The organism is Novosphingobium sp. MD-1, from assembly GCF_001014975.1.
Lineage (GTDB): Bacteria > Pseudomonadota > Alphaproteobacteria > Sphingomonadales > Sphingomonadaceae > Novosphingobium.
This window is the reverse complement of the sequence record NZ_BBXA01000033.1, coordinates 341,513-394,679: the sequence shown is the minus strand read 5'-3', so window position 1 is coordinate 394,679 and position 53,167 is coordinate 341,513. Positions and strand designations below refer to the sequence as shown.

Here is a 53,167-nt window from a genome sequence, read left to right as displayed (position 1 = left end):
ACGCGCTTTCAGGCTTTCTTCGGGCGGCGAGCGGGCAGGAACTGATCTTCTCGATCTATGCCAACGACGTGCCCGATGGCGTATCCGCCTTGCCCGCGCTGGACCGCGCCGTGCAACTGATCGCGGCCCAGAACTGACGCCTGAACTGACGCCTGAACTGACGGGCGCAAGAGAGCACTTGACCCTCGGGAGCCGACGCCCTCTAAGCGTTTCCGGCTATCGCGAAGGGAGAGATACGCATGTTCACGCACGTGATGTTGGGCAGCAATGACATTGCCCGCTCCAAGAAGTTCTACGACGCCACGTTCGCCGCGTTCGGCGGGCCGGAAGGCGTGACCGACCCCAAGGGCCGGCTCATCTACCAGCACAACGGGGGCATCTTCATCCTGACCCTTCCGATCGATGGGAAGCCTGCCTGCTTCGCCAACGGCGGGACCGTCGGTTTCGGGATGACGCCGGACCAGGCGAATGCATGGCATGCCGCTGGCGTGGCCAATGGCGGCACGGCGTGCGAAGACCCGCCGGGACCGCGCGAAGGCAGCCCGTACTATCTCGCCTATCTGCGCGATCCGGACGGCAACAAGCTGTGCGCGCTGCACGTTCTGGGCTGACCGGATGACGCTTGAGACGGTTTCGACGAGCAAGGCGTACGGCGGCACGCTGGGTGTCTATGCGCACGCTTCGACCGCGACGGGGACGGGAATGACCTTTTCGGTCTTCCTGCCCCCGCAGGCAGAAGCAGGGGCGGGCGCCAAGCTGCCGGTGTTGATCTACCTTTCGGGGCTGACCTGCACGCATGCGAACGTCACCGACAAGGGCGAATACCGCAAGGCCTGCGCCGAACGCGGCATCGTCTTTGTCGCGCCCGATACCTCGCCGCGTGGCGAGGGCGTGGCCGACGATCCGGCGGGCGCTTATGATTTCGGGCTGGGTGCGGGCTTCTACGTCAACGCCACGCAGGCGCCGTTCGCGCCGCATTACCGGATGTGGGATTACGTCGCCGAGGAGCTGCCGGCGCTGCTGGCGGCGAACTTCCCTGTCGATCTCGATCGCATGGGCATTACCGGGCATTCGATGGGCGGCCATGGGGCGCTGACGCTGGGCCTGACCTATCCGGACAAGTTCAAGTCGCTGTCGGCCTTCGCGCCGATTGTCGCGCCGGGGCAAGTGCCGTGGGGCCACAAGGCGCTGGGCGGCTATCTGGGTGAGGACAGGGCCGCGTGGCGCGCGCACGATGCGACCGCGCTGGTCGAGGACGGCAGGCGTCCGGCGGGCGACATTCTCGTTGATCAGGGCGGTGCGGACCAGTTCCTCGCCGAACAGCTTCGGCCCGAACTGTTCGAGGCGGCCTGCAAGGCGGCGGACGTGGCGCTCACGCTGCGGATGCAGCCAGGCTACGACCACAGCTACAACTTCATTTCCACCTTCATGGAAGACCACGTGCGCTGGCACGCGGAACGGCTTTAGGTCGCGCTATCCTGTCCCCCTTCCGTAACGGGAGGAGGACAGGGCCATCCGGGTCTATTGGCGCACGTCTTTCGCCACGGCATCGAGCAGACCGTTGACGAACTTCGCCTCGCGCTCCTCGAAAAAGGCGTGGGCGACATCGACGTATTCGGTGATCACCGTGCCGACGTTCACGTCGCGCCGGGCCAGCAGCTCGTAGGTGCCGGCGCGCAGCACCTGGTGCATCGTGCGATCCAGCCGCGAGAGCGACCAGCCCTGTGCAAGCCGCGCGGTGAGCAGGCCGTCGATCTCGTCGCGGCGGGCGTCCACGCCCTTCACGATATCGTCGAAAAAGTTCACGTCGGCAGCGAGATACTCGACGTCCTCGATCTCCGCGCCCAGCCGGTGCTGGTGGAATTCGTCCAGCAGCAGCCGCAGCTCGGGCTTTTCCATCTCAAGCTGGTAAAGCGCCTGCACCGCCGCCAGGCGAGCGGCGGAACGGGCCTGGCCCGGCGCGCGGCCGTTGCGGACGGTCATATGCCGAGCCTCAGTTCGATCGAGCGGGCATGGGCGGTCAGCCCTTCGGCGTTGGCAAGTTGAATGGCGGCGTGGCCGACGGCATCGAGACCGGCGTCACTCACCGCAATGAAGCTGGTGCGTTTCATGAAATCCAGAACAGAAAGGCCCGACGAGAAGCGCGCGCGGCGCCCGGTGGGCAGGACATGGTTGGGGCCGGCGACGTAATCGCCGATGGCCTCGGGCGTGTTACGTCCGAGGAAGACGGAGCCGGCATGGCGAATCTGGGCGAACAGCGCTTCGGGATCGTCAGTCGCGATCTCGACGTGTTCGGCGGCAAGGCGATTGGCGAGGGCGGGGGCCTCGTCCAGCGAATCGACGACGATGATAACGCCGTGCGCGTCCCAGCTGGCCTTGGCGACCTTGGCCTTGGGCAGCATGGCGATCTCCACCCCCACCATGTCGGCCACCATGTCGGCGAACTTCGCATCGTCGGTAATCAGGATCGATTGCGCGGCAGGGTCGTGCTCGGCCTGGCTGAGCAGATCGGCGGCGATCCACTGCGGATCATTCTTCGCGTCGGCGATCACGAGGATTTCGGATGGGCCGGCCACCATGTCGATCCCGACCACGCCGTAGAGCTGTCGCTTGGCTTCGGCCACCCAGGCATTGCCGGGGCCGGTGATGACGTCCACGGGCCGGATGCGGCCGGTGCCATAGGCCAGCGCGGCGATCGCCTGCGCGCCGCCCACGCGCCAGACCTCGTCCACCCCGGCAAGGTGCGCGGCGGCCAGCACCAGCGGATTGATCTCGCCCTTGGGGGTGGGCGTGGCGATGACTAGCCGCTCCACGCCCGCGACCTTGGCGGGAATGGCGTTCATCAGCAGGGACGATGGATAGGCGGCGCGGCCGCCCGGCACGTAAAGCCCCGCGCCATCGACTGCCCGCCACTTCGCGCCGAGCCGGATGCCGGCATCATCGACGTAGTCGCGATCCTGCGGCCGTTGTGCCTCGTGGTAGGTGCGGATGCGCTGGGCGGCCAGTTCCAGCGCGGCGCGCAAGTCTGGCGCCAGCGTCTCGAACGCGTCGCGGCACGCCTCGGGCGCGATGCGCCAGTCGTCATCGCCGGGCAGGTGGTTGTCGAACCGCTCGGTATATTCGGCCAGCGCCGCATCGCCGCGCAGGCGCACGTCCTCGATGATCGTCTGCACGTCGCGCGCGACGTTCTCGTCGCTTTCGCGCCGGTCCTTGACCAGCCGGGTGAAGGCCCTGCCGAAATCGGGATCGCTGGACTTGAGCCGGAGCATCAGGCCGCCTTCCTTTCCGCCACCAGCGCGCGAAACGCATCGATCAGGCCGCCCAGCCGGGCGCTGTCGGTCTTCAGCGCGGCGCGGTTGACGATCAGCCGCGCCGAAACCGGCATGATCCGGCTGGTTTCGACAAGGCCGTTGTCCTTCAGCGTGCGGCCGGTGGAAACGAGATCCACGATGCGGCTGGCCAGCCCCAGCGAGGGCGCCAGCTCCATCGCGCCGTTGAGCTTCACCACTTCGGCCTGCACGCCCAGCTTCTCGAAGTGCCGCCGCGTGAGGTTGGGATACTTGGTGGCGACGCGGGCATGGCTTTCGCGCGCCACGTCGGCGGCGCCGTCCACCGCGACCGGCTCCGCCACCGACAGGCGGCAATGCCCGATATCGAGATCGACCGGCGCGTAAAGATCGGCATAGTCGAACTCATCGATCACGTCGGACCCGACGATGCCGGCCTGCGCGGCGCCATGCGCCACGAACGTCGCCACGTCGAAGGCGCGGACGCGGATGATCTTCACGTCCGGCTGGTTCGTCGCGAAGCTCAGCGCGCGGGAGTTCTTGTCATGGAACTCCGCCTCGGGCACCACCCCGGCTTGCGCGAGCAGGGGCAACGCTTCATCGAGGATGCGGCCCTTGGGCAGAGCGAAGACGAGCTGCGAAGCGGTCGGTGCGGCTGGAGTCATAACCGGCCGCCCATATGGCGAGCGGGCGCAAAGGGCAAGGAGAGCTGGCGATGACAGGCAAATATGAATTCGTCGATATGCAGGCGACGGGCATGGATGCCATCGCCACCGCCTTCGCCAACCAGGTCGCCTATTGCCTGAATGCCGGCGCGCCGGTGACCGCGCGGGTCTGCGCCGCAGTGGCGCAATTGCTGGAGCGCGGGGAACGCGGGCCGCTGCTCGACCGGATTCGCGGGTGGGATGGCGCGCCGCTGGCCGATGCGCTGCCGTTGCGCGTGGCGGGCGCGCTTCATGGGCTGCACCTGTCCGGCCGCGCGCCTGCGCTGGCCGCACTCTACGCCGGGGCGCAGGACATCGACGACGCGGCGATCATCGCGGGGGTGATCGCCGCGCATGACGCGGACCTTCAGCCCTGGCTCGATGGGCCGCCGCAGACCAACGAGGCAGGGCGCTCCGCCAATTTCGTCGCGGCGATGCTGTGGCTGGCCGACCAGGGCCTGCCGCCGCGCTTCCAGTGCCTGGAAATCGGATCGAGCGGCGGGATCAATCTGATGCTGTCGCGCTACCACTATGCGCTGGGCGGCGTGAACGTGGGGCCGAAGCCGGGCGCGTTGCGGATCGCCCCCGTATGGCAGGGCGCGCCACCGCCGGCGCGCGCCATCGAGATCGCGTCCACGCGCGGCTGCGACGTCGCCCCGGTCGATCTGGCAGACCCGGCGCAGGCGCTGCGGCTCAAGGCGTTCGTCTGGCCGGAAATGACGGAGCGTTTCCAGCGGCTGGAAGCGGCCATCGATGCCGCGCGCGCCGCTCCGCCCGATCTGGTGAAAATGAACGCCGCCGATTTCGTCGAGGCGGAACTGGCCAGGCCGCAAGCAGCGGGCACCACGCGCGTGCTGATGCATTCGATCGTCTGGCAATATGTGCCCGGCGACCAGCAGGAGCGCGTTACCGCCGCCATGGAGGCGGCCGGTGCGCGCGCTTCGGCGGAGAGGGCGCTGGCGTGGATAGCACTCGAGGCCAACCGCGAAATTCACCTGCACGAACTTGTCGTGCGCTATTGGCCGGGCGACGGTGCCCCGCGCATGCTGGCGCGGGCGCATCCGCACGGCACCTCGATCGACTGGCGCGGCTGAACCAGCTGGCGAAAGCCGGTGACCGGGTTCAGCCCTGCGCGAACCGGCTTTTCCAGCCGCCGTGATAGGAGCCCCATTCCCACACCGCCACCACGGCAAGCACGATGACGCTCACGCCGACGAAGGCCAGCGCCAGGGGATGCATCAGCCATGCCCACAGGCCTGCCACGGCGAGCAGAAAGCAGCCTACCAGATGCGACGGCGGGAAGACCCTGAGCGGGCTGGAGAAGCGTTTGAACAGGCCGTTGCCGAGCAGATAGACCAGAAGCCCGCCGCATTGCGTCAGCACTAGTCCCGGCTCCGTGTGACCAGCCGGTTCTTCGAGCAGCAGCGCGTCGGCTACGGCGCTGACGACGATTCCGGCCACGATCGGCATGTGCAGGTAGGTGTAGGCCGCGCGCGCGACCTTGCCCGCTTCGGCGTGGTGCTCGATGTGCTCCGCCCCGCGCTGCGCACCCGTGTCGAAATAGATCCACCACATCAGCACGGAACCCACGAAGGCGAGCAGAAACGCCAGCACATGCGCGGGATCATGGGGAGCCTCGGCGAAGTTCGCGCCGGTCACGACAATGCCTTCGCCCAGCGCGATGATGACGATCAGCCCGCCGCGTTCGGCCATGTGGCTGCCCGAGATGTTCCAGTCGCCCGGAGTCGACCGGCCCAGTCCCGGCGTGCGGAACCACAGGATGGGCCCGAGATATTCGATCAGCAGCGCGGCGAACCACAGGGCGATCCGCGTGCCGTGCGGATCGGCCAGCGCCCCCGCGATCCACAGCGGCGCGGGCAGGGCGAACCAGAACGCTATGCGTACCATGTTGCACGCGGCCCCTCGGTCCTCGCCACGCATGATCGCGATCGTCATCAGCGAGCGCCCGAGTTGGACGGCGACGTAGCTCGCCGCGAACAGCAGGCCGGTTTCGCCGAACGCATCGGGCAGGGCGACCGAAACCAGCAGGCTGCCCAGCATTACCGCGATCAGCATTATCCGCACCGGCCCGCGTTCCGGATCGGTCCAGTTGGTGACCCAGGCGGTGTAGATCCACGCCCACCACACCGCCAGGAACAGGCAGGCCGCTTCCAGCAGCCCCATCCACGAAAGATGGTGCAGCAAGGTGTGCGAAAGCTGCGTGATCGCGAAGACGTAAACGAGATCGAAGAACAGTTCGAGGTTGCTTACCGGGGCGTGCCCACCGCCATGATTGCGCATCAGCGGGCGCTTGCCGGAGGGGGCTTGCTCGTGCTGTTCAGCCATCGGACCTCTTGAATTCGGTACGGGCGAAGAAGCTGTCGATCGCCGCGTTCACTTCCTCGGGCGCTTCCCATGGCACGAAGTGCCCGCAATCGGGAATCCTTTCGATCGTCAGATCGGGGATACCGGACTCCAGCCCTTCGAGATTGGCGGGCGGCAGTGCCAGATCGTCGAGCGCCCAGATCACCAGCGTCGGGATGTTGAGCGGTGGCAGCGGCGGCGGCGTGAAGCCGTCCGGCAGCGCATAGGGCGCGTCGAGCGGGGGCACGTCGATGGGGCTGCCGCGATACCAGTTGAGCATCGCGATGCTCGCGTCGGCATCCTGCCAGTCCCGCATCAATGCATCGCGTTCTTCCGGCTCCATCACTGGCGACCGCTTCCAGTCGAGCGCCTTCATCAGCAGCGCGGCAAGGCCATGTTCGCGCACCAGCGCGTCGTTCGCCCGATCGCGGAAGGCGCGCATGTATTGGCTGGCCGCGCGCTGGACGGGATCGAGATAGAGCAGCTTCTGGAACACACCGGGGTGCGGGGCGTTGGCGATCACCGCGCGCGTCACGCGCGTGCCCTGGCCCATCAGCGCCACGCCCCAGGCGATCGCGCCGCCCCAGTCGTGGCCGAGCACGGTGAACTTGTCGACGCCCAGCGCGTCCGCCAGCAGGAAGATATCGCCGATCAGCTTGTCCGGCGTGTAGTTTTCGACGCCTTCGGGCTTGGACGATCCGCGATAACCGCGCTGGTCGGGCGCGATGCAGCGATAGCGCGCCGAAAGATGCGCGACCTGGTGGCGCCAGGTGCGGTGCGATTCGGGAAAGCCGTGCAGGAAGATCAGGACCGGGGCATCCCTTGGTCCCACGTCCACCACGTCCAGTTCGATTCCGTTGGCAAGCGTGATCCGCTGCTGTTCCATGCTCGTTACCCCTCCCGTTGCATCTTTTCCGCGTAACCGGCGGCCATCATCGCGGCGACCTGGTCAAACAGCGCGTCGGGCGTGCGGCGCAGCTCGCCCATCTGCTGCTCGATCCCGCGCGCGATCACGATTTCGCGTTCATCGCGCAGGATTGCCGCCAGCATCTCGGCAACGGCCTCTTCCGGCGCGATGCCGTTCTCGATCGCGTGATCGCTGGAGCCGCGCAGGCTGCCATCGGCGGTCATTGCGTTGCGCGATACGTTGGTGCGGACCGAACCCGGCGCAATGACGTGAACCTTCAGCCCCAGGTGCGCGGTTTCGGCGCGCAAGGCGTCGGCATAGCCGATCAGGCCGAACTTGGCGGCACAATAGGCTGTCCGCATCGGCACGCCGACCTTTCCGGCGACGCTCGACATCATGACGAAACGACCTTCGCCCCGTTCCACCATGCGCGGCAGCAGGGCTTGCGTCAGCGCGATGGGGGCCAGCAGGTCGATGCCCACGATATGGTCATAGACCGAAAAGGCGGTGTCGACCGCGAGCGAACGCTGGCTGAGCCCGGCATTGTTGACCAGCATGTCCACGCCGCCGCTTCTTGCCAGCGCCCATTCCCACGCGGCGGCCACGGCCGCATCGCGCGCGTCCGCATCGCCAACATCGAAAGGCAGCACCAACGCATTCCCGCAATCGGCCGCCACTTCTTCAAGCGCGGCGGCGTTACGGCCGGACAGGATCAGATGCGCGCCGTCCTTCGCCAGCGCCCGCGCCATCGCCGCGCCGATGCCGGAGGATGCGCCTGTGATCCACACGGTTTGTCCGTTGAACGTCATCCTCTCCGCTTCCTCTCGTTATCCGATCCCGCGATTCTGCATGGCGCGGCTTTGTCAGGCCGATGGTTCCCCGCTGGCGCCGTCGCGGTCAAGCAGATCGAGCAGTTCGGGCGGGAATATGCGTTCGGGCCAAGCGGCAAGCTCGGCCCTGTCGAACCAGCGGTGCTCGCACATCAGCCGGCGCTCCAGTTCCGTATGGCCGCTGGTATCGATCGCGGCGGCGGACACGCGGATACGGAAATAGCGCTCGTCCGCCGTGACGGGTTCGCCGTCGAAGGTCACGAAATCGTTGCCGCGCGCGGCGATCACCGGGCCGGGATCGGCGACGATGCCGGTTTCCTCCAGCAGTTCGCGCCGGGCCGCGTCGGCCCAGTCCTCGCCCGGATCGCATTCGCCGCCCGGCGTGGCCCAGAATGGGCTGCGGCCTTCGGGCGTAAAGCGGAACAGCAGCAGCCGGTCATCGGTATCGAACAGCAGGATGCGCGCCGCCCTGCGGATGCGCCGCGCCGTGGCGCTTGCCGTCATTCGCCGGGCGCCCGGGCCTTGATGGCCAGCGCGTGGACGCGTTGCCCCGGCAGATCGCCCAGCGCGCGGTTGACCATGCGCTGGCGCTCCAGCCGGGAAACGCCGGCAAAGGCCGCGCTTTCGATCTCGACGGTGAAATGCGATTCGCCCGACCCGTCGTGTCCGGCATGGCCATGGTGGCTGGCGCTGTCGTTGATCACCGCAAGCCGTAGCGGAAGGAAGGCTTCTTTCAGCCTCTGTTCGATTTCCTGTGCGATCGGTCCTGTCATGTCTTCCGTTTTAGCGCGTCAGGCACCATGTGAAAGCCCAATGAGGCAAGACAAGTTTCACGGCCGCGTCCACAATGCAGGGCGCCTTTGCAATGCCCCCGGCTGCGACCAGCCGGGAGAATTCCGCGCGCCCGGCGTGCGCGCTTCGGGCTTCGATGGCCCCGGCGATTACCGCTGGTTCTGCCTCGATCATGTCCGCGCGTTCAACGCCGGCTATGATTTCTTCGCCGGCATGACGCCCGACGAGATTCTGGCCGCGCAATCACCGCTGGCCGGGTGGGACACGCATTCCCGCGCGTTCCGGCCCGATGCGGGCATCGATGCCGCACCGCGCTGGGCGGACTTCGCCGATCCGCTGGAGGCGATCGCGGCGCGGGCGAAGGCGCGCCGTCAGGATCACCGCAACGCGCAGGAAGCCGTGCAGCGCGGTATCGGCCCTGAAGAACGCGCGGCTTACGAGGTGCTGGGGCTGGCTTTCGATGCCGATCGCCGGGCGCTACGATCGCGCTATTCGGAACTGGTCCGGCGCTATCATCCCGATCGCAACGGTGGCGACCGCAGCCACGAAGGACGGCTGCAGCAGGTGGTAGAAGCCTACAACCGGCTCAAGGCGACGCGGGCCTTCGCCTGAACCGCTTTACGGCTGCGTGGGCGCGGCTGGCGGGGCGGCGGGAGCCTCCGTCGGCGCTGGCACCGCCGCGGCAGGGGCGGGCGGCGCGCTTGCTTCCGGTGCTGGCGCAGGCGCTGGGGCGGGCACTGCCGGGGTCTTGGGCGCGAACGAGGACGGATCGGGAACCGGCGTGATCTTGCCGTGCAGCGCGTCGATCTCCGCCTGCCGCATCGCCAGATAATACGTCCGCGTCGCGGCGTAAGGGTCTTTGGCTTCGAGGTTCAGCTTGCGCAGCGTATCGTCGAACTCCACTCGGTAGTCGAGCGAGCGCACCACGCTGGCGCCGATCGAATAGGCGGGATGCTTGAATGGCCCGCGCACCAGCGTGGGGATGAAGGCGCGATCGAAGAACAGGCCGATGCCGTCGCGCAGCGTGGTTGGCCCCACGATCGGCAGGAAGGCATAAGGGCCGGGGCCGATGCCGTAGTAGCCCATCGTGTTGGCGAAGCCGTTGTGGCGATAGGGAAGGTGGAACGGCTTGCGCTTGGCAACGTCGAACAGGCCGCCGATGCCGAGCGTGGAGTTGATCATGAAGCGGCCCAGCGTCTTCAGCGCGCTGTGCGGCTTCAACTGGAGCACGAAGTTCACGAACGCGACCGGTTCGTCCAGGTTGTAAAGCACGTTGTGCAGGCCATCGCGGAGCGGGCCGGGCAAGCCATCGCGATAGACGCTGGCGACGGGCGCGACGAAGGCCTTGTCCACGCCCTGGACCACTTCGTACGACTTCTCGTTGATGTTCTCGAACGGATCGGTGGGTGAGGGGCGACGCTTTGCCTCCACGGTAATGGCGTTCGGATCGGCCTTGGGGGGTGGGGCGGCGGACGCCTGCGCGGTCGCTCCCTGCGCCGTCGTCGATACGACGACGGGCGCCGTGGCATCGGCCCCTGGCACCTGCGGCGCGGCAGCCTCGACCGATGGGTCCGGGGTTTCAGATGCGAACGAGGCATTGGCCAGCAGGAGCACGGTAGCGGAAACGGGAACGATCAAAATGCAGTCCTGTCGAGCGTTGGTAGGCGCAAGTATCATCAACGGCTGCCCCCGTCCCGATGATCGACCTGCAAGGCGCCATTCTGACACCAGTTTCATGCCAGCGCAACGAACCTGCGCTGCAAATTCGACCGAACTTGTGCTGACTTAGCCCAAGTGTTGGAGATCGGGCTCCACGAACCGGCGGCGCGCTTCGACGGAAAACAGGCGGTCGCGCGAGTAGAACCGCAGCGGCCAGTCGCGCGCCGCTATCTCGCTTTCCAGCAAGCGGTGAACGGCATCGGCCAGCGGAGTCTCCGGCGGCAGGGCAGCCGCGAACTGGCGGATGGCGGTGACGTAAAGCTGGGTCAGCGTCTCGTGATAGCCGGCGCTGTCCGTATTCTCGCCGCCGACCGCGACGTTGTACGCACTGATGATCGCGGGAAGATCACGTTCGGGAACGATATCAGGGCGTTCGCGCAACAGCCACAGGCACGCCGCGAGGTGCGCTTCGTGCGTCCATTCCGCCTTGGCAAGCGAATGGTCCAGCAAGCCCTGACCCACACGGCGCACGGCCGCGTCGGTGCGGAACGGGGTGGGATCGTCGGTCGGCATGGTCCGGGAAGTGCTGGTGACCCTGGAGCCGGAACCCTGATGGCTCCGGCCCGCGGGTCAGGGCACCAGGGTTCCCGGCAGGTCTCAGGCCGCTTCGGTCGCGGAGACCGGAGCCGCCTGGCGGACGCTTTCATCGACGTGATCGGCGAACTGCGCGAAGTTGTCGATGAACTGGCGGACCAGCGTCTGCGCCGTGCGATCGTATTCCTCCGTATCGGCCCAGCTTGCGCGCGGATCGAGCAGCTTGCTGTCCACGCCCGGCACCGCAACCGGCACTTCGAAGCCGAAGTTCGGGTCCTTGCTGAACTGGGCGTCGTTCAGGCTGCCGTCCAGCGCGGCGTTGAGCAGCGCGCGCGTCGCCTTGATCGGCATGCGCTTGATGCCTTCCATCGTCGCCTTGCCGCCCGACCAGCCGGTGTTGACCAGCCAGCACTTCACGCCGCCCTTGGCGATGCGTTCCTTCAGCAGGTTGCCATAGACCGAGGGGTGGCGCGGCATGAACGGTGCGCCGAAGCAGGTGGAGAAGGTCGCTTCCGGTTCGGTCACGCCGATTTCGGTGCCCGCAACGCGCGCGGTGTAGCCCGACAGGAAGTGATACATCGCCTGGTCCGGGGTGAGGCGCGCGATCGGCGGGAGTACGCCATAGGCATCCGCCGTCAGGAAGATCAGGTTGGCGGGTACCGGCCCGAGGTTTTCTTCCGACGCATTCGGAATGAAATCGATGGGATAGGAACCGCGGCTGTTTTCCGCGAGCGAATTGTCATCGAGATCGAGCAGCCGGGTGTCGGGATCGATCACCACGTTTTCCAGCACCGTTCCGAAGCGCTTGGTGGTGGCGAAGATTTCCGGTTCGGCTTCGGCCGAAAGGCGGATCATCTTGGCATAGCAGCCGCCTTCGAAGTTGAACACGGCGGTATCGGACCAGCCATGTTCGTCATCGCCGATCAGCGTGCGGCTGGCGTCGGCCGAAAGCGTGGTCTTGCCGGTGCCGGAAAGGCCGAAGAACACGGCGGTCTTGCCGTCCTGGCCGATGTTGGCCGAACAGTGCATCGGCATAACGCCCTTCACGGGCAGCAGGTAGTTGAGGATGCCGAACACCGACTTCTTCATTTCGCCGGCATAGGCCGTGCCGCCGATCAGGATCAGCTTTTCGGTGAAGTTGACCGCGATCACGGTTTCGCTGCGGCTGCCGTGGCGCTCGGGGTCGGCACGGAAGCTGGGCAGGTCGATGATCGTGTATTCGGGCGCGAACGTGGCGAGTTCGCTTTCGCTCGGGCGGACCAGCAGCGTGCGGATGAACAGGTTATGCCAGGCCAGTTCGTTGATGACGCGCACGTTGACGCGGTGTTCCGGCTGCGAACCGCCGAACAGGTCGGCCACGTAGAGCCGGTCCTTTTCGGCCAGCGCCTTCAGGAAATCAGCCTTCAGCGCGGCAAAGTGTTCCGGCGTCATGGCAACGTTGGTCTTGCCCCACCACACCGTGTTTTCGGTTTCGGCATCCTTGACGATGAACTTGTCCTTGGCCGAACGCCCGGTGTGCTTGCCGGTGGCGACCACGAACGGGCCTTCGGCGGCGAGCAGGCCCTCGCCATTGCGAACGGCGTGCTCGACCAGCGGAGCCGTGCCCAGGTTGGCGAAGAGTTCGGCCGGTTCGGGGAAGCCCTGCTGCGAAAGGGGCACGTTCAGGCGGCTATCGGACACATTGGGTCTCCCATGCTGCACTGCCTGCGGGACCGGGGTCATTTCCGGGCTGCGCGGGCGGCGCTTTGCGAATACGAATGCGTTGATTCCCGATTGCGCATAGTGCGTGGTCGGCATCGCGTCAAATCCCGCGAAATGTGCAGTTTTTTGCACGATAGTTGCGTTTTTTGCAATGAATGGTGCTGCGATGCACAATTTGTGCGGCGGGCAGGTTGCGTCTGTAACGACCCTGCGATGGGGCTATCGACAGGCGCCGCCTTGCCGGAACTTCGATGGGCGATTATGCGAAGGCGATGTCCGGCAACGAAACCGCGATCCCGCATCGGGCTGCGACCGTGGCCCTGGTCGACGACGACCGCAATATCCTGACGACGGTCTCCATCGGGCTGCAGGCCGAGGGCTTTGTGACGCGGCTTTATTCGGATGGGGCGGCCGCTCTAAAGGCCCTGCTCGACAACCCCCCTGACCTTGCGGTGTTCGACATCAAGATGCCGCGCATGGACGGCCTGGAGCTGTTGCGACGGCTGCGCGAGAAAAGCGATCTGCCGGTCATCTTCCTCACCAGCAAGATCGACGAGGCGGACGAGGCGCTGGGCCTCGCCATGGGCGCGGACGATTACATCGCCAAACCTTTCAGCCAGCGGCTGCTGATCGCGCGCATCCGGGCCATCTTGCGGCGCAGCGAAATCGTCCGCCGCGATGCAACCGAGACGGCTCCGGCCGAGCCGCTCCCCGATCCGATCCGGCGCGGAAGACTGGTGATGGACCCCGCCCGGCACCTGGTGGAATGGAACGGCGCGCCGGTTTCGCTCACGGTTACCGAGTTCCTGATCCTGGAGGCGCTGGCCATGCGGCCGGGCGTGGTGAAGACGCGAAACCAGTTGATGGACGCGGCCTATCACGATGACGTGTTCGTGGACGACCGCACGATCGATAGCCACATCAAGCGCCTGCGCCGCAAGTTCCGCGCTGCCGATCCCGCCTTCGCCGCGATCGAGACGCTTTATGGCGCGGGATACAGTTTTGCCGATGAATGACGGCCTTGCCGAACCGGCGCCCCAGCGCGCCGGACGCCTTGGTCTGACGCGCATCGGCCTGACGCGCACGCGCGGCCCGTCGCTGACGGTGCGCATCCTGGCCGTGAACGTGATCGCGCTGGCGCTGCTGGCGGGCAGTTTCTTCTACCTCGACAGCTATCGCACGCAGCTTCTCAAGGAGCGTTTCAAACTGGCGCGGGCGGAAGCGGAAATTGTCGCCGACGCTGTCGAGCCGGTTGCGCTGCCCGACCGCCGGATGCTGATCGCGCGAATCGGTTCGGAGCAGCGGCTGCGCTTGCGGCTCTATGGCGCGGATAATGCGCTGGTGGCCGACAGCTTTGTCCTGGCGGGTCCGTCGTTCGTGCTGATCGATCCTGAAACCGAGCCGTGGTACCAGAAGGCCGCCCGCCTGCTCGACCGGGGCGTGGACCTGGTCGTGGGGGCGCCCAAGGTGGACAGCTATCGTGAACCCGCCAGCCCCGATGGCGGAAACTGGCCGGAAATCACCGCCGCCCGCGAACACCGGGCAACAGCGGTCTATCTGCGCTATGCGCCCGACCGCACGCCGGTGATCAGCGCGGCGACGCCTGTGGGATCGGACGGGGACATGCTGCTGACCACGCGCAACGCGCTGGATATCACGCAGGCGGTGCGAGACGCGCGACAGACGCTGGTCATCATCATCGGCCTGGCGTTGCTCCTGTCCATCCAGTTGTCGCTGTTTCTGGCGCGGACGATCGTGCAGCCGTTGCGGGCGCTGGTCCGCGCCGCGGTGCGTGTGCGGCTGGGTCGAGAGCGCGAGGTGGTGGTGCCGCGCCTGCCCGATCGGGGGGACGAGATCGGGCTGCTGGCGCGCGCCGTATCCGACATGACGGCCGCCTTGCGGCAGAAGATCGACGCGGTGGAGAGCTTCGCCGCCGATGTGGCGCACGAATTGAAGAATCCGCTGGCGTCGCTCGGCAGCGCGATCGAGGCAATGGAAAGGATCGAGGACCCGGACCTGCGCCGCCAGCTGGCCGCGATCGCCGCGCATGACGTCCAGCGTATCGATCGCCTGATCACGGAAATCGCCGATGCGAGCCGGATCGACGCGGAACTGAGCCGCGCGACCTTCACGCAGCTCGACCTGGCCGATCTGGCGGCGCAGGTGGTGGGGGCGCGCGACGCCAGACCGGACCGGGCGGCGGTGCGCATCCGCTTCGCGCGCGGGGAGGGGGGAACCCTGGTACGGGGCGATGCCGTGCGGCTGGAACGTGTACTGGAAAACCTGCTGGACAATGCGGTGTCGTTCTCGCCGCCCGAAGGCGTGGTCGATGTCGCGGTCGGGGGGGAAGGTGCGAACGTTTGGCTTTCCGTATCCGATCAAGGGCCGGGCATTCCGGAAAGCGAACGGGAAAAAGTGTTCGAGCGGTTCCATTCGGTGCGCCCGGCCGACGAGGCATTCGGTTCGCACAGCGGGTTGGGTTTGGCCATTGCCCGCACGATCGCGGAAGCGCACGATGGTGCCCTGACGATCACCGACAGGCCTGACGGAGCGGCCGGGGCCTGTCTGCTGCTGGAAATGCCGCTCGACCGGGAGGAAACGGCATGAGCGATGCGCAGCCCATCACGCATCAGGGCACATGCGTGATGATCGGAACACAGGGGCTGTTGATCGAAGGGCCGCCGGGGGCAGGCAAATCCAGCCTGGCGCTGGCGCTGATCGATCGCGGCGCGACGCTGGTGGGCGATGACGGCGTGCTGATCGATGCGCGGAACGGGCGTGTCATCGCCAGCCCGCATCCCCGGATCGCGGGCAAGCTCGAAATCCGCAACCTCGGCCTCGTCGAGATGCCGGCAGTGGGAGGCGTGCCTCTAGCGCTGGTGGTGCGACTCGATGCTGCCGCGCCGCGGTTCGTCGCGGCGGCCGACAGCGCGGTGCTGGCGGGGTGCGCTCTGCCGATGATCCGGCTCTATCCCGATACACCGGTGCTGGCGCTGCGTGCCGAAGTGGCGCTGCGGCAATTCGGCCTTCCCGATTTCTGAAACAACCGATTTTCGAGAGTTCTTTCCTTAGTGCCCGGGAAAGCGCAGAAGGCTGGCATGGCGCGCGAATCCGAGGATAACCCCCAACGCATCCTGCTGGTGACCGGTGTTCTTGGCGCGGGCAAGACCACGGCGCTGCGCACGCTGGAGGACATGGGCTGGGAAGCGGTGGACAATTTCCCCATCCGCCTGCTCGACCGGCTGCTGGAAACCGAACGCGGTTCGGCGGCGCTCGATTCCGGCACGCCGCTGGCGATCGGTTTCGATACCCGCACGCGCGGGTTCGATCCCGCCAAGACCATCGAACTGGTCAAGGGTCTGTCCGAACGGCCCGGCCTGTCGATCACGACCCTGTTCCTCGATTGCGCCGGCACCGAACTGGAGCGCCGCTACAACGAGACGCGCCGCCGCCATCCGATGAGCGAGGGCAAGCCGGCCGCGACCGGCATCGCGGCCGAACGCGAGTTGCTGGAGCCGCTGCGGCGCTGGGCGGACGTGGTCATTTCCACCACCAGCTTCACCACCAACGACCTGCAACGCACGATCCGCGAACGGTTCGGCGATCAGGGGCCGGCGCGGACCACGGTGACCATTACAAGCTTCGGCTTTTCGCGCGGGATGCCCCCACTGGCCGACCTGATCTTCGACATGCGCTTTCTGGCCAATCCGCACTGGATCGACGATCTGCGTCCGATGACGGGGCAGGACGCGCCGGTGGGCGACTATATCCGCCAGGACCCGGCGTTCGACGAGGCGTTTGCCCGCATTCGCGACTTGCTGCTGCTGTTGCTTCCGCGCTTCGAGGAGCACGGAAAAGCGTACGTTAACATTGCTTTCGGCTGCACCGGAGGCCGCCATCGTTCGGTGTTCATGGCCGAACAGATCGCTTCCGCCTTGCGCGACGCCGGATTTTCTCCCACATTGCAGCACAGAAATCTGGCGTCACGGGCGGCTGACCTGCTCGAAGACGACCGGCGAGAGACTGGGTGAGGTCGCTCTGGAAGACGTGCAATGGAATTGCCAACGGTTTCGCGTATCGCGTGATCCTGCAAAGCCTGCGTTAAGCATGGGCAGGATAAGATGCTCGGCCGTCTTTCGGAGCCATCCTGTTTCATGATTGGTCTGATTCTCGTAACGCACGGCGCTCTTGCCGAGGAATTCATCCATGCCATGGAGCATGTGGTCGGCAGGCAATCCGATGTCATCGGTGTATGCATCGGCCCCAATGACGACATGGAAAAGCGCCGCAAGGAAATCGCCGATGCGATTCGGCGAGTGGACAGCGGGGATGGCGTGATTATCCTCACCGACCTGTTCGGCGGCACGCCGTCCAACCTGGCCATCTCGCTGATGCAGGCGGGCAAGGTGGAAGTGATTGCCGGCATCAACCTTCCCATGCTGATCCGCCTTGCCAAGGCGCGGGTGTGCATGGGGCTTCGGGAAGCGACGGTGGCCGCGCGGGAAGCGGGCCGCAACTACATAACGATCGCATCCGAATTTCTGGGACAGGACGCGTGAAGCATGGCTGAATCGAGCTACGTCGCCCGAGAAACCGTTACCATCGTCAACCAGCGCGGCCTTCATGCCCGCGCCAGCGCCAAGTTCGTGAACGCGGTGGCCAAGCTTCCCGCCGGGCTGGACGTGAAGGTGGCGAAGGACGGCACCGAGGCGGCAGGCGGCTCGATCCTGGGGCTGATGATGCTGGGCGCGGCCAAGGGCGACACGGTCGACGTGATCGTCTCCGGCCCGGAAGGTGAGGCGGACAACGTGCTGATGAAGCTGTCCGGCCTGATCAAGGACGGCTTCGGCGAGGACTGACCGGCCGGTGCGCAAGGTTATCACCGGGTTCTCCAACCCGACCGTCAAGTTCGTCCGCTCCTTGCGCGACAAGAAGCACCGCAAGCGCGAGCAGCGCTTTCTGGCCGAGGGATTGCGCCTGCTGACCGACGCGCGCGAGGGCGGCCGCGTGCCGGAAATCCTGCTGATGGCGCAGGGACGCGAGCCGCACCCCTTGCTCGATGTGCTGGAACAGACCGTCGCCGCTGCCGGGGGCGATGTTCTCGAACTGCCCGAAGACCTGCTCGCCAAGGTGACGGGCAAGGACAATCCGCAGGCCGTGGCCGGCGTCTTCGCCGAATGGGATACCAGCCTTGCCACGGTCGACCGCCACGCCGCGCCGATCTGGCTGGTGGCGCAGGCCATGCGCGATCCGGGCAACCTTGGCACTATGCTGCGCACGGCCGACGCGGTGGGCGCGGGCGGGCTGATCCTGCTCGACGATTGCGCCGATCCCTTCTCGGTCGAAGCGGTGCGCGCCAGCATGGGGGCGATCTTCACCCAGCGGCTTGCCCAGGCGCGTTGGGACGATTTCATCGGCTGGCTGCGCGCGGGTGAGGGGCAGCTCGTGGCGGCGTCGCTGCGGGAGGCGGTGCCCTATCGCGGCGCGCCTTACGCTGCCCCTTGCTTCGTAATGGTCGGGAACGAATCGCGCGGGCTGCCCGAGGACTACGAAATGGCCTGCGATCTGCGCGTGACCATGCCGATGAAGGGGCGGGCCGACAGTTTGAACGCGGCGGTGGCCGGGGCAGTGCTGGCCTACGAGGTGTTGGCGTCGCTCGAGGGGTGAAACGGCGCCATCGGCGTTAATCGTATGATCATCGCGCCGTTCTATAAGACGGTATCATGCGCAACGTTCCGATCCTTGCCGCCTTCGCGCTTTCGGCCAGCCTGCTGGCCGGAGGCTGCACGACGCCGGCGGCCGGTGGCGCGCCCGGCCTTGTCGGCACGCAATGGACGATCGCCAGCATCGATGGAAAGGCCCCCGCCGCGCCAGATCGGGCGCGGATGGGCTTTGCGGAAACGCGCCTTTCCGCCAGCGTCGGCTGCAATGGCATCGGTGGCGAATACCGGGTGGAGGGCGATCGGTTGATTGCCGGTCCGCTGATTTCGACGCGGATGTTCTGCGAAGGACCGGTGGGGCAGCAGGAGGAAGCGGTGAACGCTCTCCTGTCCGGTGCCCCGCGCTTCCGGCGCAACGGCGATCGCCTGTGGATCGAATCCGGCGGGCACACGCTGGAACTGCACGGTGCGCCCACGGCCAAATCCAAAGGCTAATCGCCCGAAATAAGCGCGGTGATTTTCCAGCCGCCATCGTGTGGCTCCGCGATCAGGCGATAGGAAATCACGCTGCGCAGCTTCGCTGTTTCGACATAGCCGTTCTGCCCTGAGGCCATCAGCTTGACCCGGGTGAAGCGCGCCTTGGGATCGAAGCTTTCGGACGCGATCGACACCATGGCCCAGTCGAGCGTGGCGCGGGTTTCTCCGGCAGCCGAAGGCGTGGCGCGCAGCGGCACGTCCGGGCCGGTTGCCAGCATCGTGGTATAGGGATCACCGTCGTCGGGCACGTTCCAGAAGTACCAGGGCATCGCCGCCAGCCCGCCTTCGATCGAACAGCCGAGCGGCAGGATGCGGTCCAGCTCCTGCCACAGACCCGCCTTGGGATCGGCCAGTCGCTTCTTCAATTCGTCGGCGCCGCTGCCGCCGCCGTAGTCGAGCCGGATGTTGGGATCGGCCAGCGCGGCCAGTGCGCCAGCATCCCGCGCGGTGACCGCTGTCGCCAGCCGGCCGCGAAACGCTTTCCACCCAGGCGCCTTGTCGCAGTCCTCGCGCGGGGCATAGCGCGCCTCTTTCGGTGTCGGGCTGGGCGTGGGGGAAGGCGAGAGGGCGGATGACGGTTCGGGTTCGGGCGTGGCGCTTGCCTCCGCCGGGTCCGACGCGGCTTCGGCGGGAGGCGCGGCCACGGGAGCCTGCTGCTCGGGCGCGGCGCGGTCGCAGCCGGCCAGTACGCTCAGCGCCGCGAATGCCAGCCATCGCCCCCGTACTTTCATTTCACCCCGCCGTCGCTGCGATGTCGTCCTCTGTATCAACCGGTTGCGGCGCGGGAAGTTCCGAAGGCTCTACCACCATGCTTTCGGCATAACGCGGCGCGGATTCGACGAGCGAGACTTCCTCGATCTCGCGCTTGCCGATCGAAACGCCCTTGTCGCGCAGGCGGCGGCCGGCCGAGAGGACGTTGCGTTCGAAGCTGCCGACGAACTTGTTGTAGTTTTCGACCGCGCTGTTCAGCCCCCCGCCCACGCGCTTGAGATGCTCGGTGGCGGTGGCGAGGCGATCGTAAAGCTCGGTCCCAGCCTTCCCGATTTCCACGGCTTCGCGCGCGATGGTGTCCTGCCGCCATACCATCGCCACGGTGCGCGCGATGGCGACGAGGTTGGTGGGCGTGGCGAGCAGCACCTTGCGTTCGAAGGCGAAGTCCCAAAGCCCCGGATCGTGTTCGAGCGCGGCGGCGACGAAGTGTTCGCCCGGCACGAACATCACCACGTAGTCCGGCGCATCGTCGAACTGGCTCTGGTAGGATTTCGCGCCAAGCTGCTGGATGTGGTTGCGCATCGAGGTGGCGTGCAGGGTGAGGAAATGTTCCCTAGCCTCGTCCGTGTCGGCCGCGAACGCGTCCTGATAGGCGTTGAGCGAGACCTTGGCGTCCACGATCAGGCTTTTCTGCCCGGGGATGCGCACGATCGCGTCCGGGCGGAGGCGGCCATCCTCGGTGTCGATCGAATGCTCGGTGACGAAATCGGTGTGTTCGGCAAGCCCGCACTGTTCGAGCAGGTTGCGCAATTGCTGTTCGCCCCAGCGCCCGCGCGCCTTGGGCGCGTTGCGCAGCGAATTGCCCAGCCGCGCGGCTTCGGCGCGCACGGCCTCCTGCCCATCGCGCATCGACTGGATCAGGCCCGACAGCTGCCCGAACGAATCCACCCGCTTGGCTTCGAGTTCCTGAACCTGCTGTTCGTATTTCTGGAGCCGCTCGCCCACCGGGGCGAGCAGCGTGCGCAGGCGTTCGGCGCTGGTCTTCTCGCTCTGTTCGAAGCGATCGGCGGCGCGGCGCAGGAACGCCTCCTGCGCGCCTTCCAGCACCTTGGCGCCGGCCGCCTCGAATTCCTTGCGCAACGCCTCGCGCGCTTCGATCAGCAGGCGCTCGCGCTCGGCGAAGTTGGTGGCGTCGGCCTTCATCCGCGCGACTTCGGCCCGCAGCGCCTCGCGCTCCTCGCGCGCGGTGGCGAGGTCGGCGGCGAGCGCATCGGCATGGCGCGCGCGTTCCGTGGCCGAGGCCAGTTGCGAGGCGAGCGCGTTGCGTTCCTGGCGGATCGCGGCAAGTTCCCCGGTCACCTGATCGAGCAGCTTCACCCGCTCGCTCATCGCCGCGAGATCGACCGTCATCGCCTTGACCGTGGCCTCGTGCGCCTTGGCCGCGCTGTCCCGCTCGGCATGGCGCTGCTGCCAGTCCGCCACGGGACGCCCGCCCAGAAACCAGCCGATCGCAAGACCCAAAACGAGGGCGACGATCAGGAAAACGAGCAGGAGAAAGGGCGAGTCCACGGCAGCTCCGAAAAAGAACGAAGCGTGAACTTAAAGCATGGCCGGCGTTATGACAACCGGGCCGGGCCAGTTCTCCGCCGTCACGCCGCCTTGCGCAGCTTTTCCAGCTTCTTGAGCGCCATCTGCCGCTTGAGGCGGGAGAGGTGGTCGATGAACAGGATGCCTTCGAGATGGTCCATCTCGTGCTGGAGGCAGGTGGCGAGCAGGCCTTCCATGTCCTCTTCGTGTACCGTGCCGTCCACGTCCTGCCAGCGGGCGCGGATGCGCGCGGGGCGTTCGACTTCGGCGTAGATCTCTGGCACCGAGAGGCAGCCTTCGTTGTAGATGGCGTGCTCTTCAGAAGGATCGAGGATCTCGGGATTGATGAAGACCCGCGGTTCCCGCTTGGTCGGCTGGTGCGTGTGGTGGTGGCCGCCGTGCGCGGTGCACACTTCCGGCTCCGCGTCCTCGTCATCGGGCTGGAGATCGATCACCAGCACGCGCAGCGGCACGCCCACCTGGATCGCGGCGAGACCGATGCCGGGGGCATCGTACATCGTCTCGAACATATCGGCGACGAGCGTCTTCAACTCGTCGTCGAACGTCGTGACGGGCGCGGACACCTGCTTGAGGCGCGGATCGGGAACTTCGATGATTTCGCGGATAGCCATGGAGCGCAGATAAGCGCGTTGTGGCGGAGTCGCAAGGGACGCTGCGGTTAGGGGGCGAGGCTTGGGACGACGCGGCTTCGTCCGGCCGCAGTTCGTCGCGAATCCCCGCTATCCCACCGGCCGCCGGGCGCGCAGGGCCTGGGCGAGCGTGCCTTCGTCGAGATAATCGAGTTCGCCTCCGACGGGCAGGCCGTGGGCGAGCTGGGTAACGCGGACAGGAAACGCTTCCAGCCTCTCGGCGATGTAGTGCGCGGTGGTCTGGCCTTCGAGCGTGGCGTTCATCGCCAGCACCACTTCGTCGATCCCGCCTGCCGCCACGCGATCGAGCAGGCTGGCGATGGCAAGGTCTTCGGGGCGCACGCCGTCCAGCGCGGACAGGCGGCCGCCAAGGACGTGATAGCGGCCGGTGAACAGGTGCGCGCGATCGAGCGCCCACAGGTCGGCCACTTCCTCCACCACGCAGATCGCGCGCGAATCGCGGCGGGGATCGGCGCAGATGCCGCAGGGGTTGCTGGTATCCACGTTGCCGCAGGTATCGCATTCGACGAGCCGGTCGCGCACGGTGGCGAGCGCATCGACCAGCTGCGTCAGCGCGGTTTCACGGCGCTTGATCAGCCACAACACGGCGCGCCGCGCCGAGCGCGGGCCAAGTCCGGGAAGGCGGGCGAGCGCGCCGGCCAGCGCCTCGATCTCTTGCGATGCCATGGCCGCACAGATAGGGCCACCGCAGGCAAACGGAAGGCTTTTCGCACACCATGCGCATCATCTTCATGGGCACGCCCGATTTCGCGGTGCCGACGCTGCGCGCGCTGGCGGCGGCGGGGCATACGGTCGTCGCGGCCTATAGCCAGCCGCCAAGGCCCGCCGGGCGCGGCAAGAAGCTCCAGCCTTCACCGGTGCATCTGGCGGCCGAGGCGCTGGGGATCGCGGTGCGCACACCGGCCAGCCTGAAAGGTGCGGAGGAACAGGCGGCCATGGCCGCGCTGGATGCCGATGTCGCGGTGGTGGCCGCCTATGGCCTGATCCTGCCGCAGGCGGTGCTCGATGCGCCGCGGCGGGGCTGCCTCAATGTCCACGGCTCGATCCTGCCCCGCTGGCGCGGCGCCGCGCCGGTGCAGCGCGCGATCCTGGCGGGAGATGAAGAGACGGGCGTGTGCATCATGCAGATGGAGCGCGGGCTGGATACCGGGCCGGTCCGTTTGAGCCGCACTTGGCCCATAGGGTTTTATGACACGGCCGGAAAGGTGACGGGAGATTTGGCGCGGCTGGGCGCGGCCATGATCGTCGAAGTGTTGGCCGACCTCGATAGCCATCCGCCTGTACCGCAAGCTGCCGATGGCGTGACTTATGCGAGCAAGATCGACAAGGCCGAAGCGCGGCTCGACTTCACGAAAGGCGCACTTCACGCGCATCGTCAGGTTCGCGCGTTCAACCCCGCCCCCGGCGCGTTTTTCGAGGTGAATGGGGAGCGGATCAAGGTGCTGGAGGCAAGCATTCCTTCCGCCACCCCCTCCAACCTCAGCATTCACTTTCCCACCGATGCGGGGTTGGTCCTTGACGACCAACTGGCAATTGGTTGCGGTGACGGGGCGATCCGGCCCATGCTTGTTCAGCGTGCGGGGCGTCCGGCGATGGCAGCTCACGATCTGCTGCGCGGCTTTTCGATCCCCGTCGGAACGGTGCTGGGCTGATGGCGGCTTGCTGCCGGTCGGGGAGCCATCCCGCATGACTCGTTTCGCGCTCACGCTCGAATGGAACGGCCAGCCCTACATGGGCTTCCAGCGGCAGGCGCACGGGCCTTCGGTGCAGCAGGCGGTCGAGGAGGCGGCCTTCGCGGTCACCGGGCAGGTGGTGACGCTCCACGCCGCGGGGCGGACCGATACCGGCGTCCACGCGCTCGCGATGCGCGCGCATTTCGATCTGGCGCGCGATTTCGATGCGTTCCGTCTGTCCGAAGCGCTCAACGCGCGGCTGCGGCTGGCCCGGCACGCGGTGGCGGTGCTGGACGTGCGGGTGGTCGATGCGGACTGGCACGCGCGCTTTTCGTGCCTGGGGCGGGCCTATGAATACCGCATCGCCAACCGCCGCGCGCCGCTGACGCTGGAGGCGGGGCTGGCTTGGCGCATCGCCCGGCCGCTCGATGCCGCCGCGATGCACGCGGCGGCGCAGGAACTGGTCGGTCACCACGATTTCACCACGTTCCGGTCGGTCCACTGCCAGGCGGCGAGTCCGCTCAAGACGCTCGACCGGCTGGACGTGCGGCGCGAGGGCGATCACGTGATCGTCGAGGCGGCCGCGCGCAGCTTCCTGCACCACCAGGTGCGCTCGATGGTGGGTTGCCTGGCGCTGGTGGGGCAGGGGATGTGGACCCGTGCCGACCTCGCCGCCGCGCTCGCCGCGAAAGACCGTTGCAAATTAGGACTTAACGCGCCCCCGGAAGGGCTCTACTTCGTGAAGGCGATCTATCCGGGAGAATGAAGATGTCCGATGTCAAAGGCCTGCAACTGCTGTCCACCCTGGGCGAGGATGGCTTGCTGACGGTGGAACTGGCCGAACAGACCGTATCGGCCCCCAAGGGGCGCGAAGTGCTGATTCGCATGGAAGCGGCGCCGATCAATCCGTCGGACCTGGGGCTGCTGTTCGGCCCGGCCGACGTCGAGAACGCGGAATATTCCGAAGGTCGGCTCGTCGCGCGGATGCCTGAAGGCGCGGTGCGCGCGATGAAGGCGCGGATCGGCGAGGCGATGCCGGTGGGTAACGAAGGCGCGGGCACGGTGATCGCCGCCGGCGATGCGCCCGAGGCACAGGCGCTGCTGAACCGGCGCGTGACCTGCCTGCCGGGCGGCGCCTATGCGCAGTATCGCGTAGTCGATGCGGGGGCCTGCATCGCGCTGCCCGGTCACGTCTCGGCCGAGCAGGGGGCTTCCGCGTTCGTCAATCCGCTGACCTCGCTGGGCTTTACCGAGACGATGAAGCTGGAGGGCTTCACCGGGCTGGTCCACACCGCGGCGGCGTCGAACCTGGGGCAGATGCTGGTGAAAATCTGCCAGGAGGACGGCATTCCGCTGGTCAACATCGTGCGCAGCGCGGCGCAGGAGAAGATCCTGCGCGATCTGGGCGCGCAATATGTGCTCGATTCCACCGCGCCCGATTTCCTGCCGAAGCTGATCGACGCCATTGCCGAAACCGGGGCGATGCTGGGCTTCGACGCGATCGGCGGCGGCACGCTGGCCGGGCAGATCCTGACCGCGATGGAAGCGGCGGCAAGCCGGGGCGCGGCCTACAGCCGCTATGGTTCGTCCACGCCGAAGAAGGTCTATATCTACGGCGCGCTCGATCTGGGGCCGACGGTGCTGAACCGCGCGTTCGGGCTGACTTGGGATCTTGCCGGCTGGCTGCTGACGCCGTTCATGGCCAAGGCCGGCCCGGAAATCGTCGGCCGGATGCGCGCGCGGGTGATGGACAACATCACCACCACGTTCGCCAGCCACTACAAGGCGCGGGTGCCGCTCAAGGACATCCTCAGCCGCGAGGCCGTGCTGGAATACAACGCGCGGCGGACGGGCGAAAAGTACCTGATCCTGCCCAACGGCTGAAGCGGGGCTGATTTCGGCACGCAACTGGAAAGGATGAGAAGCGTCACCCCGGCGAAAGCCGGGGTCTCAGGCGGTTGCGGGAAAGTCCCGGCACAGTGCGGCCGAGCCGCACGAGACCCCGGCTTTCGCCGGGGTGACGGGGCTGGGGGAGCAGGGGCCAAAGGCCCCCGCCCGTCTTACGCCTTGTGGGCGACGCTTTCGGGCAGGTCCTTGCCGAACACGCGCTGGTAGTATTCGGCCACCAGCACGCGCTCCGCTTCGTCGCACTTGTTGAGGAACGAGAGGCGGAAGGCGAAGCCCACGTCGCGGAAGATCTGGCTGTTGTGCGCCCAGGCGATGACCGTGCGCGGGCTCATCACCGTGGAGATGTCGCCGTTGACGAAGCCCTTGCGCGTCAGGTCGGCCACGCGGACCATGTCGGCGATGGTCTGCTTGTCCAGCCCTTCCACCTTGTTGGCGACGACCGCGATCTCGGTCTCGGCCGGCAGGTAGTTGAGCGCGACGACGAGGCTCCAGCGGTCCATCTGGCCCTGGTTGATCGCCTGCGTGCCGTGATAGAGGCCGCTGGTATCGCCCAGGCCCACCGTGTTGGCGGTGGCGAACAGGCGGAACCACGGGTTCGGGCGAATCACCCGGTTCTGGTCGAGCAGCGTGAGCTTGCCTTCGGTTTCCAGCACGCGCTGGATCACGAACATCACGTCCGGGCGGCCGGCGTCGTATTCGTCGAACACCAGCGCGGTGGGCGTCTGCAGTGCCCAGGGCAGCAGGCCTTCGCGGAATTCGGTGACCTGAAGGCCATCGCGCAGCACGATCGCGTCACGCCCGATCAGGTCGATACGGCTGATGTGCGCGTCCAGGTTGATGCGGATGCAGGGCCACTTCAGCCGCGCCGCGATCTGTTCGATATGCGTGGACTTGCCCGTGCCGTGATAGCCCTGGACCATCACGCGGCGGTTGTAGGCAAAGCCCGCCAGGATCGCCAGCGTGGTGTCGGGATCGAAGACATAGCCTTCGTCCAGATCGGGCACGCGTTCGTCCGCTTCGGAGAAGGCGGGCACCTTCATGTCGATATCGATGCCAAAGACTTCGCGCGCGTCGATCGTCGTGTCCGGCGCGGGAAGCACGGTGGTGGCTCGGCTGTCGGGCTGGATGTTCGGAATATCGGTCATCGCGACATCGCCTATACGCCCGCGCGCGCGGCTGCAACTAGGTTTGCCACTTGGCGCGATTGCGGCATCATCGGGCAACGATTCAGGGAGAGGTCGAATGCAGGTCTATGGTTTTCCGCTGTCGCCGTTCGTGCGCAAGGTGCTGCTGGTGGCGGCGGTGAAGGGGATCGCGGTGGAATCGGTGATCGGCCGTCCGGGAGCGCCATCGCCTGAATTTCTGGAGGCGAGTCCGTTCCGCAAGATCCCGGCGCTGCGTGACGGCGATTTCACCCTGTCCGATTCGACGGCGATCGCCACCTACATGGACGCCTTGCACCCCGAGCCGGCTATCTTTCCGGCGAAGGCGCGGGCACGCGGCAAGGCGATCTGGTTCGAGGAGTTCGCCGATACGATCATCGTGCCGGCCGGCGCCAAGATCGTGTTCAACCGCTTCGTCGCGCCGCGCGTGCTGGGGCGGCCCGGCGACGAGGCGGCGGCCGAGCAGGGCATGGCCGAGATCGCACCCATGCTCGACTATCTGGAAGGCGCGGTTCCGGCGGAAGGCTGGCTGACCGGCGATACGTTCAGCATCGGCGACATCGCGGTGGCGAGCGTCTTGCGCACGTTGGCTTATGCGATGCCATCGCCCGATCCGGACAGGCATCCGGCAACGGCGGCATGGTACGCGCGCGTCGGCGAGCAGCCGTGCTGGCGCGCCGTGGCGGAGCGCGAGGTGGCAGCGGTCGCGACGCTCGGATAGGGCGGAACTGGGGCGGTCGCGTGCAACGACGGCCGCCCAGACCGGAAGTCTGTGGAGAGAATGCGGTTTTTGTCCGGAGAGGACGGATATTCGTTTGCGCCATACCAACCGGTCGGTATGGTCGGGTCATGGTTCCGAATCGCCCCTTCCGACCGACGCCCACCAACGCGAAGGGGAAGCTGCTGGAAGCGGCAGTGCAGCTGGTGCGCGGCAACGGCTTCGCGGCCACGTCCGTGGATCAGCTTTGCGCGCACGCAGGGGTGACCAAGGGTGCGTTCTTCCATCACTTCGCCTCCAAGGAAGCGCTGGGCGTGGCTGCGGCGGATTACTGGAGCGAATGCACCGGCGCGTTCTTCGCGGAAGCGCCGTTCCATCATCATGCCGATCCGGTCGACCGGGTGCTGGGCTATATCGACCTGCGGCTGGCGCTGATCGGCGGGCCGGTGGAATCGTTCAGTTGCGTGGCGGGAACGATGGTGCAGGAAGCGTTCCGCTCCAGCGCGGCGATCCGCATCGCCTGCGAGGCCAGCATCATCGGCAACGCCAGGGCGCTGGAGGCGGACATCGCCGAGGCCATGGTCCAGCGCGGCGTTACGGGAACGACCGCCGAAAGCCTGTCGCGCCATGTGCAGGTGGTGATCCAGGGCGCGTTCGTCGTGGCCAAGACGCAGGAGGAAAGCGCCGCACCGGACATGGCGCGCGATGCGCTGCGGCACTTGCGGCGCTATTTCGAGTTCCTGTTCCGGGTCCCGCAAGAGAGGAGCGCAGACCAGTGACACGCATGATATTCGTCAACCTGCCCGTGGCCGACCTCGGCCGCGCGCGCCGCTTCTACGAAGCGGTCGGTTTCACCAACGAACCCCGCTTCACCGACGAGACCGCCGCCGCGATGGTGTGGAGCGAGGCGATCTACGTGATGCTGCTGACGCACCAGAAGTGGGCATCGTTCACCGACCGTCCGATCCCCGCCGCCGGATCGAGCGAGGTGGCGCTCGCGCTGGCGCTCGATGGGCGTGATGCGGTGGACGCCTTTGTCGAACTGGCGGGCGCCAACGGCGGTCTGGTCGATGTCAATCCGGTGCAGGACCACGGCTTCATGTACGGGCGCGACGTGACCGATCCGGACGGGCACGTTTGGGGGCCGTTCTGGATGGACCCGATGGTTGCCAGCGGAGACACGCCGTCAATCTGAAACGACGCATGACAAAAGGCCTCAAGCCGGCCGAAATGGGAGAGAGATATGGCCTATGTCGATGGTTTCGTGATCGCGGTGCCTACGGGCAATCGCGAACGCTTTATCGAACATGCCCGCAAGGCGGATGCGCTGTTCATCAAACACGGCGCGACACGAATCTGGGAATGCTGGGGCGATGACGTTCCCGATGGCAAGCTCACCGATTTCCGCCGCGCTGTGCAGGCCGCGGAAGACGAGACGGTCGTGTTCAGCTGGATCGAATGGCCCGACAAGGAAACACGCGACAGCGTGTTCGCGCGGATGGAAGACCTGATGCGCGACGATGCCTGGAACCCCGAACTCAACCCGGTGCCCTTCGATGGAAAGCGGATGATTTACGGTGGCTTCACGCCGGTGGTGCGGATGGGAGAATGACGATGGCTGGCGGATTTATCTGGTACGAGCTTATGACCCCCGATGCCGATGCGGCCAGCGCGTTCTACCGCGCGGTGATCGGCTGGACCGTGGAAGGCGGCGGAGAGGCGGCCGGGCCGGTCGACTACCGTCACATTCTCCGGGCTGATGGCGGCAGCGCCGGCGGCATGCTCGCCTTGTCGGCCGACATGGTCTCGCACGGGGCCAAGCCGGCGTGGCTGCCCTATCTCCACGTGACTGACCTCGATGCCGCGCTGGCGGCGGTGGCCGCCGAAGGCGCCAAGGTGCTGATGCCGGTGTCGGAACTGCCGGTCGGCCGTATCGCGATGGTCGCGGACCCGCAGGGCGTTCCGGTGTACCTGATGACGCCCGTGCCCCCGCCGGGCCAGGAAAACGCGAAGAGCGACGTGTTCTCGCCAACGGCGGAACAGCGCGTGGGATGGAACGAGCTGGCCAGCCCCGATCTGGAAGCGTCCAAGGCGTTCTACGCCCGGCACTTCGGCTTCCAGTTCAACGAGAAGATGCCGATGGGCGAGATGGGCGACTACTGCTTCATCGATCAGGACGGCCAGCGCGTGGGCGCGATGCTGCCGCTGTTCGAGCCAGGGCGCGCCGCGCTGTGGCGGCTCTATTTCCGCGTTCCCTCCGTCACGGCAGCCAAGGCCGCGATCGAGAACGCCGGCGGCAAGGTGATGCACGGCCCGCATCAGGTTCCGGGCGACGACTGGATCGTGATCGCCACGGACCCGCAAGGGGCGGAGTTCGGCATTGTCGGTGCGCTGGGAGGCTGACCATGACCCGAGCAACGATCTGCCTGTGGTATGACAAGGAAGCGGAAGCCGCCGCGCGGTTCTATGCCGAAACCTTTCCCGACAGCCGCGTGACCGCCGTTCACCGCGCGCCGACGGACTATCCGGCGGGCAAGGCGGGCGATGTGCTGACCGTGGAGTTCACGGTGCTCGGCATTCCGTGCATGGGCCTGAACGGCGGGCCGAACGTGACGCACAGCTGGGCGTTTTCGTTCCAGGTGGCGACCGAGACGCAGGAAGAGACCGACCGCTACTGGAACGCCATCGTCGGCAACGGCGGGGCGGAAAGCGCGTGCGGCTGGTGCAGCGATCGCTGGGGCCTGTCGTGGCAGATCACGCCGCGCCAGTTGACGGAGGCGCTGGCCAATCCCGATGCGGGCGTGCGCGAGCGGGCGTTCCAGGCGATGATGACCATGGGCAAGATCGACATCGCGGCGATCGAAGCGGCGGTGCGAGGGTAGCATGGCGCTGGAACTCTACGGCCACGTGTTCTCCTCCTATACGTGGAAGGCGTTGATCGCGCTTTACGCCAACGGCACGCCGTTCACCTTCCGGGGCGTGGAGGGGGAGCATCCCGAAAACGCCGCACGGGTTCAGGCGGCCAGCCCGGCGGGCAAGTTTCCTCTGCTGGTCGATGACGGAGTGGAAATCTTCGAATCCACCGCGATCATCGAATGGCTGGCGCTGCGCCATCCCGGCCCCGCGCCGCTGCTGCCGACCGATCCGGCGGAAGCGGTGAGAACGCGGATGCTCGACCGCGTGTTCGACAACTACGTGATGAAAGTGATGCAGGAGAGCGTGGCCGAAGTGCTGCGCGACGGCGCCCTTTCGCCCGCGACCCGCGCGCGGGTGGAGGCCCTGCTGGACCGCAGCTATCGCTGGATCGATGCCTGGCTGGAAACCTATGCGGCCAGTGACCCAGCCAGCGATACGGTTTCGCTGATCGAGTGCGCGGCCGCGCCTTCGCTGTTCTATGCCGACTGGGTCTATCCGATCCCGGATGACTGTCCGCGCCTGAAGACATGGCGCGCGCACCTTTTGGCGCTGCCGGCGGTGGCGCGCTGCGTGGAGGATGCGCGGCCCTTTCGCGCCTATTTCCCGCTGGGCGCGCCGGATCGCGATTGAGGAGAAAGAGGATGCACGAACTGTCGATCACCCGCCATATCGCCGCACCGGTGGAGCGGGTGTGGGATGTGCTGGCCAACCGCCAGGAGGAATGGTGGTGTCCGAAGCCGTGGTACGCCAAGATCGTGGAGCAGGATCGCCGGCCGGGCGGGCGGTGCGCGATGGTGATGTACGGCCCCGACGGCGAGGAAATGCCGCAGGAAGGCGTGTTCCTGGCCTGGGATGAGGGGCGGCGCTTCGTTTCGACGGATGCGGTGACGGCGGATTTCCAGCCGGCCGGGCCGTTCATGATCGGCATCTGGGAAGTCGCGCCCGAGGGCGATGGCACGCGCTATACCGCTTCGGCGCGGCATTGGACCGAGGAAGCCATGCGCCAGCATGCGGAGATGGGCTTCGAGGCGGGCTGGAACGCTTGCACCGATCAGTTGCAGGCGTTGTGCGAAAGCGCGTGAGGCGTTGACGGCCGCCGGCGGGCTGCGCATCCTGTCCCGAGAGGGAGAGGATCATGACCGTCTTTGCTGAAGGCCGCTGTGCATGCGGCGATGTCCATTACCGGCTGCTGGATGCGCCGATCGTCACGCATTGCTGCCATTGCCGCTGGTGCCAGCGCGAATCGGGCAGCGCCTTCGCTCTGAACACGGTGATCGAGACCGATCGCGTGGAAGTGGCGCAGGGCGCGCCCGAACACGTCATGACGCCATCGCAGAGCGGGCGTGGTCAGGAAATCGTGCGGTGTCCGGCGTGCAAGGTGGCGCTGTGGAGCCACTATGGCGGGGCGGGCGACAAGGCCGCCTTTGTGCGCGTCGGAACGCTGGACAATCCCGACCTGTGCCCGCCGGACGTGCACATCTTCACCGAAAGCAAGCAGCCGTGGGTGCTGTTGCCTGACGACGCGGAAGTGTTCGCGCAGTTTTATCGCGGGCCAGACGTGCCGCGCCTCTATGGCGAAGATGGCGCGGCCCGCTGGGGCGCGTTGCGCGGACGATAAGGCAGGCGGATCGTCCGCGTTCGAGTGTGGCGGCGCTATTTTCCGGCCGTGCGGATATATTCGTCGATGTTGAGCCCCAGCACGTCGAGCGGAACGTTGCCGCCGCCGACCACCGCATCGTCGAAATCGCGCAGGTCGAAGCGAGCGCCCAATGCCGCCTTTGCGCGGGCGCGCTGGCGCAGGATCTCGCTATGGCCGATCTTGTAGCCGCAGGCTTGCCCCGGCCAGCTGCAATAGCGATCCACCTCGCTCGTCACCTCGTCGATCCCCGATCCGTTGGTCTCCGCGAACCAGCGGATCGCCTGCTCGCGCGACCAGCGGCGGGCATGCAGCCCGGTATCGACCACCAGGCGGCAAGCGCGGAAGGCGATTGACTGGAGATAGCCGAGCTGGCCGACCGGATCGCCATCGTAGGCGCCCAGTTCGTCGCCGAGCGTTTCGGCATAGAGCGCCCAGCCTTCGGTGTAGGCGTTGAATGCCAGAATCGCACGGATCACCGGCAGTTGCTGCGCGTATTCGCCCTGCCAGACGTGGCCGGGGAGGGCTTCGTGATGGACCAGCGTGGGCAGGCTGTACTTGCTGTGCAGGCGCGTGGTGTGGAGGTTGATCCACATGCGCCCGGGCACCGAGCCGTCGATCGATCCGGGGCCGCCATAGGCGCCCGGCGCGCCCGGTTCCTCGGCCAGCGGCAGCCGGCGGACTTCCACATTGCCGCGCGCCAGCTTGCGGAAGGCCAGCGGCAGCTTCCCGCGGATGAAGTCCAGCCGCTTCTGGATGAACGCGACGATCTGGGCGCGTCCTTCGTCGTTGTCGGGGAACTGGAAGCGCGGGTCGCTGCCCAGCGCGGTCATGCGTTCGCCAACGGTGCCCTTGGTGTAACCGAGCCCGCGCAGGATCGGGTCCATCCGCGCCTGCAGCGCCTTCAGTTCCTCCTGTCCGAGCTGGTGGATTTCGTCGGGCGTCATGCGCGTGGTGGTGCTGGCGCGCAGCGCCCAGGCGTACCACGCTTCGCCGTCGGGGCGGGTGCTCATGCCCGCGTCGGAGGTCGCGCTGGCGCGCTGGCGTCGCAGTTCGGCGATCTGGCGTTCGAGCGCCGGGACGACCTTGCCGGTGGCGATGGAGCGCGCCCGGCCGGCCCAGTCGCCCGCGATGCCTTTCGCCTTCGTGCGCCGGTCGATCGAATCGACCAGTCCGCCACCCTGGCGCGCGTCGGCCAGCGAGGCTTCGAGTTGCGCCAGCGCCTTGTCGAGCAGGAAATCGGGCGCGATCACTCTCTGCGCTGCCGTATCGCGCAGGCGGTCCGTTTCGGCGTCGAGCGTTCCGGGATAGGCGGCGAGGCGGGCGAGATAGGCTTCGGCATCCGACGCATCGGCGATGGGATGATCCGAATCGAGAAACTTCGGCACGTCGAGATAGGCGCCGACGTTCTGGATCACGACATAGGGCGTGTTGCGGTAATTGCCGACGGTGATGTCGCCATAGGGCAGGGCGAACCCATCGAGCGCGGTCTGGTAGGCGCTTTTGACCACGGCCAGGCTGGTGCGCGTGGAATGGTCGAGGCCGGAGGCATCGGTGGCGGCGATCCGGGCCAGATCGGCGCGCAGCAGGGCGGCGATGGCACGTTGCGCGGCCGCCGACTTGTCCCCCAGCTTCGCGCGCAGCGCGGCGTGCGCGCCCGTGTCGATGCCAAGGCTTGTGGCGGTTTCGGGGAAGAAATCCAGCAGCCGCCACGCGATGCCGTCGAGCAGGGCGTTGGCGTCCGCCGCCGAGGCGGGGGCTGCGCGGGCCGGGATCGCGAAGGCGGCGGCGGTGGCGCCCAGGCCGCCCAAGGCGGCGCGGCGGGTGATTCCGTTCGTTTCGTGCGTAACCATGCCGCAACCCTGTCCGCGCGGCGGTGGGAAGTCAAACAGGGCTTGCCGGCTCCGGCTTTTTGGCTTTGTCCAGCACAACTTACGCTGCGCTGGCGAATGTTGCACTGGAACTGTCGCGTGGTGCCGCTAGGCTGTGGTTCGGAGCCCAATCGCAGGAGTCTTCCCCATGAGCATTTTCGATTCGATTCTCGGCCAGATCAGCAGCAACGTTGATGTGAAGAACCTTGCCGCGAAGGTTGGCATCGATCCCGCGACGGCCGAAACCGCCATCGCTGCATTGGCCGCCGGCCACCAGGCCAAGGGTGACACGATCGAGACCGCCGCCGCCAATTCGGGCGTCGACGCTGGCGTGCTTCAGCAGATCGTGGGCCATATCGGTGGCGAAGGTTCGCTCGGTCAGTTCGCCTCGATGATCGGCAGCCATCCGGAAGCGCTGGGCAAGGTTACCAGCTTTCTCGACAAGGATCAGGATGGCAGCGTGATCGATGATATCGCGGGGATGGCGCAGGGCTTCCTCAAGAGCTAACGCCTATCGATGCTCGATGCTGTCCTGTCCCTGCTCATGCTCGCCGCCATCGCGTTGGCAGGCGGCGCGTTCGTCCTGTTCCGGCGCGGGGAGCGCAAGCGCCCCGTGCTGATGCTGGTGCTGGCGGCGGTGATGCTGGTGAACCTCGGCATCTGGACGCTGCCCGATGCCGGGGGCAATACGCTGGCGCAGAATACGCAGCCGCAATAGGGCTTTGCCCAGCTGACCGGCGGGCCGTGCCTAAGCAGGCCCACCGGTTCCGGTCACTTGATCGGGCAGTCCGGCGAAAGCCGCATGTCCAGATAATTGTCGACCGACTTCATCAGATCGTCGAGTTCGTTCTCGAAGAAGTGATTGGCGCGCGGAATCTCGTCATGGTGGATCGTGATGTGCTTCTGCGTGCGCAGCTTGTCGACCAGCTTCTGCACCGCGTTGGGCGTCACCACCGTATCGGCGTTGCCCTGCACGATGATGCCCGAGGCGGGGCAGGGGGCGAGGAAGCTGAAGTCATACATGTTGGCCGGCGGCGCGACCGAGATGAAGCCCCGGATTTCCGGACGGCGCATCAGCAACTGCATGCCGATCAGCGCGCCGAAGCTGTAGCCGGCGATCCACGTGGTCGAGGCTTCGGGGTGGATGGACTGCACCCAGTCGAGCGCGGCGGCCGCGTCCGACAGTTCGCCGATGCCGTTGTCGAAGCTGCCCTGGCTGCGCCCGACGCCGCGGAAGTTGAAGCGCAGCGTGGCGAAACCGCGCGCCACGAAGGTTTTGTACAGGGCCTGCGTGATGCGATCGTTCATCGTGCCGCCGGCTTGCGGGTGCGGATGCAGGATCATGGCCACTGGCGCGCGCGGCCGGGTGGCGGGCTGGAAGCGGCCTTCAAGGCGGCCTTCGGGACCGGGGAAGATGACTGCGGGCATCGTGTGACCTGGTTATCCTGCTTGCAAAGCCGCGCCGGCGGAAAATGCCGGGGCTGGGAATTGGAACGAAGGGCTATATAGAAACGCCGCCTCCGAAAGCAATGTTTCCGGCGCGATCATAACGGGACACGTGATTCCTTGCCTGCCGAACCGCTCTATCTCGATCATGCCGCCACCACCCCGCTGCTGCCGCAGGCGCGCGCCGCGCTGGAGCAGGGCTTCGATGCCTGGGCCAACCCGTCCAGCCCGCACAAACCCGGCCGCGCCGCGCGCGCCTTGCTGGAAAGCGCGCGGGCGCGGGTGAAAGCCGCGCTGGGGTGGGAGCGCGAGGCGGTGTTCACCAGCGGGGCGAGCGAGGCGCTGGCCCTGGCAATCGGCCGCGTCAAAGTGAGGCGAGTTGTTGTCGCGGCGGTGGAGCACGAGGCGGTGCTGCGTCCTGCCGGGGCGGATGCGGAGCGCCTGCCGGTCGATGCGGACGGGCGGGTGGATCTTGCCGTGCTGCAAGCGCTGCTGGCCGATGGTCCGCGCGCGCTGGTCTGCGTGCAACAGGTCAACAGCGAGACCGGCGTGATCCAGCCGCTGGCGGAGATCGCGGCGCTGGTGCGCGCCGCCGGCGGCATCCTGCTGGCGGACGCGGCGCAGGGCGCAGGCAAGATCGCCTTGCCCAATGCCGACCTGATCGCGCTTTCGGCACACAAGTTCGGCGGGCCGATCGGCATCGGTGCGCTGCTCATTCGCGATTTCGCGCTGCTGAAAGCGCCCGGCGGGCAGGAACGCGGCTATCGCGGCGGCACCGAGAACCTGCCCGGAGCGCTGGCCATGGCGGCGGCGCTGGAAGTCGGCGATGGCTGGATGGCCGAAGCGGGCCGGCTGCGCGGCCTGCTGGACGCCCAGTTGCAGGCGGCGGGGGCGGAGATCATCGCGTCCGCCGCGCCGCGCTGTCCCACGATCGGCGGCTACCGGATGCCCGGCATTTCATCGGCCGCGCAGTTGATTCGCTTCGACAGCGCGGGGATCGCGGTATCGGCCGGTAGCGCCTGTTCCTCGGGCAGCCTGCGGCCCAGCCATGTGCTGTCCGCGATGGGCCTCGATTCCAAGGCGGCCGGCGAGGTCCTGCGCGTGAGCATCGGGCGCGAGACGGACGAGGCCGCGATCACGCGGTTCGTGGCGGTTTGGCGGGACATCGCCGGGAGCGTGCGGGCGTGATCTATCTCGACTATCAGGCGACCACGCCCCTTGCGCCCGAAGCGCGCGAGGCGATGATGCCCTGGCTGGCGGGGCCGGAAGCGATGGGCTTTGCCAATCCGCACAGCCCGCACCGCGCCGGGCGCGCCGCGGCGGCGGCCGTGGAGGTGGCGCGCGAGCAGGTGGCGGCCTTGCTGCCGGCGGGCGGGCGCGTGATCTTCACCTCGGGCGCGACCGAGGCGCTCAACCTTGCCATTTTCGGCAGCGGCGCGCGGCGACTGGCGGTTTCCGCGATCGAACACGCGGCGGTGCTGGATACCGCGCGCGCCGCCGATCCCGGCGTGGCGCTGCTGCCGGTCGATCCGCAGGGGCTGGTCGCTGCCGACGTGCCATTGCCGGCCGGGGCCGATCTGGTTGCGGTGATGCAGGTCAACAACGAGATCGGCACGATCCAGCCGGTCGCCGAACTGGCGCGGCGCGCCCATGCGCAAGGCGCGCTGTTCCTGTGCGATGCGGTGCAGGGCGCGGGCAAGATCGCGCCGCCGCCGGACGCGGACCTGATCGCCATCTCGGCGCACAAGCTTTACGGCCCCAAGGGCATCGGCGCGCTGTGGGTGCGCGACGGGATCGACCTGAAGCCGCTGATCCATGGCGGCGGGCAGGAAGGCGGGCTGCGATCCGGCACGCTTTCGCCTGCGCTCTGCGCCGGCTTCGGCGCGGCGGCGGCCTTGTGCGCAACGCTGCGGGAAAGTGATGCGGCGCATGTGGACAACTTGTGGAAAAGGGCGCGCGGGGCGCTGGCCGGCTGGACGCTGAACGGCAGCGCGACGGCGCGCTGGCACGGCAACCTGAACCTGCGGCTGGCCGGGCTGGATGTGGCGCGGCTGTTGTCGGAATGCCGGAACGTGGCGTTTTCGGCGGGTTCGGCCTGCGCCAGCGGTTCCGGCAGGCCAAGCCATGTCTTGCGCGCGATCGGACTTTCGGACAGGGATACCAAAACCGCGATCCGGCTAGGCTTCGGGCGCTATACGAGGGAAGAGGATCTGGATGAGGGTGTCGCGGCGATCATCGCCGCGGCTGGGTCGCAGGGAGTTGCATTGCCATGGTCCGAGTCACCTTCGTAACGCCCGAAAACGAGCGCGTCGTGGTCGACGGCGCGGAAGGACAGCGCCTGCTGGAACTGGGCCAGAACGCCGGAATGCCGCTGGAAGGCACGTGCGAGGGGCAGATGGCCTGTTCCACCTGCCACGTGATCGTAGCGCCGGACTGGTTCGACCGGTTGCCCGCCGCCGTGGACGACGAGGAAGACATGCTCGATCTGGCCGCCGGCGTCAGCCGCACCAGCCGGCTGTCGTGCCAGATCCTGCTGACCGCCGATCTCGATGGGCTGGAAGTGCGCATCCCGGCCGAGGCGCGGGACATGCAGCGCGTCTGAAACCGCCCGGAAAGCGGGGGATTTCGGCATCCACGGAGTTCCCCTGTCCGCTTCGCGTTGCTAGGACGTTCACATGGCGACCGATACCACCGATACTGGCGAGCCCGATCCGTTCGACGCGATCGTCGATGCGCCTTTCGATTCCGCCCTTTCCGAACGCTATCTCGTCTATGCCCTGTCGACGATCACTGCGCGGTCGCTGCCGGATCTGCGCGACGGGCTGAAACCGGTCCACCGTCGCCTGCTGTGGGCCATGCGGCAGTTGAAGCTCGATCCCACCGGCGCGTTCAAGAAATCGGCGCGCGTGGTGGGCGACGTCATCGGCAAGTATCACCCGCACGGCGATGCCTCGGTCTACGACGCCATGGTCCGTCTCGCCCAGGATTTCGCTCTGCGCTATCCGCTGGTCGAAGGGCAGGGCAATTTCGGCAATATCGATGGCGATAACGCCGCCGCCTATCGCTACACCGAAGCGCGATTGACGCGCACCGCGATCCGCCTGATGGCGGGGCTGGATGAAGGCACCGTCGATTTCGTGCCGACCTACAACGGGGAAGAGGAAGAGCCGGAAATCTTCCCCGGCCTGTTCCCCAACCTTCTTGCCAACGGCGCCAGCGGCATTGCCGTGGGCATGGCCACCAACATCCCTAGCCACAACGTGGCCGAGATTGTCGACGCCACGCTGCTGCTGATCGACAACCCGCATGTCGAACACGCGCAGTTGATGGAAGTGTTCCACGGGCCGGACTTCCCCACCGGCGGCGTGGTGGTGGACAGCGCGGCCGCTATTTCCGCCGCCTATGAAACCGGGCGGGGACCGATCCGTGTGCGCGGGCGCTTTTCCACCGGGCGCGGGGAGGACGGCGCGTGGGAGGAAACCGGCGTCGAGAAGCTGGGCAGCGGGCAATGGCAGCTCGTGGTCAGCGAAATCCCCTACATGGTGCAGAAGGGCAAGCTGATCGAGCAGATCGCCCAGCTGATTGCCGACAAGAAGCTGCCCATTCTGGAAGATGTGCGCGACGAGAGCGACGAGCATATCCGGCTCGTGCTCGTGCCCAAGAGCCGCAACGTCGATCCGGAGCTGCTCAAGGAGTCGCTCTACCGGCTGACCGACCTCGAAACGCGCTTCGGTCTGAACCTCAACGTACTGGATTCACGGCGAACGCCGGGCGTGCTGGGACTCAAGCTGATCCTCCAGGAATGGGTCATCAGCCAGATAGACATCCTGCTGCGCCGCACCACGCACCGGCTGGAAAAGATCGCGGCGCGGTTGGAGCTGCTCGAAGGCTACATCATTGCCTATCTCAACCTCGACCGGATCATCGAGATTATCCGGACCGAGGACGAGCCCAAGCCGGTGATGATGGCGGAATTCGGCCTGACCGACCGGCAGGCCGAGGCGATCCTCAACATGCGGCTGCGCAGCTTGCGCAAGCTGGAGGAAATGGAACTGCGCAAGGAGCGCGACGAACTGCTGGCCGAGCAGGACGATCTCCAGAAGCTGCTCGACAGCCCGGCGCGCCAGCGCACGCGGCTGAAGCGCGATCTGGCCGCGCTGCGCAAGGAATATGGCGAGGATACCCCGCTTGGCCGCCGCCGTACCACCATCGCCGAGGCCGCGCCGACGCGCGAATTCAGCATGGACGCGATGATCGAGAAGGAGCCGGTAACGGTGATCCTTTCTCAGCGCGGCTGGATCCGGGCGGCGAAGGGGCATCTCCCGCTCGATGGCGATTTCAAGTTCAAGGAAGGCGATGGTCCCGCCTTCGCGCTCCACGCGCAGACCACCGACAAGCTGCTGTTCGCGGTGGATAATGGCCGGTTCTATACGCTGGGCGCGGACAAGCTGCCCGGCGCGCGCGGCTTTGGCGAGCCGATCCGCACGATGGTCGATATCGATCCCGACGCGCACATCGTTGCCGTCCTCCCCTATCGCGCCAAGGGGCAGCTCCTGCTGGCGGCGAACAGCGGGCGCGGCTTCGCGGCGGAGATGGACGAACTGCTGGCCGAAACGCGCAAGGGGCGCGGCGTGGTCACCACCAAGCCCGGCGTGAAGCTGACCGTGGTGCGCGAAATCGCGCCCGAACACGATCACGTCGCCGTGGTGGGCGACAACCGCAAGCTGGTGGTGTTCGCGCTCAGCGAAGTGCCGATCCTGGCCAAGGGGCAGGGCGTGGCGCTCCAGCGCTATCGCGATGGTGGCCTCTCCGATGCGATCACGCTGCGGCTGGAGGACGGCCTCTCGTGGTCCATGGGCGGCGAAAGCGGGCGGACGCGGACCGAGCGCGACCTGATGCTGTGGAAGGTGGCGCGCGGCGCGGCGGGCCGGATGCCGCCGACGGGCTTCCCGCGCGACAACAAGTTCTGAAGCGGGCGGCTGATACAGCGCATTTCGGATTCGCGGCGGCTCCGCCGATGTGTTAACCGGCCGGTTAAATCATCGGCCGGATGATACATCGGAAGGAGAGGACGTTGGACAAGCCCCGCTATTCGCTCGAAGGCCGTATCGCGCTGGTCACCGGTGCGTCGTCCGGGCTGGGCGCGCATCTGGCGCGGCTCTATGCCGCCGCCGGCGCGGCGGTGGTGCTGGGCGCGCGGAGAGTGGAGCGCACGCAGGCGCTGGCCGATGCCATCAAAGAGGCGGGCGGCCGCGCGTTGTCGGTGGCGATGGACGTAACCGACGAAGGCTCCATCGTGGCCGCGTTCGATGCGGCCGAGGCCGCCTTCGGCGCGCCCGACGTGGTGCTGGCAAATGCCGGCTTGGCCGAAGCGGGTCGTTCGATCGATCTTGAACTTGATCGCGTAAACCGCGTGATTGAAACGAATTTCACCGGAGTTTACCTGACCGCGCGCGAAGGCGCCCGGCGCATGATCGCGGCGGGATCGAAGCAGAGCGAGCGCGGGCGGATCATCCTGACCGGATCGATCACGGCGGACATGACCGGGCAGGGCGATTCCGCCTATGCCGCGACCAAGGCGGCGGTTGCCCATCTCGGCCGCCAGTTCGCGCGCGAATGGGCGCGGCTGGGCATCAACGTCAACGTGATCCAGCCGGGCTATATCCGCACCGAGATCGATGGCGACTGGTTCGACAGCGAAGGCGGCAAGGCCCAGATCGCCAGCTGGCCGCGCCGCCGGCTGGCCGATGCCACGGTGCTGGACGACATGGCGCTGTTCTTCGCCTCGGACGCATCGCGGCAGGTAACCGGCGCGCATATCTCGCTGGATGACGGGCAGTCGCTTTAGGGCGGCGTCTGGCCAGGCCTAAAGCGGTCTGTTCCGCTTTAGCGGAGCCGGGCTCCTGCCAGAACGCGAACCGGATCACCGTTTTCGCGGAACGATAGAAACAGGAGGTAGGGCAACAGAAAACCGGCCCCGCCAAAGAATGCCACGAGCGCCAGAAACAGCCCCCCTGCCGAAAATCCGTTTCGCCACGCGGTCCAGAGAGCGGAGAGAACGAGAAAGCACAGGAAATCGAGGTTGAACTGGCCGGGCCAGGAAACCGTTGCGATGTCGCCGAAGAAAATGGGCAACAAGCCCATGCCATGGCGCGCAATCACGAATACCGTGTAGCCCGCGAGTGTGACCCAGAGGCCCAGCAGGAGAGTGCGGAACGCCTTCATGCCGCCAGCTTGCCATTGGGTGCGGCAGTCCGCAATCCCGCCGTGGCGGTAAGCGCCGATCCGGCGCTACTTCCCCGCCGGCAGCCCGGCGAGCAAATCAGGTGTCAGCACTTGCGGCAACGGACGGGGTTCTCCGCCGCCGGCCGGATACCACAGGTATAGCGGTACGCCAGCCGCGCCCTGCGCGGTAAGGAAGCGGGTGATGGCGGGGTCGCGACGGGTCCAGTCGCCCACCAGCACCACAACGCCGGCCTTGCGGAAGGCATCGCGCGTGGTTTCGCGTTCGATCGCCACGCTCTCGTTGACCTTGCACGAGAGGCACCAGTCGGCGGTGAAATAGGCGAACACGGGTTTGCCCGCCTTGCGCGCCTGCGCGAGCGCGGCTTCGCTGAACGGCTGGGCGTCCAGCAGCCCGGCTTCCGCGGCGCCGCCTGTGGCGCTAACCGTGCGGGGCAACAGGACCACCGCTGTCGCGGTCAGAGCGATCGCGGCCAGGGTGCCGGCGAGCGGGCGGCGTCCGTCCCGTTGCTCGCGCCGCACGAGATAGAGCGCGCCGACCAGCGCCACGGCGAGGGCGATAGCGAGCAGGCCGAAGGTGCCGCCGCCCAGCCGCCAGGCCAGCCAGAACAGCGCGAGCAGGGTAAGGCCCATCGGCACCGCCATGGCGCGGCGGAACGTCTCCATCCACGCGCCGGGCCTGGGCAGCAGGCGGCGCAGCGCGGGAACGAAGCCGATGGCGAGGAACGGCAGGCCAAGGCCCAGACCCAGCGCGGCGAAGACCGCAAGCGCCGCCCACCACGGCAGGACCAAGGCCGCGCCGACCGCCGCCGCCATGAACGGGCCGGTGCAGGGCGTGGCGACGAACGCGGCGAGCAAGCCGGTGCCGAACGCGCCTTTGGCGCCGGAGGAACCGGCACCGGGCGCACTTTCGAGCGAGAGGCCCGGCATCTCGTAAAGCCCGGCGAAATTGGCGGTGATCGCGGTGGCGAGCAGGACCAGCAGCGCGACGACCCACGGTTCCTGCAACTGGAACGCCCAGCCCACTTCCTCACCCGCTGCACGCAGGCCGAGCATCACGCCGCCCAGCAGGATGCAGGCGAGCATGACGCCGGCGGTATAGGCCATGCCTTCGACATGGGCCTGATGGTTGTTGCCGCGCGCCAGGGCCAGCGCCTTGAGGCTGAGGATCGGGAAGACGCAAGGCATCACGTTGAGCACGAGGCCGCCCGCCAGCGCACCGAGGATTGCGGTGAGCAGCGTGGCCAGCGAGAAGCCGGCGGCCGCCGTCCCGCCGACCGGCGTGCCGCCTTCTGGCACTGGCCCCGCGCGCGCGACCAGCGCGATGCCGCCCGCGTCTCCGCCCAGTGCCAGAACGCCTGAAAGCGTGGTCGGCTGTTCGGCAGATGGCCCCTTGGCGCGGCCGAGTTCGGCGATCAGCGTATCGCCGTGCCGGTAGAATTTCTGCGGCGCGGCGTAATCGGCCAGTCCTTCGGAGGCGACGAAGAAATGCGGCTGGCCGATCCGCGCGCTGGCCGGGAACGGGATGGCGATGCGCAGCGCCTTGCCGGTGAAGGCAAACGTGCCGGCGCGGTCGAGCGGGGCGGGCAGCGCGGCACGCCAGCCGGCGAAGCGGGTGTCGGCCGTGCCGGCGGTCCCCACGGTCACCGTGCCTTGCAGGTCGGCCTCTTCGGGCACGCAGATCTGGTCGGTACAGGCGAGCCAGCGCGCCTTGGCGGCGATGGGCAGCGTGGTGCCGGGCTTTGCGTCCCGGGGCAGCGTCAGCGGCACGAGCACGGCATAGTCATGCTCGTAGACGTGGTTCATCAGGCCGGAAAGCAACAGCGTCTGCGGCACGGGGAATTCGGGCGCCTCGGCCTTCGCGCCGGCGGGCAGCGTCCAGTTGAGCGAGAGGCCGAAGCCGGCATCGCCCGGATTGGACCAGTATCCGTGCCAGCCTTTTTCGGGCTGCATCAGCAGCGCGAGCGTGACCGTCTCCCCCGGAGCGACTGGCTTTTCCGCCAGTAGCGAAGCCTGGATGTGGTTGGCCAGCGCCGCAGAGGGCGCGCCCAGCAGGGCAAGACATACCGCCGTCACAAAAGCGGTTATGGTACGCAGGGTTAGCAACGAAGCCACGGGACGCATGGACCGACCGGACAAGAGGGAACGAGCATGTCTCAGCCCCCTTGCGCCGGAGCCGGCGTGGGGCCTAGACGGGGTCTAGGGTCAGTGCCTGTCCAAGTCCAGTGCGCGCCCTTCTGGAGTTCCTGAGTGCCCATGATCCGCTGCAACAAGATCGCCCTGCTGCTCGCTGCCGCCGCGCTGCCGTTCTCGCCCGCCGCCGTGGCCCGGCCGGCCAATGCGCCCAAGCCTGCTTCGGCCCCGGCCCCGGTCGAAGCGCCGGCGCCGGCCCCGAAAGGCCCGCCGCGCCTGCTGGTGGCGATCGCGGTGGACCAGTTCTCGGCCGACCTGTTCGCGCAGAACCGGCAGACCTTCACCGGCGGGCTGGCGCGGCTCGAACGCGGCATGGTGTTCCCTGCCGGATACCAGTCGCACGCGGCGACCGAGACGTGCCCCGGCCATTCCACGATCCTGACCGGCAACCGCCCGGCGCACACCGGGATCATCGCCAACAACTGGATCGACCTGTCCGCCGCGCGCGACAACAAGGTGATCTATTGCGCCGAGGACGAGACCAGGACGGCGGCGAATTCCAAGGACTACGTCGCCTCGGTGGGGCATCTGATGGTGCCGACGCTGGGCGAGCGGATGAAGCAGGCCAACCCCGCCAGCCGCAACATCGCGGTTTCGGGCAAGGACCGCGCCGCGCTGATGATGGGCGGCCATGTGATCGATCAGGTCTATTGGTGGAAGGGCAACGCCTTCACCACGCTGGAAGGCCGTTCGCTCGGCCCGACGGCGGTGGCGGAGAACGCGGCGGTGGCCAAGGTGCTGGCCGCCGGCGCGCCGGCGTTCGATCTGCCGGCATGGTGCGTGGCGAAGGACCGCGCGATCACCGCCGGCACCGCCACGGTCGGCACCGGCCGCTTCCCGCTGGCGAAGGACGATGCCACCGGCTTTCGCGTCTCGCCGCGCCTCGATCGCGCGACGCTCGATCTGGCGACGAAGCTGGTCGACGAACAGAAGCTGGGGCAGGGCAGCGCGCCCGACATGCTGGCGGTGAGCCTTTCCGCCACCGACTACATTGGCCACGGCACCGGCACGCAGGGCGCGGAAATGTGCATCCAGGTCCACCAGCTCGATCTGGCGCTGGGCGATTTCTTCGCCGGGCTGGACAAGCGCGGGATCGACTATGCCGTGGTGCTGACCGCCGATCATGGTGGGTTCGATATGCCCGAGCGGCAGGATGAACAGGCCATGCCGCAGGTGACGCGCGTCGATGCCGCGCTCCAGCCCGATGCCATCGGCAAGGCGGTCGCGGAAAAGCTGGGGCTCGATCCCAAGGGGCTGATCCGTTCCGACGGGCCGGCGGGCGACATCTGGTTGCGCCGGGATCTGACGGCGGAGCAGAAGGCCCGCGTCACCGAGGAAGCCAGGGCGATGTTCGCCGCGCATCCGCAGGTGGCCGCCGTGTTCACCGCCGCCGAAATCGCGGCGACGCCGATGCCATCCGGCTCGCCCGAGACGTGGTCGCTGATCCAGCGTGCCCGCGCCTCTTACTATGCGCCGCGGTCGGGCGATCTGCTGGTCCTGCTGAAGCGCGGCGTGGTGCCGATCGCCAAGCCGGGGCCGGGATATGTGGCGACGCACGGATCGCCGTGGGACTATGACCGGCGCGTGCCGATCCTGTTCTGGCGCAAAGGCATGACGCCGTTCGAGCAGCCGGGGCCCGTCGAGACGGTCGATATCGCGCCGACTCTCGCCGGTTTGATCGCGCTCAAGGCGCCCGAGGGGGCATTTGACGGAAGGTGCCTCGATCTCGATGCTGGACCGGGTGACACATGCGGAGCGAATCGTTGAGCGCAAGCGAATCTGAAATGGCCCCAATGACGGCCCCGGAGATGCCACCGGTGACGGCTGATGTCGTGATCCTGGGCGGAGGCCTTGTCGGCATGACGCTGGCGATCGGGCTGGCGCAGGCCGGCATCGCCAGCGTGGTGGTGGACAGCTCCGACCCGGCGGCGCAGACCGCCGACGGATTCGACGGCCGCGCCTCCGCCATCTCCACGGCAAGCTGGAACCTCTATACCAACCTCGGCATGGGTGAGGAACTCGCGGCCAAGGGCTGCCCCATCGACGCCATTGCGGTGACCGACGCAATGAAGCCGGGCCGGATCGATTTCCGCCCCGGCGCCGCCGATGGCTCGCTGGGCCGGATGTACGCCAACCGCGATCTGCGCATCGCGATGTATGCCGCCGCCGCGCGCGAGAAGGCGATCACGTTCCTGCCCAACGCCCATGTTGCCACCCGAGAACGCGACGAACATGGCGTGGCGGTGACGCTGACCGACGGGCGCGTGCTGAAGGGGCAGTTGCTGGTCGCCGCCGAGGGCCGCCGTTCGCCCACGCGCGACGAGGCGGGGTTCACGCCCGCGCGCTGGGACTATGGCCACCGCGCGATCATCACCGGGCTCTATCACGAAAAGCCGCATGAGAACGTGGCCTGGGAAGTGTTCTATCCGGCAGGGCCGTTCGCGCTGCTGCCGCTGCTGGACGAAGCGGACGGCACGCACCGTTCCGCGCTGGTCTGGACCGTGGCGGAAAAGGATGCGGCGGGCGTGCTGGCTCTGCCCGAAAGCGCGTTCCTGTCCGAAGTGGAAAAGCGGATGCACGGCATCTTCGGTAAGATTCGCCTCGCTTCGCCGCGATCGTCGTACCCGCTGAACTTCCACCACACCGCGCGGATCGTGGACACGCGGCTGGCGCTGGTGGGCGATGCGGCGCACGGGATGCACCCGATCGCGGGGCAGGGCCTCAACGTTGGCCTGCGCGACGTGGCGGCGTTGGTGGAAGTGCTGTCCGATGGTATGCGGCTGGGGCTGGACGCAGGCGACGCGCAGCTTCTGGCGCGCTACGAGCGCTGGCGCGCGGCGGATACCTTCATGGTGGCGGCGGCGACCGATGTGCTGACCCGCTTGTTCGGCATTCCTGGGCGCATTCCCAGCGCGATCCGCCGCTTCGGCATGGCGGGCGTGCAGCGCGCCGCGCCGCTCAAGCGCTGGTTCATGGACGAAGCGCGGGGGATGAGCGGGGCCTTGCCGGCACTGCTGCGCGGCTGAGGTCTAGCCCGCGGTTCCGGTAGAGGCTGTCGCCGCCGGTTGCGGCGCGGACGGCGGCATGATGGGCCGTGACGGAACGATCGTGGCGGGCGGTGGCGGAGTGGGCGTGACCAGCGCGGCGGTTTCCAGCTGGTCGAGCGCGTGCTGGGTCATCACATAGTCGCGCGCGTGGGCCAGCCATTCGGTTGCCGCGTCATGCCCCGGCATCCGTTCCACTTCGATGATCGCCATGTCCACGCGGTTGCCGGCCAGGAAGCTGCGCACGCGGTCCACCCGCCGTTCGGGAGAGGGCGAGGGCATGTCGTCATGCCGGATAACGAACAGGTTGCCCATCTCGCGCTTGAACCACTGCCAGCCGCCTTCATCGGGCGAACCGCCGGTCAACTGGGGGCGCAGGCGTTCGAAGTCTTCGGACAGCGATCCCAGCGTCACAGGCTTGCCCGCCGCCGAGATCACACGGTCCACCGCATTGGGCTGGCTATCGCCGAAGCGGATGCGCAACTGTGTTTCCAGATAGCCCAGCTGTTGGCCGCGTTCGATGGCGCGGCGCGCGGCGAAGGCCGCCAGCAGCGCTTCCGCATGCGTCGCCTGCCCCGATGCGGCAGAGGCTTGCTGGTTGAGTTCGGCCAGTCGCTGTTCCAGCGCGGCGAGCTTGGCGGTTGCTCCAGCCACGGCGGCATCGTTCGCGGCCCTTTCACCGGCGCTGACGAGCGGTAGCGGCGTTGGCGGCGTGGCAGGCGCTGCGGGGGAAGGGCCGAAATTCACGCCGTTGGCGCCGAGCGTCAGCAGCCCGTTTTTCCAGGCCAGCCAGCCGACGGCCACGGAAACAGCGACGAGTAACAGCAGCCCGACCAGAACGGTTGTCCAGCCACGCCGTCCGCGGCGCGGAATGCTTCCCGGCTGCATGGTTGTCGTATCCTGCATTTTACTTTTTCGTTTGTCCGTTGCCCCGATGTCACACGGTCTGGCACATTTGCAAGGCCAGCGCCAGCAGCGCGTGATCGGTTCTTTCCGGCGCTATTCCGGTCTTGAGCCAACCTTTCCCCGCCATTTCGCCGATTCGTGGTGCAAGGCAGGCAATCGCGATGGCGCGATGGTTTATATTCGATTCGGTTGTTTCTTTCGCGAAATGCCCCGCCGCTTCGCCGGAATGCAGCGCAACGATCGCGCCTTCCCGCAGGATCGCCTGCAAGGCCGGGGGCAAGGGGAGCGCGCGGACGGCATAGACCACCCGCGTTTCCAGCAAGACTCCGGCCGGCTGCAGCAGCGGCACGCGCTCCTCTCCGGCAAGGCGCAGATACCGGCCGGCGGCCAAGTGCTCCACCACCGGTTGCAGCCCGCCAGAGCCGGTTTGGGCGACTTCGAAGCCGGCGGCGCGCGCCGCGTCCGCCGTGGCGGCGCCCACGGCATGGACGGGCAGGATGCGCAATGGCTCCAGTGTTGGCCCGCCGTGCCGGAAGACGTTGGCGCTCCCGGCGAGCAATCCCGTGAAACCATCGGGTGATGGCGCATCCCATGACAGCGGCGCGACCTCGAACAGGGGAAAGCCGCGCGCGTCGATGCCCATGGCGCGTGCGCGGTCCACGGTTTCGCGGTTACCCGGTTCGGGGCGGATCACGATGAGCGGCAAGCCGGCCATGCCTTGTCCGTCCCGTTCAGTGCAGCGCCGTGCCATGGAAGTGGGCGCGGATGCCTTCGGGCGCTTCGGCTAGCAGGCGGTCGGCAAGGCGGGCGGGGGCGGTTTCGTCGTCGGCGGAGAAGCGCTCCGTCGCCTCCACGCGTAGCGCGCCGTCTGGACTGAACAGCGCCGCGCGCAGCGTCAGCCCATCGCCATCGGCCTGCGTATGAAGTGCGATGGGGCTGTGGCAATTGCCACCCAGCGCCAGCAGCAGCGCGCGTTCGGCGCGGACGGCGGCATGGGTCGGCGCGTGATCGATCGCGGCCAGCCAGCCGCGCAGATCGTGCCGCGCGGTCAGGCATTCGATGCCGATCGCGCCTTGCGCCGGAGCCGGAAGCCAGTGATCGGTGGGCAGCGGATGCCCTACGCCCGTCTGGTTCAGCCGCGCGAGCCCGGCGGCGGCCAGCAGCGTCACGTCCGCTTCGCCGGCCTGCAACTTGGCGAGCCGGGTGGCGACGTTGCCGCGGAACGGCACGATCGAAAGGTCGGGCCGGGCGTGGAGCATCTGCGCTGCCCGGCGCGGCGCGCTGGTGCCCACCCGCGCGCCGGGGGGGATCGCCGCGACGCTTTCCGCGCCCACCAGCACGTCGCGCACGTCGGCGCGGGGCAGCACGGCGGCGATCGCCAGTTCCGCCGGGCGGATCGTTTCCACGTCCTTCATCGAATGGACGGCGAAATCGATCTCGCCCGAAGCCAGCCAGCCATCGAGTTCCTTGGTCCACAATGCCTTGCCGCCGATCTCGGCCAGCGGACGGTCCTGGATGCGATCCCCGCTGGCGATGACGGGCACGATTTCCACCGTTTCCGTGGGCCATCCATGCGCCGCGCACAGCCGGTCGCGCGCCTCGTGCGCCTGCGCCATGGCGAGCGGAGACTGGCGCGTGCCCAGCCGGAGTGCGGTTGCCGGAGCCTGCGCGGGGCTATCTTGGAGGAAAGTCTGGATCATGCGCCGCTTGCCGTACCTGCGTTTATCTCTAAGGGAAAGCTCCCCATGGCCCTGATCCTCGGTATCGAATCTTCCTGCGATGAAACCGCCGTCGCCATCATCGATGGCAGCGCCGGTTCGCTGGAGGCGCGCATCGTCGCGCAGCGCATTGCCTCGCAGGACGCCGAACACGCGCCCTATGGCGGCGTGGTGCCCGAGATCGCCGCGCGCGCCCATGCCGAAGTGATCGCGCCGATGGTGGGCGCGGTACTCGCCGACGCGGGCCTGACGCTGGAGGACATGGACGCCATCGCCGCGACCGCCGGGCCGGGCCTGATCGGCGGCGTGATGGTGGGGCTGGTCACCGGCAAGGCGCTGGCCATGGCGGCGGACAAGCCGCTGATCGGCGTGAATCATCTGGAAGGGCACGCGCTGTCGCCGCGCCTGGCCGATCCCGATCTGGCCTATCCCTATCTGCTGCTGCTCGTTTCGGGCGGGCATTGCCAGATCCTGGAAGTGCGCGGACTGGGCGATTATCGCCGGCTGGCCACGACGATCGACGATGCGCTGGGCGAAGCCTTCGACAAGACGGCCAAGATATTGGGCCTCGGCTATCCGGGCGGGCCGGCGGTGGAGCGCCTGGCGCGCGCGGGCGATCCGCGCGCAGTGCCGTTGCCGCGCCCGCTGGTGGGCAGCGGGGAGCCGCATTTCTCGTTCGCCGGCCTGAAGAGCGCGGTGATGCGCGCAAAGGATTCGGGCCTTCATGCCGATGCCGATATTGCCGCCTCGTTCCAGCAGGCCGCGATCGATTGCGTGATCGACCGGACCCGACTGGCGCTGGAGTCGGTGCGGGATTCCGGGGCGGAGGGCATGAGCGCGCTGGTGGTGGCGGGGGGCGTGGCGGCCAACGCCGCGTTGCGCGGGGCGCTGGAAACGCTGGCCGCCGGCTTCGGCCTGCGGCTGGTGGCCCCGCCGGGCAAGCTGTGCACAGATAATGCGGCGATGATCGGCTGGGCTGGCGCGGAACGCTTCGCTTTGGGATATACGGACCCGCTCGATCTGCCGGCGCGCCCGCGCTGGCCGCTCGATGCCAATGCCGCGCCGGTGCGCGGCGCGGGGGTGAAGGCATGAGCCAGGGAGTGGGGGCCGGGGACAGCGCCGCGATCGGCGTCGTCGGCGCGGGGGCATGGGGCACCGCGCTGGCGCAGACTCTGGCCAGCGACGGGCGCGCGGTGCTGCTTTGGGCGCGCGAGGCCGAGCTGGTCGATCAGATCAACACCGAACGGCGCAACGCGCTGTTCCTGCCTTCAGCGACGCTGCATCCCACCATCCGCGCCACCGGCGATCTGGCGGAACTGGCGGCACTTCCCGTGCTGCTGGTGGTGACGCCGGCGCAGCATCTGGCCTCGGTGCTGGGCGCGATGGGGCGCAAGGGCGGCGATCTGGTGCTCTGCGCCAAGGGAATCGAGGCGGGCACGGGGCGGCTGATGGCCGACGTGGCGCGCGACGTGGCGCCCGATGCCGAGATCGCCGTGCTGTCCGGGCCGACTTTCGCGCACGAGGTGGCGGCGGGCCTGCCCACCGCGATCACGCTGGCCTGTGCGGGCGGCGAGGCGCAGTGGCAACGGCTGTCCGCCGCTATCGCCCGGCCGACGTTCCGGCCTTACTATTCCGACGACGTGACCGGTGCGGAGATCGGCGGCGCGGTCAAGAACGTGCTGGCCATCGCCTGCGGCGTGGTCGATGGGCTGCAACTGGGCCAGAATGCACGCGCCGCGTTGATCAGCCGGGGCTTTGCCGAAATGCAGCGCTTCGGCATGGCGATGGGCGCACAGGCGGAAACGCTCTCGGGCCTGTCGGGCCTTGGCGATCTGGTGCTGACCTGTTCGTCCACCTCCAGCCGCAACTTTTCGCTGGGCAAGGCGCTGGGCGGAGGAACCAGCGCGGCGGCGGCGCTGGCGGACCGCGCCACGGTGGCCGAAGGCGCGTTCACCGCGCCGGTGCTGGCGGACCTTGCCCGAAGCAAGGGCATTTCAATGCCGATCGTGGAAGCCGTGGCGGCGCTGCTCGATGGCCGGATGCCGGCGCGCGAGGTGGTCGCACACCTGCTGTCTCGCCCCCTGCGCGCGGAAAACCCGCTTGGCTGACGATACCGAACAGAACGATATTGCCGCGCTGGCCAAGGGCGGGAGGACGAATTTCTTCGGCTTCCTGCTGCGACTGGCGGCGCGCATCCCGTTCCTGTTCATCGCCGGACGCCTCTATGGCGCGGACGAGCTGGGGCGCTTCGCCTCGGCCACGATCGCGGTGGAACTGGCCGCGCAACTGGCGACGCTGGGGCAGAAGCGCGGGCTGGCGCAGCAACTGGCCAAGGACGATCGGCCTGCAGCAGCGGTGGTGGCCGACGCCCTGCTGCTTTCCGGCCTGGTTTCCGCGGTGCTGGCGGTGCTGCTCTATGTTTTCCCGGCGCCGATGTTCCCCAGCGGCGAATTCACGCCGCTGCAACGGCTGCTGCCGTTGACGATCCTGCCGCTGGCGCTGGGCGATATCGCGCTGGCGGCGCTGGCCTATCGCTTCGACGTGGGCACCACGGTTCGCGCACGGGCGGTGGTGGAGCCGTGGACGCTGTCGATCGCGGCGGGCGGGCTTTGGCTGGCGGGCACCTATTACTTCCCGCTGCGCGAAAGCGGGCTGATCCTGTCCTATGTCGCGTCGATCTTCGGGGCGACGCTGACGGCCTTCGTGCCGCTGCTGCGCAGCTATGGCCTGCCGCGCGTGTGGTCGCCGCGCCCCGGCGATCTCCTGCGGCTGGCGGGGCGCAACCTGCCGCTGGCCGGTGCGGACGCGGTGGAATGGGGCACCCGCAAGCTCGACATCTTCATCCTGGGCACGTTCGCGCCGCCGGCGGCGGTGGGCGTGTACTATGTGGCGCAACAGGTCGCCTCGCTGCCACAGAAGCTCAAGACCAGCTTCGAGCCGATTCTAGGCCCGGTCATCACCCGCAATCTGCGCGAAGGCAATTATGCCGCGATCGCCCGGCAGGTGTGCCAGGCCGGATTCTGGATCACCGCCGCGCAGGCCGGCATCGCGCTGGCGCTGGGCATTCCGGGGACCGGCGTGATGGGGCTGGTGGGGCCGCATTTCGTGGCCGGCACCGGCGCGCTGGCATTGCTGCTGACCGCCGAGGTCGTCGCGGCGACCGCGGTGGTGAGCGAGGCCGCGCTGATCTACGTCGCGCGGGTGCGCAACCTGTGGATCAGCCTGGGCACGATCGGTCTGCAGGCCGCGCTGACTGTGGGCTTGATCCTGCTGGCGAAGAACATGGGCTTCAACACGCTGGTGCAGGCCGCGGCCGCGGCCGCCGCGCTCGCCCTGTCGCTTGCGCTGTCATCCCTGCTCAAGGCGCGGCTGCTTTCGCGCATTCTGGGCGAGAGCATCAACAACTGGCGCTGGGCGCTGGTGTGGGCGGCGGTGCCGGCGGTGCTGGTCGGCTGGTTCGTCAAGATGCTGCCGGAATGGGCGGAACTCGCCTTCGGCATCCCGGCCATCCTGGGCGTCTATTGCCTTGTCATCTGGAAGCGCGGATTCGGGCCGGAAGACCGCGTGCTGTTCCGCAAGCAGACGGCCTGAGCCCACCAGTAACGGCCCGGCAACGTCCCGCAACGTTCAGTCACCATTCACGGCGCGGACGGTGTTCTTCCCTTCGAGGATCGGATGGAGAAGGGGACCGTAGCATGAGAGGATTCAAGGCCGCCGTGGCGCTTTCG

61 protein-coding genes (2 of these 61 cut by a window edge) are annotated in these 53,167 nt (G+C 67.5%); 38 read left to right on the top strand and 23 right to left on the bottom strand.

Annotated features, from left to right (window positions below; translation table 11 throughout):
- The 3 genes from dacB to fghA all read left to right on the top strand — a co-directional run.
- Positions 1 to 137: the 3' end of a D-alanyl-D-alanine carboxypeptidase/D-alanyl-D-alanine-endopeptidase gene (dacB, locus tag NMD1_RS19540; protein WP_125956678.1), read on the top strand. It extends 1,330 nt beyond the left edge of the window; the window shows 137 of its 1,467 coding nt (coding positions 1,331-1,467); its start codon lies off the left edge, out of view; it ends in the stop codon at positions 135 to 137.
- 102 nt (positions 138 to 239) lie between these two features.
- Complete coding sequence (locus NMD1_RS19535; protein WP_124808397.1) at positions 240 to 611, top strand: VOC family protein; 372 nt, start codon at positions 240 to 242, stop codon at positions 609 to 611.
- Positions 612 to 615: 4 nt separating this feature from the next.
- Entirely contained in the window at positions 616 to 1,467 is an 852-nt protein-coding gene (gene fghA / locus NMD1_RS19530; protein WP_125956675.1) for an S-formylglutathione hydrolase, read from the top strand.
- Between the two features lie 54 nt (positions 1,468 to 1,521).
- Here fghA and nusB read toward each other — a convergent pair whose 3' ends face one another.
- From nusB to hisG, 3 genes are read right to left on the bottom strand one after another with little or no spacing between them, the layout of a single operon-like run.
- Positions 1,522 to 1,983 (bottom strand): transcription antitermination factor NusB, encoded by a 462-nt coding sequence (gene nusB / locus NMD1_RS19525; RefSeq protein WP_125956673.1) that lies wholly within the window; start codon positions 1,981 to 1,983, stop codon positions 1,522 to 1,524.
- Entirely contained in the window at positions 1,980 to 3,269 is a 1,290-nt protein-coding gene (gene hisD / locus NMD1_RS19520; protein ID WP_124808400.1) for a histidinol dehydrogenase, read from the bottom strand. The genes nusB and hisD overlap by 4 nt, the downstream gene beginning before the upstream one ends.
- Positions 3,269 to 3,952, bottom strand: a complete 684-nt coding sequence (gene hisG, locus NMD1_RS19515) for an ATP phosphoribosyltransferase (RefSeq protein ID WP_125956671.1) — start codon at positions 3,950 to 3,952, stop codon at positions 3,269 to 3,271. Before hisG ends, hisD begins: the two co-directional genes overlap by 1 nt.
- 50 nt (positions 3,953 to 4,002) lie before the next feature.
- Here hisG and NMD1_RS19510 point away from each other — a divergent pair, with 50 nt between their 5' ends.
- Positions 4,003 to 5,085 (top strand): DUF2332 domain-containing protein, encoded by a 1,083-nt coding sequence (locus tag NMD1_RS19510; RefSeq protein WP_125956669.1) that lies wholly within the window; start codon positions 4,003 to 4,005, stop codon positions 5,083 to 5,085.
- 28 nt (positions 5,086 to 5,113) lie between these two features.
- Here NMD1_RS19510 and NMD1_RS19505 read toward each other — a convergent pair whose 3' ends face one another.
- Genes NMD1_RS19505 through NMD1_RS19485 form a run of 5 tightly spaced genes read right to left on the bottom strand, consistent with a single transcriptional unit; the run spans position 5,114 to position 8,865 of the window.
- On the bottom strand, positions 5,114 to 6,337 hold the full coding sequence (locus NMD1_RS19505) for a low temperature requirement protein A (protein ID WP_125956667.1): 1,224 nt from the start codon (positions 6,335 to 6,337) through the stop codon (positions 5,114 to 5,116).
- Positions 6,330 to 7,241 (bottom strand): alpha/beta fold hydrolase, encoded by a 912-nt coding sequence (locus tag NMD1_RS19500; RefSeq protein WP_124808404.1) that lies wholly within the window; start codon positions 7,239 to 7,241, stop codon positions 6,330 to 6,332. The genes NMD1_RS19505 and NMD1_RS19500 overlap by 8 nt, the downstream gene beginning before the upstream one ends.
- A 5-nt stretch (positions 7,242 to 7,246) precedes the next feature.
- A complete protein-coding gene (locus NMD1_RS19495) occupies positions 7,247 to 8,071 on the bottom strand; it encodes an SDR family NAD(P)-dependent oxidoreductase (RefSeq protein WP_125956665.1) in 825 nt (274 codons plus the stop codon).
- A 54-nt stretch (positions 8,072 to 8,125) separates the two neighbouring features.
- Positions 8,126 to 8,596, bottom strand: coding sequence for an NUDIX hydrolase (locus NMD1_RS19490; protein WP_124808406.1), 471 nt, complete (start codon positions 8,594 to 8,596; stop codon positions 8,126 to 8,128).
- Positions 8,593 to 8,865, bottom strand: a complete 273-nt coding sequence (locus NMD1_RS19485; RefSeq protein ID WP_124808407.1) for a BolA family transcriptional regulator — start codon at positions 8,863 to 8,865, stop codon at positions 8,593 to 8,595. Before NMD1_RS19485 ends, NMD1_RS19490 begins: the two co-directional genes overlap by 4 nt.
- A gap of 40 nt (positions 8,866 to 8,905) precedes the next feature.
- Between NMD1_RS19485 and NMD1_RS19480 the strand changes: the two genes are divergently transcribed.
- Entirely contained in the window at positions 8,906 to 9,496 is a 591-nt protein-coding gene (locus NMD1_RS19480) for a J domain-containing protein (protein WP_125956662.1), read from the top strand.
- Between the two features lie 6 nt (positions 9,497 to 9,502).
- Here the strand turns inward: NMD1_RS19480 and NMD1_RS19475 are convergent, their stop codons facing one another.
- The 3 genes from NMD1_RS19475 to NMD1_RS19465 form a co-directional block, all read right to left on the bottom strand.
- Positions 9,503 to 10,522 (bottom strand): MlaA family lipoprotein, encoded by a 1,020-nt coding sequence (locus tag NMD1_RS19475; RefSeq protein ID WP_158454021.1) that lies wholly within the window; start codon positions 10,520 to 10,522, stop codon positions 9,503 to 9,505.
- A 147-nt stretch (positions 10,523 to 10,669) separates the two neighbouring features.
- A complete protein-coding gene (locus NMD1_RS19470; RefSeq protein ID WP_124808410.1) occupies positions 10,670 to 11,116 on the bottom strand; it encodes a hypothetical protein in 447 nt (148 codons plus the stop codon).
- A gap of 84 nt (positions 11,117 to 11,200) precedes the next feature.
- Complete coding sequence (locus NMD1_RS19465; protein ID WP_233497836.1) at positions 11,201 to 12,817, bottom strand: phosphoenolpyruvate carboxykinase; 1,617 nt, start codon at positions 12,815 to 12,817, stop codon at positions 11,201 to 11,203.
- Positions 12,818 to 13,110: 293 nt separating this feature from the next.
- Here NMD1_RS19465 and NMD1_RS19460 point away from each other — a divergent pair, with 293 nt between their 5' ends.
- From NMD1_RS19460 to NMD1_RS19425, 8 genes are all read left to right on the top strand, one after another.
- Positions 13,111 to 13,854, top strand: coding sequence for a response regulator transcription factor (locus NMD1_RS19460; RefSeq protein ID WP_190287166.1), 744 nt, complete (start codon positions 13,111 to 13,113; stop codon positions 13,852 to 13,854).
- Positions 13,847 to 15,445, top strand: coding sequence for an ATP-binding protein (locus NMD1_RS19455; RefSeq protein WP_233497834.1), 1,599 nt, complete (start codon positions 13,847 to 13,849; stop codon positions 15,443 to 15,445). The genes NMD1_RS19460 and NMD1_RS19455 overlap by 8 nt, the downstream gene beginning before the upstream one ends.
- Positions 15,442 to 15,879: an HPr kinase/phosphorylase gene (locus NMD1_RS19450; protein WP_125956655.1), complete on the top strand. Its 438-nt coding sequence runs from the start codon at positions 15,442 to 15,444 to the stop codon at positions 15,877 to 15,879. The genes NMD1_RS19455 and NMD1_RS19450 overlap by 4 nt, the downstream gene beginning before the upstream one ends.
- Before the next feature lie 57 nt (positions 15,880 to 15,936).
- A complete protein-coding gene (rapZ, locus tag NMD1_RS19445) occupies positions 15,937 to 16,869 on the top strand; it encodes an RNase adapter RapZ (RefSeq protein WP_125956652.1) in 933 nt (310 codons plus the stop codon).
- Between the two features lie 123 nt (positions 16,870 to 16,992).
- Positions 16,993 to 17,397: a PTS sugar transporter subunit IIA gene (locus NMD1_RS19440; RefSeq protein WP_124808415.1), complete on the top strand. Its 405-nt coding sequence runs from the start codon at positions 16,993 to 16,995 to the stop codon at positions 17,395 to 17,397.
- A gap of 3 nt (positions 17,398 to 17,400) precedes the next feature.
- Positions 17,401 to 17,697 (top strand): HPr family phosphocarrier protein, encoded by a 297-nt coding sequence (locus NMD1_RS19435; protein ID WP_124808416.1) that lies wholly within the window; start codon positions 17,401 to 17,403, stop codon positions 17,695 to 17,697.
- A 7-nt stretch (positions 17,698 to 17,704) separates the two neighbouring features.
- Positions 17,705 to 18,505, top strand: coding sequence for an RNA methyltransferase (locus NMD1_RS19430; RefSeq protein ID WP_125956650.1), 801 nt, complete (start codon positions 17,705 to 17,707; stop codon positions 18,503 to 18,505).
- 56 nt (positions 18,506 to 18,561) lie between these two features.
- On the top strand, positions 18,562 to 18,993 hold the full coding sequence (locus tag NMD1_RS19425) for an META domain-containing protein (protein WP_125956647.1): 432 nt from the start codon (positions 18,562 to 18,564) through the stop codon (positions 18,991 to 18,993).
- Here NMD1_RS19425 and NMD1_RS19420 read toward each other — a convergent pair.
- From NMD1_RS19420 to recR, 4 genes are all read right to left on the bottom strand, one after another.
- A complete protein-coding gene (locus NMD1_RS19420) occupies positions 18,990 to 19,766 on the bottom strand; it encodes a hypothetical protein (RefSeq protein WP_124808419.1) in 777 nt (258 codons plus the stop codon). The two genes, NMD1_RS19425 and NMD1_RS19420, sit on opposite strands and share 4 nt — an antisense overlap.
- 1 nt (position 19,767) lies before the next feature.
- Positions 19,768 to 21,315: a DNA recombination protein RmuC gene (gene rmuC / locus NMD1_RS19415; RefSeq protein WP_125956645.1), complete on the bottom strand. Its 1,548-nt coding sequence runs from the start codon at positions 21,313 to 21,315 to the stop codon at positions 19,768 to 19,770.
- 80 nt (positions 21,316 to 21,395) lie between these two features.
- A complete protein-coding gene (gene def / locus NMD1_RS19410; RefSeq protein WP_125956642.1) occupies positions 21,396 to 21,965 on the bottom strand; it encodes a peptide deformylase in 570 nt (189 codons plus the stop codon).
- A 108-nt stretch (positions 21,966 to 22,073) separates the two neighbouring features.
- Positions 22,074 to 22,670, bottom strand: a complete 597-nt coding sequence (recR, locus tag NMD1_RS19405) for a recombination mediator RecR (protein ID WP_125956640.1) — start codon at positions 22,668 to 22,670, stop codon at positions 22,074 to 22,076.
- 50 nt (positions 22,671 to 22,720) lie between these two features.
- Here recR and fmt point away from each other — a divergent pair, with 50 nt between their 5' ends.
- From fmt to NMD1_RS19390, 3 genes are read left to right on the top strand one after another with little or no spacing between them, the layout of a single operon-like run.
- A complete protein-coding gene (fmt, locus tag NMD1_RS19400; RefSeq protein WP_125956638.1) occupies positions 22,721 to 23,656 on the top strand; it encodes a methionyl-tRNA formyltransferase in 936 nt (311 codons plus the stop codon).
- 34 nt (positions 23,657 to 23,690) lie between these two features.
- The gene (gene truA / locus NMD1_RS19395; protein WP_125956636.1) at positions 23,691 to 24,443 is read left to right on the top strand and encodes a tRNA pseudouridine(38-40) synthase TruA; all 753 of its coding nucleotides are present in this window, start codon (positions 23,691 to 23,693) and stop codon (positions 24,441 to 24,443) included.
- Positions 24,444 to 24,445: 2 nt separating this feature from the next.
- The gene (locus NMD1_RS19390) at positions 24,446 to 25,561 is read left to right on the top strand and encodes a zinc-binding dehydrogenase (protein ID WP_125956634.1); all 1,116 of its coding nucleotides are present in this window, start codon (positions 24,446 to 24,448) and stop codon (positions 25,559 to 25,561) included.
- A gap of 176 nt (positions 25,562 to 25,737) precedes the next feature.
- Here the strand turns inward: NMD1_RS19390 and cobS are convergent, their stop codons facing one another.
- Positions 25,738 to 26,730, bottom strand: a complete 993-nt coding sequence (gene cobS / locus NMD1_RS19385) for a cobaltochelatase subunit CobS (protein ID WP_124808426.1) — start codon at positions 26,728 to 26,730, stop codon at positions 25,738 to 25,740.
- A 97-nt stretch (positions 26,731 to 26,827) separates the two neighbouring features.
- On the opposite strand from cobS, the gene NMD1_RS19380 reads away from it, so the two are divergent.
- From NMD1_RS19380 to NMD1_RS19340, 9 genes are all read left to right on the top strand, one after another.
- A complete protein-coding gene (locus tag NMD1_RS19380; RefSeq protein ID WP_125956631.1) occupies positions 26,828 to 27,469 on the top strand; it encodes a glutathione S-transferase family protein in 642 nt (213 codons plus the stop codon).
- A 128-nt stretch (positions 27,470 to 27,597) separates the two neighbouring features.
- A complete protein-coding gene (locus NMD1_RS19375; protein WP_125956629.1) occupies positions 27,598 to 28,245 on the top strand; it encodes a TetR/AcrR family transcriptional regulator in 648 nt (215 codons plus the stop codon).
- Positions 28,242 to 28,661, top strand: coding sequence for a VOC family protein (locus tag NMD1_RS19370; protein WP_125956627.1), 420 nt, complete (start codon positions 28,242 to 28,244; stop codon positions 28,659 to 28,661). The genes NMD1_RS19375 and NMD1_RS19370 overlap by 4 nt, the downstream gene beginning before the upstream one ends.
- A gap of 48 nt (positions 28,662 to 28,709) precedes the next feature.
- A complete protein-coding gene (locus NMD1_RS19365; protein ID WP_125956625.1) occupies positions 28,710 to 29,078 on the top strand; it encodes a DUF1428 domain-containing protein in 369 nt (122 codons plus the stop codon).
- Positions 29,079 to 29,080: 2 nt separating this feature from the next.
- The gene (locus NMD1_RS19360) at positions 29,081 to 29,869 is read left to right on the top strand and encodes a VOC family protein (RefSeq protein WP_233497832.1); all 789 of its coding nucleotides are present in this window, start codon (positions 29,081 to 29,083) and stop codon (positions 29,867 to 29,869) included.
- Between the two features lie 2 nt (positions 29,870 to 29,871).
- On the top strand, positions 29,872 to 30,348 hold the full coding sequence (locus NMD1_RS19355) for a VOC family protein (RefSeq protein ID WP_125956620.1): 477 nt from the start codon (positions 29,872 to 29,874) through the stop codon (positions 30,346 to 30,348).
- A 1-nt stretch (position 30,349) separates the two neighbouring features.
- Positions 30,350 to 31,012, top strand: a complete 663-nt coding sequence (locus tag NMD1_RS19350; protein ID WP_125956617.1) for a glutathione S-transferase family protein — start codon at positions 30,350 to 30,352, stop codon at positions 31,010 to 31,012.
- 11 nt (positions 31,013 to 31,023) lie between these two features.
- A complete protein-coding gene (locus NMD1_RS19345) occupies positions 31,024 to 31,464 on the top strand; it encodes an SRPBCC family protein (protein WP_125956615.1) in 441 nt (146 codons plus the stop codon).
- A 53-nt stretch (positions 31,465 to 31,517) separates the two neighbouring features.
- Positions 31,518 to 32,000 carry a GFA family protein gene (locus NMD1_RS19340; protein WP_125956613.1) on the top strand — a complete coding sequence of 161 codons (483 nt, stop codon included), beginning with the start codon at positions 31,518 to 31,520 and terminating at the stop codon, positions 31,998 to 32,000.
- A gap of 35 nt (positions 32,001 to 32,035) precedes the next feature.
- Here the strand turns inward: NMD1_RS19340 and NMD1_RS19335 are convergent, their stop codons facing one another.
- The gene (locus tag NMD1_RS19335; RefSeq protein ID WP_125956610.1) at positions 32,036 to 33,871 is read right to left on the bottom strand and encodes a DUF885 family protein; all 1,836 of its coding nucleotides are present in this window, start codon (positions 33,869 to 33,871) and stop codon (positions 32,036 to 32,038) included.
- Between the two features lie 166 nt (positions 33,872 to 34,037).
- On the opposite strand from NMD1_RS19335, the gene NMD1_RS19330 reads away from it, so the two are divergent.
- A complete protein-coding gene (locus NMD1_RS19330; RefSeq protein ID WP_124808437.1) occupies positions 34,038 to 34,397 on the top strand; it encodes a hypothetical protein in 360 nt (119 codons plus the stop codon).
- 9 nt (positions 34,398 to 34,406) lie between these two features.
- Complete coding sequence (locus NMD1_RS19325) at positions 34,407 to 34,607, top strand: hypothetical protein (protein WP_124808438.1); 201 nt, start codon at positions 34,407 to 34,409, stop codon at positions 34,605 to 34,607.
- Between the two features lie 53 nt (positions 34,608 to 34,660).
- Here NMD1_RS19325 and NMD1_RS19320 read toward each other — a convergent pair whose 3' ends face one another.
- Entirely contained in the window at positions 34,661 to 35,317 is a 657-nt protein-coding gene (locus NMD1_RS19320; protein ID WP_124808439.1) for an alpha/beta hydrolase, read from the bottom strand.
- Positions 35,318 to 35,455: 138 nt separating this feature from the next.
- On the opposite strand from NMD1_RS19320, the gene NMD1_RS19315 reads away from it, so the two are divergent.
- From NMD1_RS19315 to NMD1_RS19295, 5 genes are all read left to right on the top strand, one after another.
- The gene (locus NMD1_RS19315; RefSeq protein ID WP_125956607.1) at positions 35,456 to 36,523 is read left to right on the top strand and encodes a cysteine desulfurase family protein; all 1,068 of its coding nucleotides are present in this window, start codon (positions 35,456 to 35,458) and stop codon (positions 36,521 to 36,523) included.
- Positions 36,520 to 37,626 (top strand): cysteine desulfurase family protein, encoded by a 1,107-nt coding sequence (locus NMD1_RS19310; RefSeq protein WP_125956605.1) that lies wholly within the window; start codon positions 36,520 to 36,522, stop codon positions 37,624 to 37,626. Before NMD1_RS19315 ends, NMD1_RS19310 begins: the two co-directional genes overlap by 4 nt.
- A complete protein-coding gene (locus NMD1_RS19305) occupies positions 37,605 to 37,937 on the top strand; it encodes a 2Fe-2S iron-sulfur cluster-binding protein (protein WP_124808442.1) in 333 nt (110 codons plus the stop codon). Before NMD1_RS19310 ends, NMD1_RS19305 begins: the two co-directional genes overlap by 22 nt.
- A gap of 73 nt (positions 37,938 to 38,010) precedes the next feature.
- Entirely contained in the window at positions 38,011 to 40,305 is a 2,295-nt protein-coding gene (gene parC, locus NMD1_RS19300; protein WP_125956602.1) for a DNA topoisomerase IV subunit A, read from the top strand.
- Between the two features lie 104 nt (positions 40,306 to 40,409).
- The gene (locus tag NMD1_RS19295; protein WP_125956600.1) at positions 40,410 to 41,183 is read left to right on the top strand and encodes an SDR family NAD(P)-dependent oxidoreductase; all 774 of its coding nucleotides are present in this window, start codon (positions 40,410 to 40,412) and stop codon (positions 41,181 to 41,183) included.
- Between the two features lie 38 nt (positions 41,184 to 41,221).
- Here NMD1_RS19295 and NMD1_RS19290 read toward each other — a convergent pair whose 3' ends face one another.
- Both NMD1_RS19290 and NMD1_RS19285 read right to left on the bottom strand, forming a co-directional pair.
- Complete coding sequence (locus NMD1_RS19290; RefSeq protein WP_125956598.1) at positions 41,222 to 41,560, bottom strand: hypothetical protein; 339 nt, start codon at positions 41,558 to 41,560, stop codon at positions 41,222 to 41,224.
- A gap of 66 nt (positions 41,561 to 41,626) precedes the next feature.
- A complete protein-coding gene (locus NMD1_RS19285; protein WP_125956596.1) occupies positions 41,627 to 43,702 on the bottom strand; it encodes a protein-disulfide reductase DsbD domain-containing protein in 2,076 nt (691 codons plus the stop codon).
- 132 nt (positions 43,703 to 43,834) lie between these two features.
- Between NMD1_RS19285 and NMD1_RS19280 the strand changes: the two genes are divergently transcribed.
- Complete coding sequence (locus NMD1_RS19280) at positions 43,835 to 45,538, top strand: alkaline phosphatase family protein (protein ID WP_125956883.1); 1,704 nt, start codon at positions 43,835 to 43,837, stop codon at positions 45,536 to 45,538.
- A 41-nt stretch (positions 45,539 to 45,579) separates the two neighbouring features.
- On the top strand, positions 45,580 to 46,797 hold the full coding sequence (locus NMD1_RS19275; RefSeq protein WP_125956880.1) for a UbiH/UbiF/VisC/COQ6 family ubiquinone biosynthesis hydroxylase: 1,218 nt from the start codon (positions 45,580 to 45,582) through the stop codon (positions 46,795 to 46,797).
- A gap of 3 nt (positions 46,798 to 46,800) precedes the next feature.
- On the opposite strand, the gene NMD1_RS19270 is transcribed toward NMD1_RS19275, so the two are convergent.
- Genes NMD1_RS19270 through hemC form a run of 3 tightly spaced genes read right to left on the bottom strand, consistent with a single transcriptional unit; the run spans position 46,801 to position 49,421 of the window.
- Positions 46,801 to 47,721, bottom strand: a complete 921-nt coding sequence (locus NMD1_RS19270) for a hypothetical protein (RefSeq protein WP_125956594.1) — start codon at positions 47,719 to 47,721, stop codon at positions 46,801 to 46,803.
- 31 nt (positions 47,722 to 47,752) lie between these two features.
- Positions 47,753 to 48,436, bottom strand: a complete 684-nt coding sequence (locus NMD1_RS19265) for a uroporphyrinogen-III synthase (RefSeq protein WP_125956590.1) — start codon at positions 48,434 to 48,436, stop codon at positions 47,753 to 47,755.
- Positions 48,437 to 48,452: 16 nt separating this feature from the next.
- The gene (gene hemC, locus NMD1_RS19260; protein ID WP_125956588.1) at positions 48,453 to 49,421 is read right to left on the bottom strand and encodes a hydroxymethylbilane synthase; all 969 of its coding nucleotides are present in this window, start codon (positions 49,419 to 49,421) and stop codon (positions 48,453 to 48,455) included.
- Between the two features lie 45 nt (positions 49,422 to 49,466).
- Here hemC and tsaD point away from each other — a divergent pair, with 45 nt between their 5' ends.
- From tsaD to NMD1_RS19240, 4 genes are all read left to right on the top strand, one after another.
- Positions 49,467 to 50,531: a tRNA (adenosine(37)-N6)-threonylcarbamoyltransferase complex transferase subunit TsaD gene (tsaD, locus tag NMD1_RS19255; protein ID WP_125956585.1), complete on the top strand. Its 1,065-nt coding sequence runs from the start codon at positions 49,467 to 49,469 to the stop codon at positions 50,529 to 50,531.
- The gene (locus tag NMD1_RS19250; RefSeq protein WP_125956583.1) at positions 50,528 to 51,547 is read left to right on the top strand and encodes an NAD(P)H-dependent glycerol-3-phosphate dehydrogenase; all 1,020 of its coding nucleotides are present in this window, start codon (positions 50,528 to 50,530) and stop codon (positions 51,545 to 51,547) included. The genes tsaD and NMD1_RS19250 overlap by 4 nt, the downstream gene beginning before the upstream one ends.
- Complete coding sequence (locus NMD1_RS19245) at positions 51,540 to 53,030, top strand: lipopolysaccharide biosynthesis protein (protein ID WP_233497830.1); 1,491 nt, start codon at positions 51,540 to 51,542, stop codon at positions 53,028 to 53,030. The genes NMD1_RS19250 and NMD1_RS19245 overlap by 8 nt, the downstream gene beginning before the upstream one ends.
- A 104-nt stretch (positions 53,031 to 53,134) precedes the next feature.
- Positions 53,135 to 53,167 carry the 5' end (the start) of a VWA domain-containing protein gene (locus NMD1_RS19240; RefSeq protein ID WP_125956578.1) on the top strand. 1,662 nt of this gene lie beyond the right edge of the window, so only the first 33 of its 1,695 coding nucleotides appear in the window; it begins with the start codon at positions 53,135 to 53,137; its stop codon lies off the right edge, out of view.

What these genes read in the sequence shown, in the direction of transcription:
- tsaD (WP_125956585.1), top strand. Translation starts at nt 49,467, where the DNA reads ATGGCCCTGATCCTCGGTATCGAATCTTCCTGCGATGAAACCGCCGTC.
- hisG (WP_125956671.1), bottom strand. Translation starts at nt 3,952, where the DNA reads ATGACTCCAGCCGCACCGACCGCTTCGCAGCTCGTCTTCGCTCTGCCC.
- NMD1_RS19500 (WP_124808404.1), bottom strand. Translation starts at nt 7,241, where the DNA reads ATGGAACAGCAGCGGATCACGCTTGCCAACGGAATCGAACTGGACGTG.
- cobS (WP_124808426.1), bottom strand. Translation starts at nt 26,730, where the DNA reads ATGACCGATATTCCGAACATCCAGCCCGACAGCCGAGCCACCACCGTG.
- NMD1_RS19270 (WP_125956594.1), bottom strand. Translation starts at nt 47,721, where the DNA reads ATGCAGGATACGACAACCATGCAGCCGGGAAGCATTCCGCGCCGCGGA.
- def (WP_125956642.1), bottom strand. Translation starts at nt 21,965, where the DNA reads ATGGCTATCCGCGAAATCATCGAAGTTCCCGATCCGCGCCTCAAGCAG.
- NMD1_RS19440 (WP_124808415.1), top strand. Translation starts at nt 16,993, where the DNA reads ATGATTGGTCTGATTCTCGTAACGCACGGCGCTCTTGCCGAGGAATTC.
- NMD1_RS19340 (WP_125956613.1), top strand. Translation starts at nt 31,518, where the DNA reads ATGACCGTCTTTGCTGAAGGCCGCTGTGCATGCGGCGATGTCCATTAC.
- NMD1_RS19325 (WP_124808438.1), top strand. Translation starts at nt 34,407, where the DNA reads ATGCTCGATGCTGTCCTGTCCCTGCTCATGCTCGCCGCCATCGCGTTG.
- NMD1_RS19275 (WP_125956880.1), top strand. Translation starts at nt 45,580, where the DNA reads ATGCCACCGGTGACGGCTGATGTCGTGATCCTGGGCGGAGGCCTTGTC.
- NMD1_RS19265 (WP_125956590.1), bottom strand. Translation starts at nt 48,436, where the DNA reads ATGGCCGGCTTGCCGCTCATCGTGATCCGCCCCGAACCGGGTAACCGC.
- NMD1_RS19485 (WP_124808407.1), bottom strand. Translation starts at nt 8,865, where the DNA reads ATGACAGGACCGATCGCACAGGAAATCGAACAGAGGCTGAAAGAAGCC.
- nusB (WP_125956673.1), bottom strand. Translation starts at nt 1,983, where the DNA reads ATGACCGTCCGCAACGGCCGCGCGCCGGGCCAGGCCCGTTCCGCCGCT.
- NMD1_RS19495 (WP_125956665.1), bottom strand. Translation starts at nt 8,071, where the DNA reads ATGACGTTCAACGGACAAACCGTGTGGATCACAGGCGCATCCTCCGGC.
- NMD1_RS19320 (WP_124808439.1), bottom strand. Translation starts at nt 35,317, where the DNA reads ATGCCCGCAGTCATCTTCCCCGGTCCCGAAGGCCGCCTTGAAGGCCGC.
- NMD1_RS19285 (WP_125956596.1), bottom strand. Translation starts at nt 43,702, where the DNA reads ATGCGTCCCGTGGCTTCGTTGCTAACCCTGCGTACCATAACCGCTTTT.
- NMD1_RS19330 (WP_124808437.1), top strand. Translation starts at nt 34,038, where the DNA reads ATGAGCATTTTCGATTCGATTCTCGGCCAGATCAGCAGCAACGTTGAT.
- NMD1_RS19450 (WP_125956655.1), top strand. Translation starts at nt 15,442, where the DNA reads ATGAGCGATGCGCAGCCCATCACGCATCAGGGCACATGCGTGATGATC.
- NMD1_RS19380 (WP_125956631.1), top strand. Translation starts at nt 26,828, where the DNA reads ATGCAGGTCTATGGTTTTCCGCTGTCGCCGTTCGTGCGCAAGGTGCTG.
- NMD1_RS19290 (WP_125956598.1), bottom strand. Translation starts at nt 41,560, where the DNA reads ATGAAGGCGTTCCGCACTCTCCTGCTGGGCCTCTGGGTCACACTCGCG.
- NMD1_RS19335 (WP_125956610.1), bottom strand. Translation starts at nt 33,871, where the DNA reads ATGGTTACGCACGAAACGAACGGAATCACCCGCCGCGCCGCCTTGGGC.
- NMD1_RS19490 (WP_124808406.1), bottom strand. Translation starts at nt 8,596, where the DNA reads ATGACGGCAAGCGCCACGGCGCGGCGCATCCGCAGGGCGGCGCGCATC.
- NMD1_RS19460 (WP_190287166.1), top strand. Translation starts at nt 13,111, where the DNA reads ATGTCCGGCAACGAAACCGCGATCCCGCATCGGGCTGCGACCGTGGCC.
- NMD1_RS19305 (WP_124808442.1), top strand. Translation starts at nt 37,605, where the DNA reads ATGGTCCGAGTCACCTTCGTAACGCCCGAAAACGAGCGCGTCGTGGTC.
- NMD1_RS19350 (WP_125956617.1), top strand. Translation starts at nt 30,350, where the DNA reads ATGGCGCTGGAACTCTACGGCCACGTGTTCTCCTCCTATACGTGGAAG.
- NMD1_RS19390 (WP_125956634.1), top strand. Translation starts at nt 24,446, where the DNA reads ATGTCCGATGTCAAAGGCCTGCAACTGCTGTCCACCCTGGGCGAGGAT.
- NMD1_RS19470 (WP_124808410.1), bottom strand. Translation starts at nt 11,116, where the DNA reads ATGCCGACCGACGATCCCACCCCGTTCCGCACCGACGCGGCCGTGCGC.
- NMD1_RS19480 (WP_125956662.1), top strand. Translation starts at nt 8,906, where the DNA reads ATGAGGCAAGACAAGTTTCACGGCCGCGTCCACAATGCAGGGCGCCTT.
- NMD1_RS19425 (WP_125956647.1), top strand. Translation starts at nt 18,562, where the DNA reads ATGCGCAACGTTCCGATCCTTGCCGCCTTCGCGCTTTCGGCCAGCCTG.
- NMD1_RS19355 (WP_125956620.1), top strand. Translation starts at nt 29,872, where the DNA reads ATGACCCGAGCAACGATCTGCCTGTGGTATGACAAGGAAGCGGAAGCC.
- NMD1_RS19365 (WP_125956625.1), top strand. Translation starts at nt 28,710, where the DNA reads ATGGCCTATGTCGATGGTTTCGTGATCGCGGTGCCTACGGGCAATCGC.
- NMD1_RS19435 (WP_124808416.1), top strand. Translation starts at nt 17,401, where the DNA reads ATGGCTGAATCGAGCTACGTCGCCCGAGAAACCGTTACCATCGTCAAC.
- recR (WP_125956640.1), bottom strand. Translation starts at nt 22,670, where the DNA reads ATGGCATCGCAAGAGATCGAGGCGCTGGCCGGCGCGCTCGCCCGCCTT.
- NMD1_RS19375 (WP_125956629.1), top strand. Translation starts at nt 27,598, where the DNA reads ATGGTTCCGAATCGCCCCTTCCGACCGACGCCCACCAACGCGAAGGGG.
- fghA (WP_125956675.1), top strand. Translation starts at nt 616, where the DNA reads ATGACGCTTGAGACGGTTTCGACGAGCAAGGCGTACGGCGGCACGCTG.
- parC (WP_125956602.1), top strand. Translation starts at nt 38,011, where the DNA reads ATGGCGACCGATACCACCGATACTGGCGAGCCCGATCCGTTCGACGCG.
- NMD1_RS19535 (WP_124808397.1), top strand. Translation starts at nt 240, where the DNA reads ATGTTCACGCACGTGATGTTGGGCAGCAATGACATTGCCCGCTCCAAG.
- NMD1_RS19455 (WP_233497834.1), top strand. Translation starts at nt 13,847, where the DNA reads ATGAATGACGGCCTTGCCGAACCGGCGCCCCAGCGCGCCGGACGCCTT.
- fmt (WP_125956638.1), top strand. Translation starts at nt 22,721, where the DNA reads ATGCGCATCATCTTCATGGGCACGCCCGATTTCGCGGTGCCGACGCTG.
- rapZ (WP_125956652.1), top strand. Translation starts at nt 15,937, where the DNA reads ATGGCGCGCGAATCCGAGGATAACCCCCAACGCATCCTGCTGGTGACC.
- truA (WP_125956636.1), top strand. Translation starts at nt 23,691, where the DNA reads ATGACTCGTTTCGCGCTCACGCTCGAATGGAACGGCCAGCCCTACATG.
- NMD1_RS19250 (WP_125956583.1), top strand. Translation starts at nt 50,528, where the DNA reads ATGAGCCAGGGAGTGGGGGCCGGGGACAGCGCCGCGATCGGCGTCGTC.
- hemC (WP_125956588.1), bottom strand. Translation starts at nt 49,421, where the DNA reads ATGATCCAGACTTTCCTCCAAGATAGCCCCGCGCAGGCTCCGGCAACC.
- NMD1_RS19360 (WP_233497832.1), top strand. Translation starts at nt 29,081, where the DNA reads ATGGCTGGCGGATTTATCTGGTACGAGCTTATGACCCCCGATGCCGAT.
- hisD (WP_124808400.1), bottom strand. Translation starts at nt 3,269, where the DNA reads ATGCTCCGGCTCAAGTCCAGCGATCCCGATTTCGGCAGGGCCTTCACC.
- NMD1_RS19345 (WP_125956615.1), top strand. Translation starts at nt 31,024, where the DNA reads ATGCACGAACTGTCGATCACCCGCCATATCGCCGCACCGGTGGAGCGG.
- NMD1_RS19510 (WP_125956669.1), top strand. Translation starts at nt 4,003, where the DNA reads ATGACAGGCAAATATGAATTCGTCGATATGCAGGCGACGGGCATGGAT.
- NMD1_RS19280 (WP_125956883.1), top strand. Translation starts at nt 43,835, where the DNA reads ATGATCCGCTGCAACAAGATCGCCCTGCTGCTCGCTGCCGCCGCGCTG.
- NMD1_RS19505 (WP_125956667.1), bottom strand. Translation starts at nt 6,337, where the DNA reads ATGGCTGAACAGCACGAGCAAGCCCCCTCCGGCAAGCGCCCGCTGATG.
- NMD1_RS19420 (WP_124808419.1), bottom strand. Translation starts at nt 19,766, where the DNA reads ATGAAAGTACGGGGGCGATGGCTGGCATTCGCGGCGCTGAGCGTACTG.